Raw genomic sequence first — 57,479 nt, forward strand, 5'->3', positions numbered from 1 at the left:
AGTCACCGAGGAAGCACCGGTCGACGGACCGGTCCTCGATGAGCGGGAGCGCGATGAACGCCCCGATGAGCATGTGCGGCACGAAGGCCAGGGCCGGACAGCCCGCGGCGACCTCACCCCGGTCCACCGCCCGCTGCAGCATCGTCTGAAGGCCGTTGAGCTCCGGGTCGACCAAGAGGTCCCGCAGCGCCTTGTGGAGCTCGGGGCTCGCGTGCACCGCATGGGCCAGGCCCCGCATGAGCGCGGTGTCCTTCGCCATCTGGGCGTCGTCGGAGTTCTCGACCATGACCGCGAAGTCACCGCGGATGCTGCCCGTGTCGATCTCCCGGAGGGAGACCGGCTGGGTGCAGCGCAGGGCCTTCGCGACCAGTTCGGGCTTGCTCCCCCACTGGCGGTAGAGGGTGGCCTTGCTGGACTTCGTACGGGCGGCGACCGCGTCCATGGTCAGCGCCTCGTAGCCGACCTCGCGCAGGAGGTCGAGGACCGCCCCGTGGAGTTCGGCTTCCCGCTCGGGGGTGATCCGGCTGCGACGCGACATGACCTCTTCGACCATTTCGGCATCTCCTCCCGACCGCACCAACCGAACGAAACTGTTTCGTACGGATTGACCATACCCCTCCGGCGAGCGAAACGAAACCGTTCCGTTTCGCTCGGCGAGTGGCCTCGGTCACTTCCCGGCCGCCGCCCGGTGTCCCCGCCGCGAGCCCCATGGATCACCTGTACGAGTTGCCAGCCCCCCTCAGCGCGGAAAGCATTGGGGGGTGAGTCACGACGCGGCGTACCTCCGGTTCCCCCACCTCCACGACGATCTGCTGTGCTTCGCCACCGAGGACGACCTCTGGGTGGCGCCCCTGGTTCCCCCCGGAGAGCCCGCCGGCCGGGCCTGGCGGATCACGGTCGACCGCACCCGGGTGGGCCACCCCCGGTTCTCCCCCGACGGCAGGCACATCGCCTTCACCACCTGGCGCAGCCTCGACCCCGAGATCCACCTCGCCCCCGTCTCCGGCGGCCCGGCCCGCCGCCTCAGCTACTGGGGCTCCACCGACACCCGGGTCTGCGGCTGGACCCCGCCCGACAAGGACGGCCGCAGCGACATCCTGGCCGTCTCCTCGCACGGCCAGCCCTTCTCCTACTACTCCTGGGCCTACAGCCTTCCCACCGACGGCAGCCCCGGCGGCCGGCTCCCCTGGGGGCCCGTCTCCGACATCGCCGTCCACGAGGAGACCCCGGACGGGCAGGAGCCGGGCGAGCGGCGCACCCTGCTGCTGACCGGCAAGCCCCCGCACGAGCCCGCCGCCTGGAAGCGCTACCGGGGCGGCGCCACCGGCCGGCTGTGGCTGCACGGCGAGCGGCTGCTCGAGGGCATCGAAGGCCACCTGGACTCACCGATGTTCGTGGGCGGCCGGATCGCCTTCCTCTCCGACCACGAGGGCATCGGCAACCTCTACTCCTGCTTGCCCGACGGCACGGACCTGCGCCGGCACAGCGACCACGAGGAGTTCTACGCCCGGCACGCCTCCAGCGACGGCTCCCGGATCGTCTATCAGTGCGCCGGCGACCTGTGGATCGTCGAGTCGCTGGCCCCGGACACCTCCCCGCGCAAGCTGGAGGTCCGCCTCGGCGGCCCCCGGGCGGGCCGCCGCACCTACCAGGTCCCGGCCGCCAGCCACGTCGACTCCCTCTCCGTCGACGCCACCGGGCGGGCCAGCGCCGTCGTCGTGCGCGGCAGCCTGTACTGGCTCACGCACCGCGACGGCCCCGCCCGCACCATCGCCGACACCCCGGGCGTACGGGTCCGGCTGCCCGAGATGCTCGGCAGCGGCGGGCAGGTGGCGTACGTGACGGACGCGGAGGGCGAGGACGCGATCGAGATCGCCTACCTGCCCCGGGCCTCCGGCGACCGCGAGCCGCGCCGGCTCGCCTCGGGCGCGCTGGGCCGCGTACTGGAGCTGCTCTCCGATCCGGACGGAGAGCGGCTCGCGATCGCCTCCAACGACGGGCGGCTGCTGCTCATCGACGCCACCGAGGAGTCCAACGGGGAGGCCGGCGAGCTGATCCGGTCCGAGAACGGGCCCGTCACCGACCTCGCCTTCTCCCCCGACGGCTGCTGGCTGACCTGGTCGCATCCGGGCATCGGCCGCTCGCTGCGCCAGATCAAGATGGCCCGGATCTCCGGGCCGGGCGCGCACACGATCGTGGACGTCACCAACGGACGCTTCGAGGATGAGAGTCCGGTCTTCACCCGGGACGGGCGCTACCTCGCCTTCCTGTCCTGGCGCGGCTTCGACCCCGTCTACGACGTCCATACCGGAGACCTGTCCTTCCCGCTGGGCTGCCGCCCCTACCTGGTGCCGCTGTCCTCGGCCACCCCCTCCCCCTTCGCCTTCTCCCCGGACGGCCGCCCGGCGGCGGGCGGTCTCGACCCGGTCGAGGGGGACTCGGAGTCCGGGGACGGCGCGGTCATGGTGGAGGTGGAGGGCCTGGAGAGCCGGGTCACGCCCTTCCCCGTGTCGGCGTCCAAGTACTCGGCCCTGTACCCGGTGAGCGGCGGCGGACTGGTGTGGCTGCGCTGGCCGATCTCGGGCGCCCTCGGCGAGACCTTCGCCAATCCGGCCGACACCAGCGGCAAGCCGACGCTGGAGTACTTCGACCTCACCAAGGCCCGTAAGACGGAGTTGGCTTCCGGGCTGGACTGGTTCGCGCTCAGCGGCGACGGCACCCGGCTCGTGGTCAACGACGACGGGGACCTGCGCGCGGTCCCGGCGACCGAATCGGGAGACACCGACTCCACCGTCTACCTGGACCTGCGGCGCATCCTGCACGAGGTGGACCCGGCGGCCGAGTGGCGCCAGGCCTTCGAGGAGGCGGGGCGGCTCATCCGCGCCTACTTCTGGGAGCCGCAGATGTGCGGCATCGACTGGGACGCAGTGCTGCGCCAGTACCGTTTCCTGGTCGAACGGGTCGCCTCCCCCGACGAGTTCGCCGACCTGATGCGCGAGGTCCTCGGCGAGCTCGGCACCTCGCACGCGTACGTGTCCCCGGCCCGCCGCAACGAAGGGCCCCCGCACTACCAGCGGGCCATCGGCCTGCTCGGCGTCAACCTCTTCCCCCGCGACGGGGCCTGGGTCGTCGGCCGGATCCTGCCCGGCGAGTCCTCCGACTCCAAGGCCCGCTCCCCCCTCGCGGGCACCGGGATCCGCGAGGGCGCGGTCCTCACCCACGTGGACGGCCGGCCGGTGGACCCGGTCGCCGGCCCGTACCCGCTGCTGTCGGCGGCCGGCGGCACCACCGTGGAGCTCACCTTCGAGCCCGCCGAGGGGCAGGGCCGCTCGCGCCGGGTGGCGGTCGTCCCGCTGATCGACGAGCGGCCGCTGCGCTACCAGGACTGGGTGGCCAAACGCCGCGCGGTGGTCCGCGAGATCAGCGGCGGCCGGTGCGGATACCTGCACATCCCCGACATGGGCGGCTCGGGCTGGGCGCAGTTCAACCGCGACCTGCGGGCGGAGATGTCGAAGCCCGCCCTGCTCGTGGACGTACGCGGCAACGCCGGCGGGCACATCAGCGAGCTGGTGGTGGAGAAGCTGACCCGCTCGATCCTCGGCTGGGACCTGACCCGCAACGCCCAGCCCGTCTCCTACGCCTCCAATGCGCCCCGGGGCCCGATCGTGGCGCTGGCCGACGAGGCGACCTCCTCCGACGGGGACATGATCACGGCCGCCTTCAAGCTGCTGGGACTCGGCCCGGTCGTGGGCCAGCGCACCTGGGGCGGGGTGGTCGGCATGACCGGCCGGCACACCCTCGGCGACGGCACGGTGATCACGGTGCCGATGAACGCGGCCTGGTTCCCCGAGTACGGCTGGTCCGTGGAGAACCAGGGCGTTGAGCCCGACCTGCCGATCCTGCGCACCCCGCTCGACTGGGCGGAAGGGCGGCACGCGCAGCTCGACGACGCCGTGCACCTGGCGCTGGAGCTGCTGGAGCAGGACCCGGCGGCGGTACCGCCCGGGTACACGGACGTACCGGACCGGCGCCGGCCGAAGCTGCCGCCGCGGGGGTGACCCCGCGCGGCGGGGGGCCGTAGGGCATGCGAAAGGGGTGCGACCCGGAAACGGCGGGTCGCACCCCTCAGCGCGTGGAGCCGCTGCTCGTCAGGTGCTACTTGTCGAAGTTCTCGTCGAAGGTGTCACGGGCCTTGTCCCTGGCCTGGTCCACCGTCTGCGAGCCGCGCTCGGACGCCTCGTCCTGCTGACCGGCGGCCGCGGCCTTCGCCTTCTCCGCGAGGTCCTTCGCCTTGTCCTGGAACTGGTCCCTGATGCCCATGTGTCCTCACTCCTGCAACGGTGTTCGGTAAGGGGAACGCGACCAGTCTTACCCAGAGGGGCATTCCTCGCATTCCGGTCGGCTGCTCTGGCTGCGCTCCTGCTCGTCCGCGGCCCCGCCGGCCCCGACAAGCCCCTTGGAAACGCCGGCCAGTCGGGGTTCGAAGCGCTTCATCTCGCGCTGACCGACTGCCGAGATGATCGCGGGAAGGTATCCGCGGAACCCCTGCATTCCGCGCAGCCACCACTGCGCGTACACGTGCGCGGAGCGCCGCTCGATGCCCGCCACGATCCGGTCGACGGCCGGCCCCAGCGGGTACGTCTGGTTCGACGGCCACGGCAGCCGCTGGCGCAGCTCGCGCATGACCTCGTCCTGGTCGGCGCCGCGCACCATGTCGGTGTCGGTCCAGGACAGGTAGCCGACCCCCACCTTGACCCCCTTGTAGCCGACCTCGGCGCTCAGACAGTGCGCGAAGGCCTCGACCCCGGACTTGGAGGCGCAGTAGGCGGTCATCATCGGCGCCGGGGTGATCGCCGCGAGCGAGGCGATCTGCAGGAAGTAGCCGCGGCTCTCCATCAGCACGGGCAGGAAGGCCCGGGCGGTGACGGCGCCGCCGATGAGGTTGACCTCGATGACCCGGCGCCAGGCGTCGGGGTCGGAGTCGACGAACGGCCCGCCGGAGGCGACGCCCGCGTTGGCGACGACGATGTCCACCTTGCCGAAGCGCAGCTTGACCTCCTGCGCGACCCGGGCCATCGCCTCGTGGTCGGTGACGTCGGCGTACCAGTGGTCGCTGTCGGTGTGCAGCCGCTCCGAGACCTCCTTGAGGGCCTCGGGCTCCAGGCCCACCAGGGCCACCTTCGCGCCGCGCGCGGACAGTTTGCGGGCGAGCAGTTCGCCGACCCCGCGCGCCGCCCCCGTGACGACGGCGACCTGGCCTTCCAGACTCCTGCGAGCACTCACGGTGTCTTCTCCTTCGCGGGCTGGTGGTTCGGGGAATCCGGGGAATCCAGGGAGTCCGGGCCGACCGGAACGGGTGCGACGGGCGCGAGATACACCTCGGCGAGCTCGCGCACCGCGGCGGTGACGGCCTCCGGGGCCTCGATCGGGCTCATGTGCCCCACCCCGGTCAGTTCGGTGAGCCCTACGCAGTTCGGCAGCGCGGCAGCCAGCCCCCGGGCGTGCACGATCGGTGTCAGCCGGTCGCTCTTGCCGCCGATGACGGCGGTGGGCACGGTGAGCGCGGCCAGCTGCGCGTCGAGGTCCAGGGCGGCCAGCACCCCGGACCAGGCGTGGCGCACCGGCGTGGGGCAGGCGTGGACGATCCGCGCGCAGGCCTCGACCTTCTCGGGCGCGGAGCCGGGGCCCATCGTGGCGTACTTCAGCACTCTGCGGGCGACGGGGGTGACGGGCCCGAGCGGGGCCCGGGATCCCAGGACCGCGCCGGTGACACGGGTCCTCGCGCGGCCGGCGCGCCACGGCAGGACCAGCGACTCCTCGACCAGCCGGCCGCTGCCGGTGTTGCACAGCAGCGCGGCCGCGACGTGTTCGGCGAACTCCGGCCGGGCGGCGGCGGCCATGATCGTCATCCCGCCCATGGAGTGGCCCGCGACGACGGCCTTCTCGCCGGGGGCGAGGGCGGCCTCCAGGACCGCGACCAGGTCGTCGGCGAGGGCGGCGGTGCCGTACCCGGAGCCGACGGGGCTGCGGCCGTGGCCCCGCTGGTCGTAGGCGATGACCCGGTGCCCGGTGGTCAGGGCCCGTATCTGCGCGGCCCAGAACGCCGTGGAACAGGTCCAGCCGTGCGCGAGCACGACGGCCGGGGCCCCTTCCTCGCCGTGCACCTCCACGTGCAGGCGCGATCCGTCGGCGGAGGTGGCGACCAGCTCGCGGCGGGCCGCCGGCGGGGCGTAGGGTCCCGCGGTCACGTGCATCAGGCGGCTCACGCGGCATCCTCCTCGGCGGCGGCGGGCTCGGCGGCGGGGCCGGCGGCCTTCGGGACGGCCTCGGCCCGCGCAGGCTTCGCGGCCTTCGCGTTCGCGGCCTGGCCGGGAGCCTCGGACCGGGCGGGTGCTCCGGCGCCCGCCGGGACCCGCTCGCGCTCCCGGTGGCGTACGACCTCGTACTCGCTCAGGTCCACGCCCAGCGTCTCCTTGCGGAACTCCCCGGTGGTGCCCGGCCAGACGGTGGTGTTGCGGCCCTGCGCGTCCAGGTACCAGCTGGTGCAGCCGCCGGTGTTCCAGACGGTGCGCTCCATGCGCGTCTGGACGTGGCGGTTCCAGGCGTTGACGGCCGAGGGCCGGGCGGCCAGCGCCACCCGTCCGCCCAGCACGTCCAGCTGGCGCAGGTAGTCCGCCATGTAGTTCAGCTGCGATTCGATCATCAGGATCATCGAGCTGTTCCCGAGCCCGGTGTTCGGCCCGATGATCGTCATCCAGTTCGGGAAGCCCGCCGCGGTCGCCCCGCGCAGCGACTGCATCCCGTCCTTCCACTCCTCGGCGAGGGTCTTGCCCTCGGCGCCCACCACGCGGTCGGCGATCGGCATGTCCGTGACGTGGAAGCCGGTGCCGAAGACGATCGCGTCGACCTCGGTCTCGGTCCCGTCGGCCGCGACCAGCGCCGAACCCCGGATCTCCTTCAGCCCGGAGGCGACGAGGTCCACGTTCGGCCGGGCGAGCGCCGGGTAGTACTCGCTGGAGAGCAGGATCCGCTTGCAGCCGATCCGGTACGAGGGCGTCAGCTTGGCCCGCAGCGCCGGGTCCTTGATCGAGCGCGCCATGTTCGCCTTGGCCAGGGACTCGATCAGCCCGAGCTGGCCCGGCCGCTTGGTGAAGGCGCTGACCTGGAGTTCGCGGATCCCCCACAGCAGGGCGCGGCGGGCCGCCCGGGTGAAGGGGAGCTGGCGGTGCAACCAGCGCTCCGCCGCGGTGATCGCCCGGTCGGTGCGCGGCATCACCCACGGCGGGGTGCGCTGGAAGAGGGTGAGCCGCTCCACCTCGGGCGCGATGGCGGGCACGATCTGGATGGCGGAGGCGCCCGTACCGATCATGGCGACGCGCTTGCCTCGCAGGTCGTAGTCGTGGTCCCAGCGAGCGGAGTGGAAGACCTTGCCGGGGAAGCCGGCGAGACCGGGCACCTCGGGCATCTTCGGGTCCGACAGCGGCCCGGTGGCGGAGACGACCACGTCGGCGGTGAACTCCCCGCCCGAGGTCTCGATCTCCCACCGCATCGCGTCCGCGTCCCACCTCATCATCCGGACCTCGTGGTTCAGCCGGATGTGGCGGCGCAGTCCGAAGGTGTCCGCGACGTGCTCCAGGTACTCCCGGATGGCCGGCTGCCCGGAGAAGGTGCGGGGCCAGTCGGGATTGGGCGCGAAGGAGAACGAATACAGATGGGAGGGCACGTCGCAGGCGCACCCGGGGTAGTTGTTGTCCCGCCAGGTGCCGCCGACGGAGTCGGCGCGCTCCAGGACGACGAAGTCCGTGATCCCCTCGCGCCGCAGCCGCACCGCGGCGCCCAGCCCGCCGAACCCGGATCCGATCACCGCCACGCGTACGTGCTCGCGCCCGTCCATGCCACCGCCCATGCCAGCCACCTTCGGATGCCGATGCCAACGCCCACTCGAATGCTGCCAGCAATCACTGGCACAATCGGGAGGGTAGAGCAGCCCCGTACTCATGGGTAGGGGTCGCGCCGGGAAAGTTACCGGGAGTACGCCCTGGCCCTGTACCGGGCGTCGCGACCCGGTGAACCTTCCCGGCCACAGCACTAGGCTGCGCACGTGCAGGACGACGCGACGCAGGACGCAGCCCACACCACGGGAGCAGGGACCACAGTGCGCGAATACCGCACGGAGGAGCTGGCCGAGGCCGCCGGCATCCCCGTACGCACCCTGCGCTTCTACCGCGAGCGCAAGCTCCTGCCGCCACCGCGCCGCGAGGGCCGCATCGCCTGGTACGACGACCACCACCTGGCCCGGCTGCACACCGTCGCCGCCCTGCTGGAGCGCGGCCACACCCTCGGCGGCATAGCCGAGCTGACCATCGCCTTCGAGAACGGCCGCGACGTCGGCCAGCTCGGCGAGCTGCTCGGCATGGGCTGGTCGGAGGAGACCCCGGTCCGCCTGACGCCCGAGGCCCTCGCCGACTACTTCGAGGGCGAGGTCACCCCGGAGAACCTGGCGGCCTCGCTCGACCTCGGCTACCTCGCCACCGACGGCGAGGAGATCGTCCACGTCAGCCGCCGGCTCCTGGACGTCTCCTCGGCCCTGGTCCGCGAGGGCGTACCGCTCTCGGCCGTCCTGGAGGCGGGCCGCCGGGTGCGCGAGCACGCGGATGCGATGGCGGCCCTGTTCGCGGAACTCATCTCCACGCACATCTCCGAGGAGGCGGTCACCCGTCTGCGCCCCCTGGCCAAGAGCGTGGTCGAGGCCGAGCTCACGATGGCCATGGACCGCCTGCGCCCGGCGACACCGGGCCGGCCGGTGGCCGACTCGCCGGTGGCGGGCTCGCCCATGTCCGGTCAGCCCGTGTCCGACTCACCCGCGTCCGGTCAGACTCCCAGTTCGTAGACCACGGTCACGGGCGCGTGGTCGGACCACCGCTCGGGGTGCGTCTCGGCCCGCTCCACGAACGCCTTGACGGCCTTGGCCGCCAACCCCGGCGTCGCCACCTGCAGGTCGATCCGCCAGCCGGCGTCGTTGTCGAATGCCCGCCCGCGGTAGGACCACCAGGAGTACGGGCCCTCGGTGTCGGGGTGCAGGCTCCGCACCACGTCCACGTACCCGGCGGTGTCGTACACCTGCCCGAGCCACTCGCGCTCCTCGGGCAGGAAGCCGGCGTTCTTCCGGTTGGTCTTCCAGTTCTTCAGGTCGGCTTCCCGGTGGCAGATGTTCCAGTCACCGCAGACGACGACCTCGCGCCCCTCCCCGGCGGCCCGCACCTTGAGCCCCTGCAGATAGCCGAGGAACTCGTCCATGAACCGGTACTTCTCGTCCTGCTTCTCGGTCCCGGCCTCCCCGGACGGCAGGTAGAGGCTGGCCACGGTCACACCGGGCAGATCGATCTCCAGGTACCGCCCGCTCGCGTCGAATTCCTCGCTGCCGAAGCCGACCTGCACCCGCTCCGGCGCCCGCCGCGAGTAGAGCGCGACCCCGGCCCGCCCCTTGGCGGCGGCCGGCGCGAACACGGTGTGCCACCCCTCGGGCGCCCGGACCTCGTCCGGAATCTGCCCCTCCTCGGCCCGTACTTCCTGCAGGCAGACGACGTCGGCGTCCGACCCGGCGAGCCACGGGGAGAACCCCTTCTTGGCGGCAGCGCGGATCCCATTCACATTCACGGAGGTCACAGAGAACATCCCTGCACGATAGCCGGAGCGTTCCGTAGGCTGTTCTGATGTCTCAGGAGATCCAGGTCCGCCCCGTGTCGTACGACGACCCGGACGCGGTCAAGCTCAATGACCAAGTGCAGATCGAGTACCAGGAGCGCTACGAGGGCGAGGGCGACGTCACCTTCCTCGACCCGGCGATGTTCGACCCGCCGAACGGCCTCTACCTCCTCGCCTACGACGCCTCCGGCACCCCGATAGCCAGCGGCGGCTGGCGCGGCCACGAAGCGAACGACGAGGGCTACGCGGACGGCGACGCCGAGCTGAAGCGCATGTACGTGATCCCCGAGGCCCGCGGCCTGGGCCTGGCCCGCCGCATCCTCGCCGCCCTCGAAGCGGACGCCCGCGCGGCCGGCCGCGTGCGCATGGCCCTGGAAACCGGCGACCAGCAGCCGGAGGCGATAGCCCTCTACCTCTCCGAGGGCTACACCGTGACGTCCGCCAAGTTCGGCCACTACCGCTTCCACGACTCCAGCCGCTGCATGACGAAGCCGCTGAACCCCGTCTAGGACGTCGGCCGGTGCAGGGGCCGGGGCCGGACCTCAGATCGAGCTCTGAACTGCGCACCGGCAGGGTCCCTCGGCCAGGCGTCCCGCCCACACTGGAGCGAGGACGTCGGCACGAGCCAACGGGGGCCCCATGCACACCGACCGGCACGTCTACGAGCTGGCCCATCTCGCCGGTGGGCCCCAACGCGTCGCCGAGAGCGCCCTGGTCGCCCTGCGCGACCTCGGCGCGATCACCGTCACCGGCCCCCGCGTCCGCGCCACCCCGGCCGCGCCCGCGCCCGCCAGGCACCCGGTAGAGGGGGTTCTCACCGCGTACTGCTCGCGCGGGCGCGGTGTGGCGGCCGCGATCGCGGTGGTGCGCGAAGCTCCCGAGACCGAGGAGATAGGGCGCCGGCTGCGCGCCCTCGGGCTCGTCGGCCGATTCCGTCACCGCCCCACCCGGGCGGGCCGCCGGCTGCTCGCGGAGGCGAAGGCGGCGGCCGCGCACCCCCCGTACGTCCTCGTGGGCCCGTCCGCGATCGAGGACCGGATGCTGCGGGGCCTGATCACCAGCACCCGCAAGCCCACGGTCCTGCACCGGCTGGGATTTCGCCCGCCGGCCCTGGACCGCGGCATCAACGGGAACTTCAACTCGGGTCAGGACTTCAGCAGCTTCGGATGCTCAGGAGGCAACTCCTGATTCCGCACCCGGGCGGCCACTGAAGGAACCGACGATGCGATGGATCAGACGAGTGCGCGGTCGCCCCCGTGGCCGGTCTGGCCACCGGTGCTGACGCCCTCGCGCCCTGCGCGGTGATGCGCCGAGCCCGTCGGACACGGGCCACCCGGGCCACCCCCGCAAACGCCGAAATCCCGCCCAGCCTTTCGGCTGAACGGGATCTCGAGACGTTCTCGGGAGCAACCCGCGAACTGTCGTTTGTGGACCTGTGGGGATTTGAACCCCAGACCCCCTCGATGCGAACGAGGTGCGCTACCAGACTGCGCCACAGGCCCTTGCGACGTGTGAAACATTAGCATCCCCTCGCGGGTGCTCCAAAACCGATACCGGGGAGCGTCCGCGCAGGTCATCGATCACTCGTTCGCCGCGCGCGGCCTCTCGTCACCTTCGTACTGGTCGAAGAGCGGGGTACGTGCCGCGTCGCGCGGGCGGGCACGCGGGGACGGGGGCGCCGGCTGGGCGCGCAGGCGGGGTTCCGTCGGCTCGGCCGTGCTGGAGCGGGTGGCGCTCCAGGGGTCCGGGGTCGCCGGGCCGGTGGCGCGCGGGGCGACCGGGGCCGTCACGTACGTCGGCAGCGGGACCGGGACGGGCTCCCAGCTGTCACCGCGGGCGGGTCCGCGCTCGCGCTCGCGCTGCTGGTCCACCCACTCCGCGTGGTCGGTCTGCTCGACCAGGGCGCGCCGGCCGGCCTCCTGCGGGGAGACGGGTGGCGCGGGGTCCGGGTCGGAGCCGGCCGCGGCCTCGGGCTCCCGGCGGCGGGGACGGTTCTCGCGCAAGCGGCGGGCGGCCGCTTCGGCGCGGCGCCGGTCCATGGTGAACTCGTAGCGGCGTCGCTCCTGGACCCGCAGGTGCACGATGTACGTACTCAGGAGCAGGGCGGGGACCGCCGGGGCCCACAGGTAGTGGAGTCCGCCGACGGCTGCGGCGACCGCGCCGAAGGTGAAGATCAGGAAGAGCAGTGCGGTGGTGCGCCGGCGGCGGGCCAGGGCGACCAGGCGCTGCTCGCGGCGGGCCCGCTCCGCGCGGTCGGCCCGCTCGGAGGCGGCCGCCCTCGGCTCGGACCGGGTCGGCGGGGGCACGACGACCGCCCGGGCGTCGGCGGCGTCCACGGCGTTCACCGTTTCCGTCGCGGCGTCCGGGTCCGCGGGGGGCCGGGGCTGCGCCTCCTCGTCACCGCGCTCACGCAGTCCCTTGGCGTAACGGCGCTCCATTCCCGCCCGGCCGGAAAGCAGCCGGATGGCGGTGGAGAAGCGTTCCGTCGGACGAGCTTCGTTCAGCTCGTCCTGCCTCCGGAGCCACATGGGCACCAAGTAGGCGGCCCAGGCCCCGACAATGACTGCGTAGATGAGGCCGCTGCTGCTCACACCCCACACCGTAGAGGGGCGCGGCCGGGCGGATCCGCCAATTGGGGCGGCGTGTCGCGCGATCTCGCTGATATCACGGACTTTTTTTGTGATTCTTCGGATCAGGTTATGGGCGAATCGGTCATTGGACTAAAGAATTCGAACAGATATCTGATTTCTATTGTCCCGGCGGCGTGTCGGAACCGTGCGGATGACGCTCCCGGTGCCAGCGGCGCAGCAGCCCTTCCGGCACTTCCTCCGCCGTCAGCGCGTACACGAGGTGATCGCGCCAGGCCCCGTCGATGTGCAGGTAGCGCGGACGCATCCCCTCCTCGCGGAAGCCGAGTTTCTCCACCACCCGCCGGCTCGGACCGTTCTCCGGCCGGATACACACCTCGATCCGGTGCAGCCCGACCTTGCCGAAGCAGTGGTCCACGGCCAGTGCGACCGCCGTCGGCATCACGCCGCGGCCCGCCACGTCCCGGTCCACCCAGTAGCCCACGTGGCCCGCGCACATCGAGCCCCACGTGATCCCGGCGACCGTCAGCTGGCCCACCAGGCGGCCCTGGTACTCGATGACGAACGGCAGCATGCGCCCCGCGTTCGCCTCGCCCCGCAGGTGGCGCACCATCTGGCGGTACGTCGGCCGCTGGATCACCGGCCCCCAGGGCGCGGGCGGCGGGATCGTCGCCTCCCACGGCCGCAGCCAGTCGCGGTTGCGGCGGTTGACCTCGCGCCAGGCGGCCTGGTCCCGCAGCTTTATCGGCCGGAGCGTGACATCGCCGTCCGCCAGCACCACCGGCCAGGAGGGGCCGTTCAGCTCGGGCTCCCCGCGGGTCTGCCCTCGGGACGAGGGTGGTCGCCGCCCCGGATCTGGTCGACGGCGTGGAGCAGGATGCGGGACAGGACCGCGGTCCCGTCGCGGACCCCGCCCGTGGAACCGGGCAGGTTCACGATCAGGGTGCGTCCGGCCACGCCCGCCAGCCCCCGCGACAGCGCCGCGGTGGGCACCTTGGCCAGGGACTCGGCGCGAATGGCCTGCGGGATGCCCGGGATCTCGTAGTCCAGCACCCGGGCGGTGGCGTCGGGGGTCCGGTCGGTCGGCGAGATGCCGGTGCCGCCGGTGGTCAGGATGACGTCGTAGCCGGCGGCCACGCCCTCGCGCAGGGCCGCCTCCACGGGGTCCCCGTCGGGCACCACACGCGGGCCGTCCACCGCGAAGCCGAGCGCGCGCAGCCCCTCGGCGAGCACCGGGCCGCCCTTGTCCGCGTACACGCCCTGCGAGGCCCGGTTCGAGGCCGTCACCACCAGCGCACGCAACGACCCGGAGTCCGAGGGGGCCGCGGAGGCCACGGGCTGCGGTCCCTGGCTGTGGCTGTGGCTGTGGACCTCGCCGCCGCGGGGGGCGTTCACGAGCGCGCCCAGTCGCCGGACTTGCCGCCCGTCTTCTCCTCGACCCGCACGTCGGTGATGACCGCGCCCTTGTCGACGGCCTTGACCATGTCGATCACGGTGAGCCCGGCGACGGCGACGGCGGTCAGCGCCTCCATCTCGACGCCGGTGCGGTCGGTGGTCTTGACGGTGGCGAGGATCTCGACGGCCTCGTCGGTGACCTTCAGGTCCACCTTCACCCCGGAAACAGCCAGCGGGTGGCACAACGGGATCAGGTCGGGGGTCCTCTTCGCGCCCATGATCCCGGCGATCCGCGCGGTGGCGAGGGCGTCACCCTTGGGCACGCCCTCGCCCCGCAGCAGTTCGATGACCCTGGGAGAGACGAGCACGCGGCCGCTGGCCCGCGCCGTCCGGGTGGTGACGTCCTTCGCCGAGACGTCGACCATCCGGGCCGCGCCGGCCTCGTCGATGTGCGTCAGCCTGGTGCCGGCGGCGCCGCCGGCGCTGCTCTGCTCAGGGGGTACGGGGGTCTCCCCCCGGGAATGTGCTGCCATATCTGCGTGCCGCTCCCGTCCGGGCCCCGCAAGGGCCTGTGTGGTGCAACACGCTACCCGTATCCGCCGGACCTCAGCCGAGCAGGACCACTTCCAGCTCGGCCCCGGGCTCCACCGAGGTGACGTCCTCCGGTACGACCATCAGCGAGTCGGCGTGCGCCAGCGCGGCGATCAGGTGCGAGCCCGATCCGCCGACCGGGCTGACCGTGCCGCTCTCGGCGTCGTACTTGCCGCGCAGGAACTGGCGGCGGCCCGCCGGGGAGCCGAGCGCCTTGTCCGCCTTGAGCACCGCGCGCACGCTCGGCCGGCTGACCTCGGAGGCGGGCAGGCCCATGAGGGCGCGGATCGCGGGGCGCACGAACAGCTCGAAGGAGACGTAGGAGGAGACCGGGTTGCCGGGCAGGGCCAGCAGCGGGGTGTGGTCGGGGCCGATGGTGCCGAAGCCCTGGGGCTTGCCGGGCTGCATGGCGAGCTTGCGGAAGTCGATGCCGGCGCCGTCGACGTCGTCGTCGCCCGTGGAGAGGTCCGTGAGGGCTTCCTTGACCACGTCGTACGCGCCGACGCTGACCCCGCCCGTGGTGACCAGCAGGTCGGCCCGGATGAGCTGGTCCTCGATGGTGGAACGCAGGGTGTCGGCGTCGTCGGCGACGGCTCCGACCCGGTAGGCGATGGCTCCGGCGTCCCGCGCGGCGGCGGCCAGGGCGAAGCTGTTGGAGTCGTAGATCGTGCCGGGCGTCAGGGCCTCGCCGGGCTGCACCAGTTCGCTGCCGGTGGACAGGACGACCACGCGCGGACGGGGACGCACCCGTACGGTGCCCCGCCCGATGGCCGCCAGCAGGGCGATCTGCGGCGGGCCGAGGACGGTGCCGGCGGCGAGCGCGAGGTCACCGGCCTGTACGTCGCTGCCGCGCGCGCGGACGTGCGCCCGTGCCCCGGCGGGGCGGTGGACCCGTACCTCGCCCGCGGCGCCCTCGGGCGACGCACTGGCCGGGGTCATCGCGGAGGCGGCGCCGCCGCCCGTACCGCCGTCGGTCCACTCGACCGGTACGACGGCTTCCGCGCCGGGGGGCAGCGGGGCGCCGGTCATGATGCGGGCGGCCTGGCCGGGGCCCACGGTCGGCAGGTCGCCGCTGCCGGCCGCCACATCCCCGATGACCGTCAGCACCGCGGGGAACTCCTCGCTGGCGCCCTGGACATCGGCCGTCCGGACGGCGTAGCCGTCCATCGAGCTGTTGTCGAAGGGCGGCAGGGCGACGGGCACGGTGACGTCCTCGACCAGGACACAGCCCTGGGCGTCCATCAGCTGGAGCTCGATGGGCTCCAGCGGCCGGACCGTCCCGAGGACGTCCGCCAGGTGCTCGTCCACCGACCAGAGGCGCTGAGTGCCGTCGGCCGAACGAGGATGCTGCGGTGCGTCGGGCTTGCTCAAGGTCCTACATCTCCTCCGTGACGTAATGGCGAAGCCAGGTGCGGAACTCCGGGCCCAGGTCCTCACGCTCGCACGCGAGTCGGACGATGGCCCGCAGGTAGTCCCCGCGGTCCCCGGTGTCGTAGCGGCGGCCCCGGAAGACCACGCCGTGCACCGGGCCGCCGATGGTCTCGTCGGCGGCCAGCTTCTGCAGGGCGTCGGTCAGCTGGATCTCGCCGCCGCGGCCCGGCTCGGTCTCACGCAGTATGCCGAAGATCGCCGGATCGAGGACGTACCGTCCGATGACCGCGTAATTGCTGGGCGCGTCCTGGGCGTCCGGCTTCTCCACGAGACCGGTGATGCGGACCACGTCCGAGTCGTCGGTGGGCTCGACCGCGGCGCAGCCGTAGAGGTGCACCTGTGAGGGATCGACCTCCATCAGCGCGACGACGGTACCGCCGGCGCTCTGCTGGATCTCCGTCATCCGGCGCAGCAGCGGGTCGCGGGGGTCGATGAGGTCGTCACCGAGAAGAACGGCGAAGGTCTCGTTGCCGACGTGCGGCTCGGCGCAGAGCACGGCGTGGCCGAGGCCCCGGGGGTCGCCCTGGCGGACGTAGTGCATGGTGGCCAGGTCGCTGGACTCCTGGACCTTCTTGAGCCGGTCGTCGTCGCCCTTGGCGATCAGCGCGGACTCCAGCTCGTAGTTGCGGTCGAAGTGGTCTTCGAGAGCCCGCTTGTTACGACCCGTGATCATGAGGATGTCGTCGAGGCCGGCCGACACGGCTTCCTCGACGACGTACTGGATGGCCGGCTTGTCGACCACCGGCAGCATTTCCTTGGGTGTTGCCTTGGTTGCCGGAAGGAACCGAGTGCCGAGGCCCGCGGCCGGGATGACGGCCTTTTTGATCACGGGGTGCAACTGAGTCATGGGCGGAACGATAGTGCCTCGTGGATGGGGCCACGTGAGATTCAGATGAACATGTTCAGCTTTACCCCGACAGAAAGGGATACGAGCCACCCGTGACAGAGAAACAGACTTCCAGCGCCAAGACGGACCTGCGCCGGGAACTCCTCGCGGCCCGCCGCGCCTTGTCCGCCGACACCCTCCGTACGGCGGCCCGCGCCCTCTCCCGCTCCGCCCTCGAGCTCCCCGAGCTGACGGCCGCGCACACCGTGGCGGCCTACGTCTCCATCGGCTCCGAACCCGGCACCCACGCACTGCTCGACGCACTGCGGGCGGCCGGCAAGCAGGTGCTGCTGCCCGTCCTGCTGCCCGACAACGACCTCGACTGGGCGGCGTACGAAGGCCCGGACAGCCTGGCCGAGGCCGTGCACCCGGGGAAGATGCGGCTCCTGGAACCCGCCGGTCCACGCCTCGGCCCGGACGCGGTGACCGGCGCCGACGCCGTGCTGCTGCCCGGACTGGCCGTGGACCGGCGGGGGATGCGGCTCGGGCGGGGCGGAGGCTCGTACGACCGGGTGCTGGAACGGCTGGAGCGGGCCGGGGCGCACCCCGCGCTGGTCGTGCTCCTCTACGACGACGAGGTGGTCGCACGGGTCCCGGAGGAACCGCACGACCACCCCGTACAGGCGGTGGCCACCCCCTCGGGGGTGCGCCGCTTCAGCTCATGAGCCCTCGGGCTTCAGGGTGAGGGTCTCGACCGCGGCCTTGTCCACGGCGTCCCTGCCGAAGGGCCAGTCCAGCAGTTCGCCCTTGGCCCACAGGCTCGTCTGGTCCGTGTAGTGGTCGTGGTACGCGTGCCCCGAGGCGCCCGTCAGGTTGATCCAGCGGGACTTGTCGAAGTCGGCCAGGTTCACGACCATCCGCATCGACGGCACCCAGGTGACCCCGTACCCGCTGGAAGCGTTCCAGCCGGTCGCGTTGACGGTGGCCTCGCCGCCGCCCAGGTTCCAGGGGCCTCGGTTGAGGAGCCACTGCAGGTAGCCGGGGCCCTCGGTGCCGATCGTCTGGTTCTTCAGCATCAGCTGGTGCAGCCGGCCCCAGCTCCAGGTCGACTGGTCCTTGCCGAGCTTGGCGGTCAGCTCCCAGCGGGCGTCCTTCATGGCCCGCGCGAAGAGCTGGTCGCGGGTGGTGGTGGCGGCCACGGTGCGGCCCACGGCGGGCGCCTGCCACCACTGCGACTTCTCGTCCTTGATCAGGCGGCGGACCACCTCGAACCAGCGGTCGCCGCCGTCGGGCTGCGCCGAGTCGGAGGCGCGCGTACCGCATTCGCGGACCATCTTGGCGAGGTCGTCGGCCGGACCGGTGGTCTGCTCGGGGACGTTCATGCAGCTGCCCTCGACGCGCAGCTCCTTCGGCATCTTGTCGCCGAAGGCCAGCTCGAGGATGTTGCGCCAGACCGCGTTGAAGTACGCGGCGGCCGCCGAGTCGGGCTCCTGGGTGTAGTTCCAGCCCTCCAGCAGCTTCTGCGCGGAGCGGACGTCCGGGTCCGCGACGTCGATCTTGGCCAGCAGCGGGGTCAGCAGCGCGGCGATCTCGCTGCTGTTGTCCATCTGCATGGTGCGCATGTCGTCGGTGGAGATCTTCCCGCTGTCCTTGATCTTCGCCTCGATGAGGTCGTTGATCCGCTGGCTGCGGGCGCCGTAGCCCCAGTCGGTGGTCAGCAGGTGCGGGTACGTGCCCGCGGTGGTGCCGCTCTCCACGACCGCCTGGTTCGCGGTCACGATGTAGCCGCGGGCCGGGTTGTAGTCGTACGGCATCTCGTCCTGCGGGATGTAGCCGGCGCTGCCGCCCTTCCAGGCGTACCGCGAGTCCCAGCCCGGGGCCGGCATCCTGCCGTCACCGGTGGTGCGGACCGGGATGCGGCCCGGGGCCTGGTAGCCGATGTTGCCGTTGGGGCCCTTGTTGTCGGCATAGATCAGGTTCTGCGAGGGAACCTCGAAGTCGCGGGCCGCCAGACGGAACTCCGGGAAGTTCTTGGCCCGGTTGATCTTGAAGACGGCGTCCATCGACTTGCCGGGGTCCAGCGCGGTCCAGCGCAGGGAGACCCCGTAGCCGTTGGCGCGGTCGGGAGCGGCGCTGCTCACGGGGGCGCGGGCGCCCACCGTGGCGATCTCCTCGCTGCGGTCGGAGATCAGCGGTCCGTTGTTGGTGCTCCGGACGGTGATCTTCTTCTCACCGCCGCCGGCGATCTTGATGACCTCTTCGCGGGTGGTGAAGGGGAGCACCTTGTTGTCGTAGACGTACCCCTCGGGCTTGACCTGCTCCAGGTAGAGGTCGGTGACGTCGGCGCCGAGGTTGGTCATGCCCCAGGCGATGTCGGCGTTGTGGCCGATGACCACGCCCGGCATGCCGGAGAAGGTGTAGCCCGCCACGTCGTACTGGCACGCGGCCGAGGCCGCCCGGCAGTGCAGGCCCATCTGGTACCAGACCGAGGGCAGCTGCGGGGAGAGGTGCGGGTCGTTCGCGAGCAGCGGCTTGCCGGTGGTCGTGTACTGGCCCGAGACGACCCAGGAGTTCGATCCGATGCCGCTGCCGGCGGGGCCGAGGATCGCGGGGATCTCGTCGAGGGTCTCGGCCAGCGCGCCGAGCTGCGTCCGCAGGCCGACGGTGGCGCCCTGGGCGGTGGCGTTGCCGGCCAGCCCGGTCTGGGTGTCGGTCGCGGAGCCGGTCTGCGCGGAGACCTGGGAGCCGGTGGCGCCGCCCTGGGAGCCGGAGCCCACCGGGCTGCCGGAGCCCGAACCCTGCGGGGCGTACTTGCCGCCCTTGACGGTGCCGTCCTCGACGATCGGCTTGTTCCGCTCGAAGGGGTACGGCGGGTAGAGGTCGTTGATCTGCGCCTGCGACAGCTTGCCGGTCATCAGGGCGCGGTCGATCTCGTCCTGCATGTTGCCGCGCAGGTCCCAGGCCATCGCCTTGAGCCAGGCCACCGAGTCGACCGGGGTCCACTGCTCGGGCTGGTAGTCGTCGCTGAGCTCGAGGGCGGCGTGCTCGACGGAGAAGTCCTTGCCGGCCTTCCCCTTCAGGTACGCGTTGACCCCGTCGGCGTAGGCCTGCAGGTACTTCTTCGTATCCGGCGACAGCTTGGTGTCGTACTCCTGCTGCGCGACCTGGCGCCAGCCGAGCGTGCGCAGAAAGGCGTCCGTCTCGACCTGGCCGGCGCCGAACATCTCCGAGAGCCGGCCCGAGGTCATGTGGCGGCGTACGTCCATCTCCCAGAACCGGTCCTGCGCGTGCACGAAGCCCTGCGCGCGGAAGAGGTCGTCGTCGGAGTCGGCGTACAGCTGGGGGATTCCGTTGGCGTCGCGCTTGACGTCCACGGTCCCGGCCAGGCCGGGCACCTTGAGGGAGCCGGTGGTCTGCGGGAACGAGGCCCGCACGCTGTCCACGCTCCAGTACGCCCCGTAGCCGAGGCCAGCGAAGAGCGCCAGCACCAGGACGAGCACGATCAGACGGGCGCGTCGTCCCTTCTTCTTGACGGAAGGGGCGGTTTCGTTGGCGGGCATCGCTGTCCTTAGAGGGGCAGGGTGGTCCTGGGAGTGCTGGGAGCAACCATAGGCGCAGGACCACCCCCGGTGATCCGCCAGGGGTCGAGCTCGTGGTCCGTCCCCCGCGGACGGCTCTTGACGACGGGTCACGAGGACAGGACTCCGCAGGCGTTTCACAATGTGGCTATTGAGTAAAGGGCGGGCCAAAGATTAGGTAAGGTAACGAAGTACTTGCCGTCCGTGCCCGCGCCGGAACGAGCCGTCAGCCCGGCGTCCGCCGTCCCGCTGCCGCCGGGTACATGAGGAAAGGGCCGCCCGCTGACTGTCCACACTCTCAATGAGCTCCTGCTGGTCTGCTCGCTCGTGCTGCTCGTCGCCGTGGCGGCGGTGCGCGTCTCTTCGCGCAGCGGACTTCCCAGCCTGCTCATTTACCTCGGCATAGGCGTCGCGATAGGCCAGGACGGCATCGGCAACGTCGTGTTCGACAACGCCGAGCTGACCCAGGTGATCGGGTACGCGGCGCTGGTCGTGATCCTCGCCGAGGGTGGTCTGGGCACCAAGTGGAAAGAGATCAAGCCGGCCCTGCCGGCCGCGATCGTGCTGTCGCTGGTCGGCGTCGCCGTCAGCGTGAGCGTGACCGCGGCGGGCGCTCACTACCTGGTCGGACTCGAATGGCGGCAGGCCCTGCTGATCGGCGCGGTCGTCTCCTCGACCGACGCGGCGGCCGTCTTCTCGGTCCTGCGCAAGGTCCCGCTGCCCGCCCGGGTGACGGGCGTACTGGAGGCCGAGTCCGGCTTCAACGACGCTCCCGTCGTCATCCTGGTCGTGGCCTTCGCGACCGTCGGACCGGTCGACCAGTGGTACGTCCTCCTGGGCAAGATCGCGCTGGAGCTGGCGATCGGCATCGCGATCGGCCTGACGGTGGGCTTCCTGGGCTCGTACGGGCTGCGGCACGTGGCACTGCCCGCCTCGGGCCTCTACCCGATCGCGGTGATGGCGATCGCCATCACCGCGTACGCGGCCGGCGCGATGGCGCACGGCTCCGGCTTCCTCGCCGTGTACCTGGCGGCGATGGTCCTCGGGAACGCGAAGCTCCCCCACTGGCCCGCCACCCGGGGATTCGCGGACGGGCTCGGCTGGATCGCCCAGATCGGCATGTTCGTGCTGCTGGGCCTGCTGGTCACCCCGCACGAGCTGATCCACGACTTCTGGCCGGCGGTGATCATCGGGCTGGTGCTGACGATGGTGGCCCGGCCGCTGGAGGTCTTCCTCTCGCTGCTGCCCTTCCGGCTGCCCTGGCAGGAGCAGGCCCTCATGTCGTGGGCCGGCCTGCGCGGCGCCGTGCCCATCATCCTGGCGACCATCCCCATGGTGTCCGGGATCGAGGGCAGCGAGCGGGTCTTCAACATCGTCTTCGTCCTGGTCGTCGTCTACACCCTGGTCCAGGGCCCGACCCTGCCGTGGCTCGCGCGCAAGCTGAAGCTGGGCAACAACGACGAGGCCGCCTCCGACCTGGGCATCGAATCCGCGCCACTGGAGAAGCTGCGCGGGCACCTGCTGTACTTCTCGATCCCCGCCGCCTCGCGGATGCACGGCGTCGAGGTGAGCGAGCTGCGGCTGCCGCCGGGGGCCTCCGTGACGCTGGTCGTACGGGACGCGAAGAGCTTCGTACCGGCGCCGGCGACCGTGCTGCGGCACGGGGACGAGCTGCTGGTGGTGGCCACGGACCCGGTACGGGACGCGGCGGAGGCGCGGCTGCGGGCAGTGGCCCGGGGCGGCAAGCTGGCGGGCTGGCTGGGGACCGGCGGGGACGGGGCCGCGAAGGGCTCGCCCAAGGGCTCCACGAAGGGTCACACCAAGGGCCACGCCAAGGGTTAGAGCGGCACTCTAATTCATCATTTTCGATGGATACTGCCCGCATTTACCCGCGTTTCATGGGTACTCGAATGCGAAGTTCCAGTTAATCGCAGGTGAAGACGCGCCCTGTAGCCCTAATCACAGGGCGTATCGGGCGATCTGCCTGTACGATTAAGGAACACACATCGAACCAACTCTGTCTGACGCAGAGCTGGCGCGACCGCAAAGCGGCCGTGGCCCCCTCCCGCAGTGGGCGCCCAGGTATCACTCGGTTCTGCGCAAGAGGACAGCTCTCGGGGCTCCCACATGTACGGGTGCGACCACTCACAAGGTGGCGCATCGTCCGCAGACGGGGAGTTCTACCAGGCAGCGGAAAGGCCAGGCCGTGACATCCGCGGTCACGACCGACAAGTCCGCCAAGCCCACCCGACCCGGCTACGGGCAGCTCCTGCGCACGCCCGGCGCCCTCGGCTTCGTTCTCCCGGGATTCGCCGCGCGACTCCCCTTCGGCATGCTGACGATCAGCATCCTGCTGCTGGTCCAGCACACCACCGGCTCCTACGGCAGCGCCGGCATCGTCGCCGCCGTCACCGGAGTCTCCATGGCCGTGTTCGCTCCGGTCATGGGCAAGCTCATCGACCGGCGCGGCCAGAGCGCCGTCCTGATCCCGGCCGCCCTCACGCACGCCACCGCCGTCAGCTCCCTGGTGGCGTTCGCGCTGCTGGGTGCGCCCGTCTGGGCGCTCGCACTGGCGGCCGTCCCCGCCGGTGCATCCGTCCCGCAGGTCGGACCCATGGTCCGGTCCCGCTGGGCGGCCAAGCTCGAAGGCTCCCCGCTGCTGCCCACGGCCGCCGCGTTCGAGTCCGTCACCGACGAGTTCACCTTCGTCGTCGGCCCGGTGCTCGCCACCGCGCTGTGCACCGGCATCAACCCGGCGGCCGGTCTGGTCACCGAGGCCGCGCTGACCCTGATCGGCGGCCTGCTCTTCGCCGCCCAGCGCGCCACGCAGCCCAAGCCCGTCGCCCGCCCGGCACACGGTGAGAAGCACGCCCCGGCCCTGTCGTTCCACGGCCTGCGCGTCCTGATCGTCGCCTTCATCGGCATCGGCGCCGTCTTCGGCGGCATGCAGGTCTCGCTGGCCGCCTTCTCCGAGGAGATCGGCAACCCCGGCGCCAACGGTCTGCTCTACGGCGTCTTCGCCGCGGGCAACATGATCGCCGGCATCGCCTGCGGCACCATCGCCTGGAAGATCGGCCCCCGCCGTCGCCTGATCCTCGGCTACATCGGTCTCACCGCGGCCGCCTCGGTCCTGTGGGCCGCGGACTCGATGATCCTGCTCGGCGCGCTCGGCCTGGTCGTGGGTCTGTGCATCGCCCCCGCGCTGATCACCGGCTACACCATGATCGAGCAGCTGATCCCGGCCGCCTCACGGACCGAGGCCTTCACCTGGCTCACCGGAGCGGTCGCCTTCGGGCAGGCCGGCGCCGTGACCCTGGCCGGCCGCCTGACGGACGCGCACGGGTCCTCGTACGGGTTCCTCGTGCCGCTGGTGGCCACCGCGCTCGCCCTGACCATCCTGCTGGTCCTGCGTGCGAAGCTGGCCCCGAAGGCCCCGAGCAGGATCATCAGCTCGTCCAAGCCGACCGCTTCCGCCGCCCCCTCCCAGGGTGCGAACGAGCGTGGTCTCGGTCACCGCGTGCCTGTGACGGTGGACTGATCCGCCGGAATACGTCACCATGGAGCGTCGTTAGCACTCATTGAGTCAGAGTGCCAGGAGGAAATTCGTGCCGACCTACCAGTACCAGTGCACCGAGTGCGGTGAGGGCCTTGAGGCCGTGCAGAAGTTCACCGATGACGCGCTGACCGTGTGCCCGAGCTGCGACGGACGCCTGAAGAAGGTGTTCTCCGCGGTCGGCATCGTCTTCAAGGGCTCCGGTTTCTACCGGAACGACAGCCGCGGCGCTTCGTCGAGCAGCACCCCTGCCTCGAAGCCCGCGTCGACGCCGGCCGCCACCCCGGCCGCGTCGTCGTCCTCGACGTCTTCGTCGTCGTCCTCGACCTCGACTTCCTCGTCGTCGTCGAGCTCCTCGGCCGCCTGACCCGCTCCACAGCTCCATCGGATTCATCCGAGGCCCTGCCGTCCCAACCGACGGCGGGGCCTTCGGCATGCCCCGTTAGGGTGGCCGCATGGCGAATGCAGAGATCGGTGTCATCGGCGGATCGGGCTTCTACTCCTTCCTGGAGGACGTCTCCGAGATCCAGGTGGAGACGCCCTACGGGCCCCCGAGCGACTCCCTGTACGTGGGCGAGCTGGCGGGCCGCAGCGTGGCGTTCCTGCCGCGTCACGGACGCAGCCACACCGTACCCCCGCACAAGATCAACTACCGGGCCAACCTGTGGGCATTGCGCTCCGTCGGCGTCCGCCAGGTGCTCGGCCCCTGCGCGGTGGGCGGCCTGCGCGCCGAGTACGGACCGGGCACCCTGCTCGTCCCCGACCAACTGGTCGACCGTACGAAGTCCCGCGCCCAGACCTTCTTCGACGGCGAGCCCCTCCCGGACGGCTCCGTCCCGAATGTCGTGCACACCACCTTCGCCGACCCGTACTGCCCGGTGGGGCGGAAGGTGGCCCTGGCGGCGGCGCGCGGGCGGGAGTGGGAGCCGGTGGACGGCGGCACCATGGTCGTCATCGAGGGGCCGCGCTTCTCCACGCGCGCCGAGTCCCGCTGGCATGCTGCGGCCGGCTGGTCGGTGGTCGGCATGACGGGCCACCCGGAGGCGGTCCTCGCACGCGAGATGGGGCTCTGCTACACCTCGATGGCGCTGGTCACGGACCTGGACGCGGGTGCGGAGACGGGCGAGGGGGTCTCCCATACGGAGGTCCTCAAGGTGTTCGGCGAGAACGTCGGGCGGCTGCGCGAGGTTCTCTTCGACGCGGTGGCCGCGCTGCCCCCGACGGAATCCCGCGACTGCCTGTGCACCCATGCCCACGACGGCTGGGACCTGGGCATCGAACTTCCTTAGCGCGGCCGTCGGGCTCCGCCCGACGGGATGCGGGCTCGGCCGGGCCTTCCCCGGCCGGGCCTCCCCTGGCCGGGCCTCCCCTGGCCGGCCTCCCCCGGCCGGGGCCGCGGCTCCTCAGGCGACAGCGGCTCACGGGGGCCCGGCGGGGTAGCGGCGCGACCGCGCACGACGAGCCCCGCGGATCAGCGCCGGGCGCCGACCCGGAGACTGGCGGGATGGACAGCCCCACCGCTCAGCGGATCATCGTCGCCCTCGACTTCGACGACCGGAGCGCCGCCGAGGCCCTCGTGGCCCGCCTCGGGGGCGCCTGCGGCTCCTACAAGGTCGGCCTGGAACTCCTGACCGCCGCCGGACCGGACCTCGTACGCGAGCTCGTGGGGCAGGGTCACGAGGTCTTCCTCGATCTGAAGCTCTTCGAGATCCCGAATTCGGTGGCCGGCGCCGTCCGCGCCGCCGGAACGCTGGGCGCCTCGATGGTGACCGTGCACGCCATGGGCGGCACGGGGATCATGGCAGCAGCCGTCGATGCGGCGCGGGAATTCCCGGGGCTACGGGTACTCGCGCTGACGGTGGTCACCAGCATGACCGGGAGCGACCTCGCTGACATCGGCATCAGCACCGGCACCGGCACCGACGAGCAGGTGCTGCGGCTGGCCCGGCTGGCGGCGCGGGCCGGGTGCGACGGGGTCATCGCGGCGCCGCGGGAAGCGGGGGCGGTGCGCGCCCTGTTGGGACCGGAGCACCTGATCGTCACACCGGGGGTGTCTCTGCCGGGCGGGGAGAGCGGCGGAAGCGGCGGGCACTCCCGCGGCGACACCCCGTGGGCCGCGTTCGCGGCGGGGGCCTCGCACGTCGTGGTGGGACGGTCGGTGACGCGGGCCCCGGATCCGGTGGCCGCGCTCCGGCGGATCGCGGAGGGCGGCCGGCTCCCGTAACTCCCGCGGGTGACGGGGATATCCACAAGCTGGGGATCGTCCACAGGGCCGAGCGGGATCCGGCGGGGCGGCGGATCGTGAGGGGTGTCCGGGCGCTGGGTCCGGGCCTCGGACTCACTCCGTCAGGTGGTGGTCGTCATGGCCGCGAACTCCCGCGTCCCTTCCTTCTCCTCACCCCACACCCATACTCCTGTGCGCCCGTCCTTCGTCCCCCGGCATCCGTCTTCCGCCACGTGCCCTCCCGCGCGGCCCGTTCCGCTCTTCGCCCCGCTCCGCGTGGGGCGGGCCGGGGACCGGCTGCGCAGGGCCGTACGGCGCCGTCGGCGCGGGGCCGCGGCCGGGCTGGCCGTAGTGGCGGCCGTACTGGCAGTGGGCGGGGCCGAGGCGCAAGCCTCGCGGGGCTCCGCGCCACCCGCGGCGAAGCCTCCGCCGGCGGCGGTGCGGATGGTGTCGGCGCCGGTGCGCATCGCGGACGCGGCGACGGTGCGGCTGCTGCGGCCCGGGGACCGGGTGGACGTGGTCGCCGCCGAGCGGGGCGGGCCTCCCCGAGTGGTGGCGTCAGGGGCCCGGGTCGCCGAAGTGCCCGCTCCGGAGACGGGGGTTGAGCAGGCCTCCGGGGAAGGCGGGGCACTGGTGGTCCTGTCCGTTCCCCGGGACACCGCGCGGGCTCTCGTCGGGGCGGGGACCCTGTCCCGGCTGGCGGTGACGTTGTGTTGAATCGCACGAACGTGCAAGCAAGCCACCGTGGGGAGGAGGCCGATTGGACACCCGCGACCCAAACTGCCGTAGCTTTCGGAACCGTTGGCTCCATGTTCGGCAGATACGAAGAAAGGCTCAGTAGTGAGCGAGAAGAAGAAGGAGAGCATCCTGGCAGGCTTCAAGGCCTTCCTGATGCGCGGCAACGTGGTCGACCTGGCGGTCGCCGTGGTCATCGGCGCCGCGTTCACGAGCATCGTGAACTCCGTCGTGAAGGGGCTGATCAGCCCGGTGATCGGCCTCGCCGGCACGCAGAGTCTGGACGCTTACAAGAGCTGCATCAAGGATCCCTGCGGGGTCGGCGCGGACGGCAAGCCGACGGGTGTGGAGCTCCTCTGGGGCTCGGTGCTCAACGCCGCACTGACCTTCCTGATCACAGCCGCGGTCGTCTATTTCCTGATGGTCCTCCCGATGGCGAAGTACCTCGCCAAGGTGGAGCAGCGCCGCAGGGCGAAGGAAGGCGTCAAGGAGACCATGGAGATCACCGAGCTGGTGGTCCTCAAGGAGATCCGCGACGAGCTCGTCGCCCAGCGCAGTGCGAACGGCAGGAGCGTCCAGTCCGGCGCCGCGGTGCCCCGGCTCTAAGCGGGCCCTCGGGTCAGACGTGGTGCGGCGGCTTCTCGTCGAGGAAGCGGGCCAGGTCGGCGGCGCTTCCGCCGGGGGGCTGCCGCTCGCCCCAGCCCCCGTCGGTGTCGTCCGAGGACTGCTGGTCCAGCGGGTCTGCGAAGTCCAGCCGCGGCTTGGGCTTGGGCTTCGCCGCGGGCCGCGGCTCCGCGGGCTCCGGCCGTGCGGACTTCGGGTCGTGCGGATCGGTGGCGGGGGCGTCGCTCATGCCTCCAGGGTACGGCCGCCCCCGCCACCGGCCCCGCTCAGCTGGGAGCCTCGGCGCCCTTGCGGGCGTAGAACCACCAGCACACCACCAGGCAAGTGGCATAGAAGCCGATGAACATCCACAGTGCGTTGGTGACGGCCATGGCCGCGAACATCGCGGGGATGAAGAAGAAGCCGTAGGCGGCGATGGCCGAGGAGAAGCCGGTGACGGCGCCCGACTCCATCTCCGACTGCTTCAGCGCCGCGGCCTGCGCCTCGGGACCCTTGCCCGCGGCCTCCTTCATGTGGAGGTCCCGGAAGATCACCGGGATCTGGCGGAAGGTCGAGCCGTTGCCCAGGCCGGAGAAGGCGAAGGCCACCAGGAAGCCGATGTAGAAGGGCCAGAAGTTGCCCTCCTGGCCACCGGCCGGCAGCGCGAAGATCACCACGACCAGCGCCGCCGCCATGCCGATGAAGGACAGGATGGTGACCCTGGCTCCGCCGATCTTGTCCGAGAGCCAGCCGCCGCCCCAGCGCGTGAGCGCCCCGATGAACGGGCCGATCCAGGCGTAGGTGGTGGCCTGGTAGCCCTGCCCCTCGAAGTTGTTCTTGATCAGGAGCGGGAGGGCGGCCGCGAAGCCGATGAAGGACCCGAAGGTGCCGACGTAGAGCCAGGTCATCATCCAGTTGTGCTTGCGCTTGAAGATGACCTTCTGCTGGCTGAAGGGGGCCGCGGCCACCTTCAGGTCGTTCATCAGGAACCAGGCGGCCAGCGCCATGATGACCAGCAGCGGCACCCAGAGGAAGGCGCCGTTCTGCAGCCAGATGTCGGTGTTCTTCTTGCCGTCTCGCTGGGGTCCGCCCGCCGGGGCGCCCAGGACGGCGGCCGTGACCACCAGCGGGGCGACCAGCTGGACCACGCTCACGCCGAGGTTGCCGAGGCCGCCGTTGAGCCCGTTGGCACTGCCCTTCTCCCGCTTGGGGAAGAAGAAGCCGATGTTCGCCATCGAGGAGGCGAAGTTCGCGCCGCCGATGCCGCAGACGGCCGCGATCAGCGCCAGCTCCCAGTAGGGGGTGCCCGTGTCCTGGAGCGCGAAGCCCAGCCACAGCATCGGCGCGATCAGGATGATCGTGCTGAAGGCGGTGAACTTCCGCTCGCCGAACATCGGCCCGATGAAGGTGTACAGGATCCGGAAGGTGCCGCCGGTGATGCCCGGGATCGCTGTCAGCCAGAACAACTGCGACTTCGAGAAGCCGAAGCCGACGTCGTTCAGCCTGACCACGGTCACCGACCAGACCTGCCAGACCACGAAGCCGAGCATCAGGGCCGGGATCGAGACCCAGAGGTTGCGCTGGGCGACCCTGCGGCCGGTGGTCTGCCAGAAGCCGTCGTCCTCGGGCCGCCACTCGGCGATGGTGGCCCCGGGCCTGTAGCTCTCCGCACGGTGCGAACGCACCGCGGGAGGGGTGGGGGTGGGGGTGGGAATCGACATGGTCATCGGTCCTTCGGGTCGAGGAGCCACAGTCCGATCACGACGAGGAAGGACAGGATCAGGAATCCCGCTCCCCACCAGGCCGTGGCGGTGTTGCCCTTCATCCACTCGTTTACGGTCACGGTCAGTGCCCAGAGCTGGCCGATCACGACCGTGAGGGCCAGGGCGAGGCGCGCGTTGAGCCGTGAGGAGCGCTCGGGCTCCTGCTCGGTGCCGGCTCCCGGGCCCGGGCCCGTGTGCCGGATCCGGGGGTCCCCGTACCCGCTGGTGGAGCGGATCTGCGGGTACCGCTCGCGCACCGGGCGGTTGAGCCGGGGCTGGGCACTGCCCGGGTGGTACTCCGGGCGGGGCGGCAGCGGCGTCTCGCTCATGTGGGCCTCCTCTCGGTGGAACCCGCCCGGGCCGCGCCGGGGCAGCCCAGCCGGGCGGCCTCCTCCGGGTGGGAGTCTCCGAACTGACGGCAGAGCGCGTCCTTGGCCGGCTCTCCCGACCGGGCGGTGGCGACGGCCCAGACGCTGCCGTCGGCCTGCTCGGTCAGGTAGATCCTCGGCAGCGGACGCGGCGGCGGACCGGCCGTCACCTCGCCGGTCCGGGCGTCGAAGACGCCCTCGTGGCAGGGGCAGTACAGCTCCCCGTCGGGACCCCGGTCCTCGCGCCACAGCACGCCGCAGGCCAGGTGGGTGCAGACCGCGGAGTAGCCCACGAGGGAGCCGTCACCGAGCCGCACGGCCAGAGCCCGGTCGTCGCCGCCGGGGAAGCGGAAGGCCACGGACTGGCCGGGGGGCAGCAGGTCGGCGACCTTCTTCGGGTCGGGCAGGCCCTCGTTGTCGCCGTGCCGGTGCAGGATGCCGGCGGCGACGCCCACACCGCCGATGGCCAGGCCCCCGGACACGGTGGCGACGATCCGCAGGTAGTCGCGGCGGGTGGTGAGGGAGTCGGCGCTGATCCGGTCTCGCAGCTGCGCGACCGCGGCGTCGGCGGCCGCTCCGTCGTCCGCATGGCCTTCGCCCTGACGACCTGGGTGTGGAGGGGGCTGTTCGGTGACGCTCATCGGACGTCCCTTCCGTTGATCTCGACGACGGGCAGGCCGCCGGGGACGGGCCACTGGACCTTGTCGGCGGGGACGACCATGGCCACGCCGGTCTGGACGACGACGTCACCGAAGACGAAGGAGTCGGCCACCTGGACGCCGGGGCGCTCCGCCTGGAGTTCTTCGAGGGTTCCGTAGAAGAGGGCCCCGGTCGGGCAGACGGTCGCGCACATGGGGGCGAGTCCGTAGGCGGTGCGGTCGTAGCAGAGGTTGCACTTCATCTGCAGCTTCGCCTGGAGGTCGATCTTCGGGATGCCGAAGGGGCAGGCGTTGACGCAGTTGGAGCAGCCGATGCAGCGGGTGGTGTCGGCCTGCTGGACCACCCCGTCGGCGGTTACCAGGATCGCATCGGCGGGACAGACCTCGGCGCAGGGTGCGACCGGGTCCTCGCAGTGCATGCAGACGCTCGGGAGGGAGGCGACGGACATGCCGGGTTCGGTGTAGTCCAGGTGGATCATCGACTTGCCGCGGTGCGAATCGCACTCACGGCAGGCCGAGACGCACGCCTGGCAGCCGATGCAGCGACCCGGGTCGATGAAGATCGTGCGACCCATCATGGCGGGTCAGCTCCTCTCAGCCGTGCCGCGGCCCTGCGGGGCCGTGGGGGGCAGGGGGTCGGTACGGGAGACCTGGGCTTCGGGATATGCCTCACGACCCGGTGGCGTGGGCGGGGCGGGCACCTCGTCGACCCGCTCGGCAGCCTCGATCCGTGCGGCGCAGACCTTGTACTCGGGGATCTTCGAGCGGGGGTCGAGGGCGTCGATGGTCAGGGCGTTCGCGGACGTCGGTACGGGCCAGTGGTACGGGATGAAGACGGTGTCGGGGCGGATCGCCTCGGTGACCAGCGCCGGGAACACCTCGCTGCCGCGCCGGGTGACCACCCGGACCGGGTCACCGTTGCGGAAGCCGTGGGAGGGGTGGACCTCCACCCAGGGGCGGGGGGTCTGCTCGACGAGGGCGCCCAGGCGGCGGGTCTGGTTGCCGGAGAGGAAGTGGGCGACGGTGCGGCCGGTGGTGAGGGAGAGGGGGAACTCCTCGGTGTAGGCGTCCATGGGCGGATGCCATTCCACGACCTGCATGTGGATCTTGCCGTCGGGGTGGTAGGTCCGGCCGTCCTCGAACAGCCGGGGGGTTCCCGGGTGCTCGGTGGAGGGGCACGGCCAGGCGATCCCGCCGGTCTCGTCGAGGCGTTCGTAGGTGATGCCGTAGTAGTCGTTGACCGTGCCGGCGGAGGCGACGCGCAGCTCCTCGAACACCTCGCGGGAGCCGGGGAAGTCGAAGTGCTTCCCGGCGCCGAGCCGTCTGGCGAGCTCGCAGATGACCCAGGTGTCGGTGCGCACCCCGGCGGGGGGTTCCTGGGCCTTGTTGTGCTTGACGACGCGGGCCTCGGCGTTGGCCATCACGCCCTCGTCCTCGGCCCAGGTGGTGACGGGGAAGACCACGTGTGCGTTGGCCGCGGTCTCGGAGAGGAAGAAGTCGAACTGGGCGTGGAACTCGGCGGTGTCGTAGCCGTCCTTGACCACCGCGTAGTTGGGGAGGGAGACGAAGGGGTTGTTGCAGATGCCGATGAGGCCGCGGATCTCCCCCCGCTGCATCTGCCAGACCATCTCCATCATGGAGGTGCCGGCGCCGGGGAGCTCGGACTCCTCGATGCCCCAGATCTGGCAGATCTGCTTGCGGTGCTCCGGGTTGGTGATGGAGCGGCCGCCGGGCAGGAGGTCGGACTTCTGGCCGTGTTCGCGGCCGCCCTGGCCGTTGCCCTGGCCGGTGATGGTGCCGTAGCCGGCTCCGGGCTTGCCGATGTGGCCGGTGGCCACGCACAGGTTGATGACGGACAGGCAGTTCTCGACGCCCTGGGAGTGGTGCTCGATGCCGCGGGCGTGCCAGGCCATGGCCTTGTCCGCGCCGGCGAAGACGCGCGCCACCTGGACGATCTGCGAGGCCGGTACCCCGCAGATCTCCGCGGAGCGGGAGGGCGGGTACTCGGCGACGGTCTTCTTGACCTCGTCCCAGCCGGTGGTGTTCGCGGCGATGTAGGCCTCGTCGGTGAGGCCTTCGGCGATGACCACGTTGAGGACGGCGTTGAAGAAGGCCGAGTCGGTGCCGGGCTTGAGGGCGACGTGGATGTCGGCGGTGCGGGCGACGGCCGTCTCGCGCGGGTCGATCACGATGAGCGAGGCGCCGCGGTCCCGTGCGCCCCACAGGTACTGGGTCATCACGGGGAAGCACTCCCCCACGTTCGACCCGGCGATGAGCAGGCAGTCGGAGAGGAGGATGTCGGAGAAGGGGTTGCCGGCCCGGTCGATGCCGAAGGCGAGCTTGTTGGCTCCGGCGGCGCTGACCATGCACAGGCGGCCGTTGTAGTCGACGTGCTTGGACTTCAGCGCGACCCGGGCGAACTTGCCGACCAGGTAGGTCTTCTCGGAGAACAGGCTGGCTCCGCCGAGCAGCCCGAAGGCGTCGTTGCCGTGGGCTTCTTGGATGCGCCGGATCTCGGAGACGGTGAAGTCCAGGGCCTCGTCCCAGGAGCACTCCTTGAACTCCTCGTCCCGGGAGCGCCGCATCAGCGGGGCGGTGAGCCGGTCGGGGTGGTTGACCTGCTGGTAGGCGTTGATGCCCTTGGGGCACAGCCGCATCCGGTTGATGTCGTGGTTGCGGGGTTCCACGCCGAAGACCTTGCCGCCCTTGTCGACGCGCAGGTACATCCCGCACTGCACCCCGCAGAAGCAGCAGTGGGTGGGGACCAGGGTCTCGCCGTTCTGGTCGGCGTGCCATTGGTCGGCGGGGATGCCGCCGGCGTCGCGGAAGTTGCGGGTGCCGGGCGGGGCGATGGACGGGTCGATGGAGACGCGTACGGGCCGGGCCGCGGCCTTTGCGGGGTCGGTCGCGGTCACTTGAGCCTCCGGAGAATTGCGCCGTCTTCGTGAATCGGGCTTGCGCCACGACAGAAGCGAGCAGCCTGATTTGTGGGCGGTGCATAGCGAGAACCAAGCACGCGCATCGCCCTTTGCATTGCCGTTCTCCGGGCTGGTCTCAACCCGGCTGGCGCTGATCGTGGAAGACCTGACGGGCCGCTGGTCCGCCCAGGCGGCGTGAGCCAGGAATCCCCTCCTCCGGGAGCGGGAGGTTTCAATTGAAGCCCTTCTTGACATGGGCCAGGTAGACGCTGCCGCGCAGCAACCTTTTGCAGCGCGGGCAGTATTCAACGAAGGCGTCGAAGTCGAGCTTCAGGTCCTTCATCGTGCCGCGCAGGTTCTCCACGTAGGGCGCGGTGTCGATGGGTTCCGCGCAGCGCTTGCAGACGAAGACCTGCTCGTCGTCGCGGGTCGTGTACTTGAAGAGCTGCATGCCGACGGCGGCCGGGCGCTGGACGATGTGGAAGAACTTCCCGAACGGGATGTAGATGAGGGTGAACACCACCGACACCATGTGCAGGATCGCGAGGAACTCGTATCCGCCGCCGTGCAGGAAGATCGAGGAGAAGGTCAGCAGCAGACCGGTCACGGAGATCACGATCAGGCAGATCAGCGGCAGCAGGTCGTAGGCGAAGCGCTGGCCGGTCATGGCTCCGCGGTCCTTCATCCGCCGGTACAGGAAGTACGAGGCGCCGGGGATGACGAGGACGGCGGCGATGTCCAGGCCGTGGAACATCAGCCAGCCCAGGACGCTGAGCGCGTCGAAGCCGAGGATCTTGAAGCCCCAGATCCGCATGTCGTAGCCGGGTCCGGCGCCGCTGTCCGCGGTGAAGGTGAACCAGCCCCAGGTCAGCGGGAAGGTGATCGCCGCGGCGAGGAGGCAGCCCCAGAACATCAGCTGGTGGGCGATCCAGCGGGGGCGGGAGCGTGCGCCGAGGAACTTCTGGAAGCCGAGGTAGGTGGCGATCATCTTCGGCACGGCCGTGGGCGCCTTGCGGAAGTTCTCGGCCGAGAAGAAGCTGCCGAAGCCCTTCTTGAAGAGGCGGCGGGCGCCGGGGGCCGAGACCCAGACCGTGTACCGGTAGGCCACGCCGAAGGCCAGGAAGACCGTGGCGACGGCGTACGGCAGCAGGGCGGAGTCGAAGTCCCGCAGCAGCCGGCTGCCGAGCACGATCGCGACGATGAGCAGGAGCGAGACGACGGTGCCGGCCAGGGTGGCCCGTGCGGTGACGGACCGCCTGGCCGGCGGCGGGGTCTCGGGCGCCGGTGGGGGCGGCGCGGCATCGATGACATCTGAGGGCTCGGACACAGCACCACGCTAGGCGGTTTATGCCTAATCAGCCCGTTATGTAGACCTTACGGGTCCGCCGAACGGGTGAGGATCTCGGCGGGCTCGGACGCTCAGACCGCGTTCAGTCCCTGCGCGGCGAAAATCGCCTTGGCCTCGGCGACCTGGCCGGCGGTCGGCGACGGCGTGTTATGGAGGGTGAACTCCATTTCGAGGGCCTCCCACTTGCTCTCGCCGAGCTTGTGGAAGGGCAGCACGTCGACCCGGGAGATGTTGCCCAGGGTGCCCGCGAAGGCGGCGATGCCCTCGATGTTCTCCCGCGCGTCGGTCAGCCCGGGCACCAGCACGAACCGCAGGTGCACCTCCTTGCCGAGGTCGGCGAGGCGGCGGGCGAAATCCAGGGTCGGCTCCAACGGGCGGCCGGTCACCTTCTTGTACGTCTCGCGGTCCCAGGACTTGATGTCGAGCAGTACCAGGTCCACGTCGCGCAGCAGTGCGTCGGTGGCGCGGGCCCCGAGGAAACCGGAGGTGTCCAGGGCGGTGTGCAGTCCGAGGTCGTTCTTCATCCGGTGCAGCAGTTCGCCCGTGAAGACGGGCTGGAGCAGCGGCTCGCCGCCGGAGATGGTGGCGCCGCCCCCGGCAGCGGAGATGAACTTGGTGTACTTGCGGGCCTCGGCGATGACGTCGTCGGCCGAGGTGCGCTTGCCGTTGCGCATCCGCATGGTGTCGGGGTTGTGGCAGTACAGGCAGGTCAGCGGGCAGCCGGACAGGAAGGTCACGAACCTGGTGCCGGGGCCGTCGACCCCGGTGGACAGGTCCCAGGAGTGCACCGTGCCCTCGCTCGGCCGCTGGGTCGCGGCGGCGGCGGGCGTCTGGCCGGCGCTCACGCTGATCGCGTTGGCGTGGCCGACGGGAAGGCTCGTACCGAAGAGGACGGTCATGGCAGGTGCTCCAGCTTCCAGATTCCGTGGACTGATCTGGTGACGCGCGGTCCCGGGGCCGGGCGAGGGCCGGCCCCGGGCCGCGCGTGTTCGTGGGTCTCTCCCGAAGGGATCAGAGAGAGCCGTGGAAGGTGCGGTTCAGCACGTCGAGCTGCTGAGCGCGCGTGAGGCGGACGAAGTTCACCGCGTATCCGCTGACACGGATGGTCAGCTGCGGGTAGTTCTCCGGGTGCTCCATGGCGTCCATGAGCGTGTCGCGGTTGAGCACGTTCACGTTCATGTGGAAGCCGTCGACCGCCATGTAGCCGTCGAGGACGCCCGCCAGGTTCTTGATCCGCTCCTCGGGGGTGCGGCCCAGGCCGTCGGGGGTGACCGTGTTGGTCAGCGAGATGCCGTCCTCGGCGTCCTCGTACGGGAGCTTCGCGACCGACAGCGCCGAGGTGACGTAGCCGTGCGTGTCGCGGCCGTTCATCGGGTTGGCGCCCGGGGAGAACGGCTCGCCGGCGCGGCGTCCGTCCGGCGTGTTGCCGGTCTTCTTCCCGTAGACCACGTTCGAGGTGATGGTCAGCACCGACTGGGTGTGCTCGGCGCCCCGGTAGGTGGGGTGCTTGCGCACCTTCTTCATGAACTCCTCGACGAGCCAGACGGCGATCGAGTCGACCCGGTCGTCGTTGTTGCCGAAGGCCGGGTAGTCGCCCTCGATGGTGTAGTCGGTGACGAGGCCGGTCTCGTCGCGCACGGCGGTGACCTTGGCGTACTTGATGGCGGACAGCGAGTCGGCGGCGACCGAGAGGCCGGCGATGCCGCAGGCCATGGTGCGGCGCACGTCGCGGTCGTGGAGCGCCATCTCGATGCGCTCGTACGCGTACTTGTCGTGCATGTAGTGGATGACGTTCAGGGCGTGGACGTAGGTGTCGGCGAGCCACTCCATCTGCTCGTCGAACTTCGCCATGACCTCGTCGTAGTCGAGCACCTCGGAGGTGATCGCACCGGTGGACGGGCCGACCTGGGCGCCGGACTTCTCGTCGCGGCCGCCGTTGATCCCGTAGAGCAGGGTCTTGGCGACGTTGACGCGGGCGCCGAAGTACTGCATCTGCTTGCCGACCGGCATGGCCGAGACGCAGCAGGCGATGGCGGTGTCGTCACCGAAGCGCGGGCGCATCAGCTCGTCGGACTCGTACTGCACCGAGGAGGTGTCGATCGAGACGCGGGCACAGAACTCCTTGAAGCCCTGCGGCAGCTGCGGCGACCAGAAGACCGTCATGTTCGGCTCGGGGGCCGGGCCGAGGTTGTAGAGGGTGTGGAGGTAGCGGAACGAGGTCTTGGTGACCAGCGGACGGCCGTCCTCGCCCATGCCTGCGATCGACTCGGTGACCCAGGTGGGGTCGCCGGAGAAGAGCTCGTCGTACTCCGGGGTGCGCAGGAAGCGGACGATGCGGAGCTTGATGATGAAGTCGTCGACCAGCTCCTGGGCCTGCTCCTCGGTGAGGATGCCGGCCTCGATGTCGCGCTGGAGGTAGACGTCGATGAAGGTGGAGGTGCGGCCCAGCGACATGGCCGCACCGTTCTGCTCCTTCACGGCGGCGAGGTACGAGAAGTACAGCCACTGGATGGCCTCGCGGCCGGTGGTGGCCGGGCCGGAGATGTCGTACCCGTAGGAGGCGGCCATCGCCTTGAGCTCGGCGAGGGCGCGGATCTGCTCGGAGAGCTCCTCACGCAGGCGGATCGTCTCCTCCAGCGAGCGGTTGCCCGCGGGGAGGGAGTTGATCTCCTCCTTCTCCTCCTTCTTGAAGGCGATGAGGCGGTCGACACCGTAGAGCGACACGCGGCGGTAGTCGCCGATGATGCGGCCGCGGCCGTACGCGTCCGGCAGGCCGGTCACGATGCCGGCTTTGCGGGCGGCGCGGATGTCGGGGGTGTACGCGTCGAAGACACCGGCATTGTGGGTCTTGCGGTACTCCGTGAAGACCTTCTCCAGGTCGTCGGAGACCGGGTAGCCGTAGGTCTCCAGGGCGCCGGCGACCATGCGCCAGCCGCCGTAGGGCATGATCGCGCGCTTGAGCGGGGCGTCCGTCTGGAGGCCGACGATCAGGTCCTTGTCGCGGTCGATGTAACCGGGGGCGTGCGCGGTGATCGTCGACGGGATGTCGTACGCGACGTCGTAGACGCCCTTCTCGCGCTCCTCCGGGAACTTGTCCGTGATCGCCTTCCACACGGCGGTGGTGCGCTCGGTGGGGCCGGCGAGGAAGGCGTCGTCGCCCTCGTACGGCGTGTAGTTCTGCTGGATGAAGTCGCGGACGTCGATCGCGTCACGCCACAGCCCGCCCTTGAAGCCCTCCCAGGCCTCGCCGTTCGCGCTGTTCTTCGTGGATTCCGCAGGGGTGGCAGTCATCGCCCGCACCTTCCGAGTCGCCTCATTGCTTGTATCCATTGCACGCCTTTTGATCGATCATTTGGCGGCGCGTTGGTCCCGAGCTGGAGCCCGAAAGTCCCACGTTTTCCAGCGCCAAGGGTCTCCCATACCGACTGACCTGGCATTTTGAGCAGGCCAAAGGTCCATCGTGCGCTTGTGAAAACTTTCACAAGATTTGGGAAATGGTGCGGCGGGCAGCGAAGAAGGGGCGAACCGGTCAGACAATCCGAACCAGAGCGAAGCCTGTGGATACCGCGACGCACGTCGTGATCAGGCCGGGCAGCATGAAGGAGTGGTTGACGACGAAGCGGCCAACACGGGTGGTGCCGGTCCTGTCGAAGTTGATCGCCGCGATGAAGGTGCCGTAGGTGGGGAGGAGGAAATACCCGTTCACGGCGGGCCACATCGCGATGAGCAGGGGGGCCGGGATACCGAGGGCGAGTCCGAGGGGCATCAGCGCTTTGGTGGTCGTGGCCTGACTGAACAGCAGCGCGGAGAGGAGCAGCAGCATGATGGCGAAGAACCAGGGGTGGTCCTGCGCGACCCCGCCGAGCGCACCGGTGATCCGGGCCTCGTTGGCACCGATGAAGGACAGCCCCAGCCAGGACAGCCCGAAGACCCCGATGACAGCCACGAGCCCCGACTTGGCCACGTCCGTGCCCGGTATCCGCTTGGCGTCGACCTTGCACAGCAGCAGGATCAGCGCGGCCACGGCCATCATGAGGATCTCGATGGTGGCGGGCATCGGGAGCGGCCCCTTGGCCGTCTCGGGGCGGAGCGCCGGAAAGAGACCGCTGAGGACGACGGCGATGGTCCCGCCGAGGAAGAGGTACGCCGACCAGCGCGCCCGTGGCCGCATCGGAGGGGCCGCCTCGGCCGGAGGGGGAGCCTCGATCTCCCCGGCGGCCAGCCGGCGCAGGTACTCGGCGTCCTGTCCGAGCTCCTTTCCGATCCGGGACTGCACGGTGGCGGCGACGAGCACGCCCAGCAGCGTGGCCGGCACGGCGACGGCCATGATCCGCGGCAGGTTCCAGCCGTCCCCTTCGAACATCACGATCATGGCTGCCATGGCCGCGGAGACCGGCGAGGCGGTGATACCGAAGGTGGCCGCGATGGACGAGACCGCGATGGGCCGCTCCGGCCGGACGCCACCCTCGCGGGCCACGTCATGGATCACGGGGAGCAAGGGGTAGAAGACGTGGGCGGTGCCGGCGCCCAGGGTGAAGGCCCACGACACGAGGGGAGCCACGTAGACCACCCGGCTGGGCTTGCGTCGGATCGCCTTCTCGGCGAGGCCGACGAGGTAGTCGATACCACCGGCGGCCTCCATCGCGGCGGCGGCCATGATCACCGCGAGGATGATCAGCATGACGTCGACGATGCCGGAGGTATCGGCGGGGACGACCCCGAAGAAAGTTGCGAGCACGAAGACCCCGACGGCTCCCCAGAGCCCCATGGCCACCCCGCCTTTACGGGAGCCGAGAGCGATGGCCGCCACCATGACGGCGAGTTGCAGGAACATGCAGAGCACGACGTCGCCCTTTCAGGAATCGATCAAGCCCCAGCGGCGCTCGGTCCGGCGTTTGAGGCGCGGGGGTCGGGGCGAAGCCAAACTCAGCCCCGCCGGCGTTTGAGGCACGGGGGTCCGGGGGCTGGTCCCCGGCAACGGCGCCGCACACGGCCACGGCCTCAGCACGACTCCGGCCACGGCTTGGGCGGCGCATGCCCGGCACGGGCGTGCCGCACAGGCGTAGCCGGCCCGGCGCGGGGTCCGACCCGACCCGTGCGGAGTCCGGGGCGGAGCCCAGGAGAGCCCGGGCCGGTGCGGGGTCGCCCGCGCAGCGCAACCGCACCACACCCGGGCCGCCCCGCAGGGGCCACCGGCTAGCTGGGGGCTTCCGCGCCCTTACGGGCGTAGAACCACCAGGCCACGACGACACAGCTGGCGTAGAAGCCGACGAAGCCCCACATCGCACTGGTCACCGCGAAGTTGGCGAACATCGCGGGGATGAAGAAGAAGCCGTAGGCGGCGATGGCCGCGGTGAAGCCGGTCACCGCGCCCGACTCGATCTCCGCCTGCTTCAGCGCCTTCGCGTACTGCGGGGTGCCCTCCGTGAGGCCCGCGAGGTGCTGGCCGCGGAAGATGACCGGAATCTGGCGGAAGGTCGATCCGTTGCCGACGCCCGAGAAGAAGAACGCCGACAGGAAGCACAAGAAGAAGCCGTAGAAGGAGCCGGTGTCAGAGCCGGCCGGCAGGAAGGTGATTACGCCGATGATCGACGCGCCCATGCCCACGAAGGACAGGATCGTCACCCGCGCCCCGCCGAACTTGTCGGCGATCCAGCCGCCGCCCCAGCGGGCCAGCGCGCCGAGAGCCGGGCCCATCCAGGCGTAGGTGGCCACGGAGTACGCCGGGAAGGTCGTCTTGATCAGCAGCGGGAGCGCCGCCGCGAAACCGATGAAGGAGCCGAAGGTGCCGACGTAGAGCCAGGTCATCAGCCAGTTGTGCTTGCGCTTGAAGATGATCTTCTGCTGGCTGAAGGGGGTGGAGGCGACCTTCAGGTCGTTCTGGCCGAACCAGGCGATGACCGCGAGGACGATCAGGACCGGCACCCAGACGAACGCGGCGTTCTGGAGGTAGATCTCCGAGCCGTCGGCCTTCTTCTGGCCCGAGCCGATCGCCAGGACCGACGCGGTGATCAGGATCGGGGTGAGCAGCTGGACCACGGAGACGCCCAGGTTGCCCAGGCCGCCGTTGATGCCGGTCGCGTTGCCCTTCTCCTGCTTCGGGTAGAAGAAGCCGATGTTGGCCAGGGAGGAGGAGAAGTTGGCGCCGCCGATACCGCAGAGCGCGGCGATGGCGACCAGCGTGCTGTAGGGGGTGTCGGGGTTCTGCACCGCGAAGCCCAGCCACAGCAGCGGCACGATCAGCACGACGGTGGAGAGCGCGGTGAAGCGGCGCTGGCCGATCATCGGGCCGATGAAGGTGTAGAGGATGCGGGCGGTACCGCCCGTGATGCCGGGGACGGCGGTCAGCCAGAACAGCTGGGACTGGGAGAAGCCGAAGCCGACGTCCTTGAGGTTGGTCGCCGTGATGCTCCAGACCTGCCAGACCACGAAGGCCACCAGCAGGGCCGGCACCGCGATCCACAGGTTGCGGGTGGCGACCTTCTTGCCGGTGGTCTGCCAGAAGGACGGGTCCTGCGGCGTCCACTCCGTGATCGTGCGACCGGGGCGGTACTGCGCCGGATCGGGCGCCTGCACTCGGCCGGTGGCCGGCCGGGCGTCCTGCTTGGCGGAAATCATGGCATGTCCTGAACGTTCGGAGGGGTTGAGAAGAATGAAGCGAGGAGTCCTGACTTTCTTAGGGTCCGCCTACGGGGGCGCCTCATATCAGGGGAGAACGTCGCGTGGGCGACAGGACAAGGTCCCATCGCCCACAGTGCGTTGGTACGGCGGCCGCAGAGCCTCAAGGCTTGAGGTCCACCAGCGGCAGGGACACCTCGGGGTCGTCCAGGCAGATGCCGGTCCGCAGGTCGAAGACCTGCTTGTGCATCGGCGAGGCCACCACGGGCACCCCGTCGCGCGAGCCCATGATGCCGTTGGCGATGACGTCGGCCCCCGAGAAGGGGTCCCGGTTGCCGACCGCGTAGACCTCGCCCGCACGGTCCTTGAAGACCGCGGCCTCGGTGCCGTCCGGCAGCACTACCGTCCGCCCGCGGCCCGGTTCCAGGGACTGCGCCGCGCCTTCGGCCGCCGTGCCGAAGTCCACGGTCCCGAAGCGCTCCAGCGCCGCCGGGTCCTCCAGGACCGCGGACCACTCGTCCTCGTACGCCGACACGTGGCGCTCCATCTGTGCCTCCAGCTCCGCGCAGATGCCGAGGGAGTCCTCGATCAGGACGGCCTTGAGGTGGTCCAGGCCCGCGGTACTGCCGCCGAGCCGCTCGATCCAGGCGGCCGTCCGCTCCAGGCGCTCGCCGGTGCGGATGTAGTACATGAGGAACCGGTCGATCATCGCGAAGAGTTCGGCGGTGTCCAGGTTCGAGGCCAGCAGGTCGGCGTGGCGCGGGGTCGCGCCGCCGTTGCCGCTGACGTACAGGTTCCAGCCGTTGGCGGTGGCGATGACGCCTATGTCCTTGCCGCGCGCCTCCGCGCACTCGCGCAGACAGCCCGAGACGCCGCCCTTGAACTTGTGCGGGGTGCGCAGGCCCCGGTAGCGCAGCTCCAGGTCGATCGCGAGCTGGATGGAGTCGCCCTGCCCGAAGCGGCAGAACCGGGATCCCACGCACGACTTCACCGCGCGCAGGGACTTCCCGTACGCCTGCCCGGACTCGAATCCGGCGCCGCCGAGGCGCCGCCAGATGTCGGGGAGCTGCTCCTTGCGGACGCCGAAGAGGCCGATGCGCTGGGCGCCGGTGATCTTCGTGTAGAGGCCGTAGTCCCTGGCCACCTCGCCCAGCGCGATGACCTGTTCGGCCGTGATCTCGCCGCCGGCGACGCGCGGGATGACCGAGTAGGTGCCGTCCTTCTGGAGGTTGGCGAGGAAGAGGTCGTTGGAGTCCTGCAGGGCCGCTTGCTCGCCGGCCAGGATGTGCCCGATGCCGAGGTCGGGAGCGAGGGTGCCCAGGACGTTCGCGACGACCGGCTTGCAGACGGCGCAGCCCTCGCCGTAGGACTCCAGCAGCTCGCTGAAGCTGCGGATGCGCTCGGTGCGGATCTTCTCGTAGATCTCCGCGCGGGTCAGGGTGAAGTGCTCGCACAGTCCGCGGGGCTTCTCGATGCCCGCCGCGGCCAGTTCGGCGTCCAGGACCGCTTGCAGCGTGCCGATGCAGCCGCCGCAGCCCGTGCCGGCCTTGGTGCACTTCTTGATGCCGCCGATGTCGGTGAGGGACTCCGCGACCACCGCCTCGCGCAGCCGGCCCTTGGTGATGTTGTGGCAGCTGCACACCACCGCGTCGTCGGGCAGGGGGTACCTCCCGGCGGTAGCTGGGGGAGCGTCGGCGCCGGGCAGTGCCACGCCGTCCGTCGACGGCAGGATGAAGGCCTCCGGCGGGGCCGGCAGCTGCCGGCCGGCGTGCGGCTTCAGCGAACCGTACGCCTCCGCGTCGCCGACCAGGATGCCACCGAGCAGCGCGCCGTCGGGGCCCAGCAGCAGCTTCTTGTAGACACCCTCGCGGGCGTCGGAGAACACCACCGAGACGGCTCCGTCCCGGCCCTCGGGGGCGAAGGGGTCACCGAAGGAGGCCACGTCGGCGCCCATCAGCTTGAGCTTGGTGGAGGTGTCGGCCCCGGTGAAGGTCAGCTCGCCCGCACCCGCGAGGGCATCCGCGACGGTCTCGGCCATCTGGTAGCCGGGCGCGACCAGCCCGTAGACCTTGCCGTCGACCGTCTGCGCGCACTCGCCGATCGCATAGACGTACGGGTCGCTGGTGCGGCAGTGCGCGTCCACGACGACCCCGCCGCGGTCGCCCACGGCCAGGCCGCACTCGCGGGCGAGGCGGTCGCGCGGCCGCACGCCGGCCGAGAAGACCACGACGTCGGAGCCGATCTCCTCGCCGCTGGTCAGCCTCAGTGCCTGCGCCCGCCCGTCGGGGTGGATCTGCACGCCGGCCGCGCCGACGCCCGTGTGCACGGCGACGCCCATGGACTCGATGGTGGCCCGCAGGGCGGCCGAGCCGCCGTCGTCCACCTGCAGGGGCATCAGCCGGGGTGCGAACTCCACTACGTGCGTGGCCAGTCCGAGGGTGCGCAGCGCGCCCGCCGCCTCCAGGCCGAGGAGCCCTCCGCCGATGACGACGCCGGTACGGACCTCGGCGGCCGAGGCGTACGCGGTCAGGGCCTCGACGTCGTCGAGCGTGCGGTAGGTGAAGCAGCCCTCCGCGTCGGCGCCGTCGATCGGCGGCACGAAGGGGTAGGAGCCGGTGGCCAGCACGAGGGCGTCGTAGCCGAGTACCGCGCCGGAGCGTGCGGTGACCGTACGGGCGGTGGTGTCGATCAGCTCCGCCGGGTCGCCGAGGCGCAGGTCGATGCCGTACTTCTCCAGGAAGCCGGGTTCGACCAGGGACAGCTCCTCGCCGGTGGAGCCGGTGAAGGCCGCGGACAGGTGCACGCGGTCGTAGGCCGGGCGCTCCTCCTCCGCGAGAACGGTGACCTGCCAGCCGCCACGCTCGGGGCGGGTCGGGTCGGCGAGCGCGTCACGCTCGGCGAGCGCCTGCAGCAGGCGGTGCCCCACCATGCCGTGGCCGATGACAACCAGCGTCTGCCCCATGGATCTCACTCCGTGTGTCCCTGTGCCGCGCGGTCCCGAGGCGGCCAGGGCGGCCGGACCGAGACATCATGCGTGCATACATTCCGACCTTTCGACGGTAGGTCCGCACCGCAGCCCGAAACGACCGAAAAGGGCCCTTGGAGGCGGGGACACGGCCCCTTTCCACACAGGACTTCCGGCCTGGCGCACGGGCCCTTGGCCAGGCTTGCGCGGGCCCGCACCGCGCCTACCGTGGGAGGGGGACGCGGGGGCGGTTCAGGGAGGCAGACCACATGCTCGTCATCGCCGTCCACGGCAGCGCGGCCACGGAGGCCGTCGCGACCATCGACCGGCTCGTCTCCTGTGTCGAGGCCATCAGCGGGGTGCACGCGCTGGTCGGCCACCTCGACGTGCAGCGGCCCTCGCTCGCCGAGGTCGTGCGCGAGCACCCCCACGCGGTCGTCGTCCCGCTGCTGCTCGGCGACGGTTTCCACCGCCGCGTCGACATACCCGCCGTGCTGGAAGGCACTGGCTGCACGCTCACCGAGGGCCTCAGCGGCGAGCGGGACGTCGCCCGCGCCCTGCACAGCCGTCTGCGCGACGCCGAGCGGCGCCGTGGCCCGTACACCCGTGCCGACGCGGTGGTGGTGGCCGGCGCCGGCTCCTCCCGCCCCGGCGGCAACGCGGGTACGGAGGCTTGCGCGGCCCAGCTGGCCGGCCTGCTGGAGTACGACGGCGGATCGGTCCCCGTCCCCGTGGTCCCCGCCTACCTCACCTCCGCCGGGCCGACCGTCCCCGAAGCCGTGGCCTCCCTGCGGGCCGCCGGCTACCACCGGGTCGCGGTGGCGGCGCACCTGCTGGCCCCGGGCCGCTTCGCGCGCGCCCTGAACGGCTCGGCCGCCTGGACGGTCTCGGAGCCGCTGGCCGACCACCCGCGGCTGGCCCGGCTCGTCCTTGGCCGGTACGAGTCCGCCCGGGGCACACGGGCCCTGAGGGCCGCGCGCCTCGCCTGCTGAACCTCGTAGGGCTGCTGTCCTGGGCGGTATGGCTCTGGCTTACGTACCCATGACCGCCCGCAGCCGGGACGAGGGCCACCGCGCCGCGACCCCGCTGGAGCTGTTCTTCGACCTCTGCTTCGTCGTCGCCATCGCGCAGGCGGGCGCCCAGCTCGTGCACTCACTGGCCGAGGGCCATCCCGGCACCGGCGTGATCAGCTACTTCTTCGTCTTCTTCGGTGTGTGGTGGGCGTGGATGAACTTCACGTGGTTCGCCTCCGCCTACGACTGCGACGACGTGCCGTACCGGATCGCGACGCTCGTCCAGATCGCCGGCGTGCTCGTCTACGCGGCGGGCGTGAGCCGGGCCTTCGACCAGAACGACTGGACGGTGGCCGTCATCGGCTACCTGATCATGCGCGTCGCGCTCACCGCCCAGTGGCTGCGGGCCGCCTCCGGCGAGAGCGGCGAGGCCCGCACGGCGGCCCTGAAGTACGCGGCCGGGCTGGTCGTCTGCCAGGCCGGCTGGGTGGCGCTGCTGTTCGTCCCGGACGGTTCCAAGCGCTGGCTCTTCCTGGCCGTGGCCGCCGCCGAGCTGCTGGTTCCGGTGGTGGCCGAGCGCGGCCACCAGACGCCGTGGCACGCCCACCACATCGTGGAGCGCTACGGCCTGTTCACGATCATCGTGCTCGGCGAGACGATCGCGGCGAGCACGGTGGCGGTGAAGTCGGCGCTCGACGAGCACGAGGCCCTGGGCGAGCTGCTGCCGATCGCGGCCGGCGGGCTGCTCATCGTCTTCGCCGCCTGGTGGATCTACTTCGCGGTGCCGATGCACGAGCGGCTGACCTCCAACCGGGAGGCGATCCCGTGGGGGTACGGCCACCTGTTGATCTTCGCTTCGGGCGCGGCGATCGGCGCGGGCATCGAGGTCGCGGTCGAGCACGCGGTGGGCAAGGCGCACGTCTCGCAGCTCGCAGCGAACGCGGCCGTCACCGTTGCGACCGCGCTCTTCCTGCTGATGGTGTGGCTGCTGCACTCCCGCCACTTCAAGCGGGGCCTCGCCCAGCAGCTGACCCTGCCGGTCTCCGCCCTCGCGGTGCTCGCCTGCTCATGGGCGGGCACGTACGCCGTCCTGTACGCGGGCCTGGTCGCGGCGGCGACGGTGGCGGTCGGCATGACCCTGGCCACCCGAGGCGGGTCCGCCGACGCGTCCGGCCCCGACCCCTCCAGCCCCGCCCGGTCCCGCCCCGTGTGATCCAGCGCCGCAGCACCCAGCACCGCACAGGCCCCGCAGGATCCATCTCGGCTGGATGCGCCCCGCAGGTTTCCGCCCAGCCGGTCTTCGAGCCACCGGGTTCGGGTGCGGAGCCTGCCAACGGGGTCGAGCCGGGCCGTCACCCCCGCGCCCCCGCCGCCGTTCTCCACCGCAGGACGACGCACAGCAACTGGAGGCACGGCCATGACGCTCCCCGCACAACGACCCGGTCAGGACCCCGGCAGGGAACTGGCCGACCCGGCCTTCTGGCAGGCACCCCCCGCCCGCCGGCTGGCCGCCTTCGCCCGTCTGCGGGCCCTGGACTCCCCCGTGTTCGTCCCGGAAGGCAGCGGGCACTGGGCCCTCGTACGGCACGCGGACGTGCAGGAGGCGAGCCGGCTGCCCAAGGTGTTCGCCAGCGCGCCCGGGGTGACGACGCCCGAGCCGGCCCGGTGGGTGCGGGCGCTGTTCGGGGATTCGATGGTCAACCTGGACGGCGCCGAGCACGCGCAACTGCGCAAGATCGTGCAACGGGCCTTCACCCCCAGGCTGCTGGCGGCGGCCGAGGAGGACATCCACGCGGTGGCGGCCCGCATCGTGGACGACGTACTGGAGGGGCGGCCGGACGAGTTCGTCGAGGCGGTGGCCTCGCGGCTGCCCCTGGAGGTCATCTGCAACATGATGGGCATCCCGGAGCACTACCGCGCCGAGATCGCCGACCGCGTCAACCACGCCTCCGAGAACATCGGCGTCGAACGGGGCCTGGCGGCCCGGCTGCGGATGCCCGGGCGCGGACTGCGGGCCCTGGCCCGGATGCAGCGGATGGTGGCGGGGATCGGCCGGGAGCGGCGCGAGAACCCGACCGACGACCTGATCTCGGCCCTTGTCCGCGCGAATGTGGACGGCGAGGCGCTCGGAGCCCGTCAACTCGGGGCGTTCTTCTCCCTGTTGATGGTGGCCGGGGTGGAGACCACCCGTAACGCCATCACCCACGGCCTGACCCTGCTGACCGACAACCCCGACCAGCGCGACCTGTTGATCGGGGACTTCGAGGCGCACGCGGACGGCGCGGTGGACGAGATGATCCGCCACTCCACGCCGATCATCCAGTTCCGCCGGACGGTCGCCGCCGAACACACCCTGCGCGGGCACTCGTTCGTCCCCGGCGACAAGGTGGTGCTGTACTACGCCTCCGCCAACCGCGACGAGGCCGTCTTCCCCGATCCGGACGCCTTCGACATCACCCGCTCCCCCAACCCCCACCTGGGATTCGGCGGCGGCGGACCGCACTTCTGCCTGGGCGCGCACCTGGCGCGGGTGGAGATGAAGGCGCTCTTCCGCGAGCTGCTGACCCGCCCGGTCGGACTGCGCGCCATCGGTCTGCCGGATCTGGCCGGGTCCAGCTTCGACAACCGGGTCCGCTCGCTGCGCTTCGCCTTCGACCAGCCGTAGGCCGACCCGGGAGGCGGCCCGGGAGGCGACCTGGAGAGCCGGCCCGCACAAGCGGACCGGCCACCGGGCAGGCTGGGAGCCCGGCGGCCGGAGCCAGGGCCGACGCGCAGCGTGTGCTGCGCGTCGGGTGCGCCCTGCGGGTGCCTATCGCTGCAGGCGGCGCACCGCGAGGACGGCGTGGGCGCTGTGGTTGAGCACCTCGGTGTCGCCCGCGAACGCCTGCAGCGTCTCGGCCTCGACCGGCCGGCCGGGGACCGCCTCGGGCCAGGCGCGGGTGGCGAAGAGGAAGTACGCCTGCCCGCTGTCGTCCGCCGCCTTGACCCACTCCGGCGGGGCGATGCACCTGGCGTTCATGCCCGGCAGGGTCAGCGCGATCTGGTTGCCCTCGAGGAGAATCTGCACCGGGAAGGAGGCCGGGTTGCGGACGCCGTCCATCACCACGTCGCCGATGGGCAGGCCGATCTCCTCCAGCAGCCCGCGGGCCGCCGCCTCGCTCGCCGCGGGACCGTCGGGGCCGTCCCCGAGGATGTAGGCGAGGAGATAGGGAATGTCGTGGGCCTCGTCGGGGTCGCCGATCCATGCGAGCACCGAAAGGGTGCCGAGCTTGGAGCGGTCGAGTTCGGCCTGGGTAGAAGTCATGCGCCGCACCTTAGTGGCCACTGCCCCGGCCTTTTGACGCCGTTTCACCCGGGCGGGCTAGACCGCCCAGAATCCTCCTGCGGAATTCGCCTGCATGTTCGCGTCCTGGTACTGGAGCCGTACGACGCGCGCGTTTTCCGGGATTTCGAACACCACCCATCCTTCGGCCCGCTCACCGACCGCGAGGGAATCGAAGACGAGTGGTTTGCCGGTGGTGAGCTCCCCGGTGGGCACCACCGGATGGCGCTTTCCCGCGCCGTCGAGCGCCCACATGCGCCCGAGAGCCCCGTACGAGGCCCCGCCGACATTGACGAACGACATCGAGGCGGCCACCCAGCGCTTGCCGGCCGCCGGGGCGAAGTTCTTCTCGACGCTGACCGCCGGGTCGACGTAGGCCGCCAGCACCACCTGGAGGTGGCGGCCCACCTCTCGGCCCTTGACCCGTACGGAGTCACCCACATGGGCGTCCTTGGACGCGGCTCGCGCCACCCCGTCCCGCTCCGCCGCGGGATCGTCACCGACGCCCGGCACACCGTCGTCCACCCCACCGTCGTCCACCGGTACGGCGGGAACCGCGGCCGGGGCGAGCGCGGCCCCTTCGGGGGCGTCGGAACAGGCCGTGGCACCGAACAGCAGGAGCGGGAGGAGGGCGGCCGTGGCAAGAGCGGACTGACGCATGCGGATCCCTTCGGGGATCTTCGGGGGTGTATTCCGGTCAGTCTCACGCGCCCGAGCGGGCAATTGCACACACCGACACGATCCCGCGGAACGCATTGGCCTCCATATGCCAGCACAATGCCTTCCGGATGTCGGCACAATGCCGTCCTGCGGAATTCCGCTACCCCTTGCACCCCTCGTCCAACAGGAGGAACGATGGCCGCGACCGGCCCCCGCATGGCCTTGGCCGCACTCGCCGCACTGGGCGCCACGGCGGTATTCACCGCCCCGGCGAACGCCGCGCACTACGAAAATGACATTTCCGTATCTTCGGAAGCCCATATTGCCCCCGACGGCACGATCCACCTTTCCGGTGAGTACCGCTGCACCGCCCCGTCACCCTCTGGAGCGGTTCAGATCAAGGCGACCATCGAGCAGGAGGACGTCCGCCTCGGCATCGGCGGCGGGGACGCCCAGTGCGACGGCGCGGTGCACGTCTGGTCGGCACACGGCACGCTCCGGCTCACCCCGACCGTGCACGCCGGCGGGGCGCTCGCCAAGGCCGAGCTGCAGGAGATCCGTTTCGGCAGCGGCCTGCTGCCCCGGTCGGTCGACACGGTCGCGCAGGACGCCCGCCAGGTCGAGGTGATCGACCACCGTTAGCCGCCGCCCGAAGTCCGCGAGAACGCCCCTCCGGTAGCCGCCGCTGCCGGGCCCGGGCGTCAGCGGCTCGAGGGCCTCAGCGGCACGAGGGCGCCTCGCCCGTCATCGACATGAAGGCCACCGTCTGGCATCCCGGGTCCGTATCGGGGCGCCCGGTCGACCAGTCCACCGCCGTCGCCGCCCCGGCCGCGAACAGCAGCAGCGCCAGGACGCTCGTCACCGCGCGCTTGCTCAGCCGGCGCACGGCAGCAGATTCCGCAGAAACCGTTCCATGGCGGCATCATCACCCCGCCCCCGGCGCCCCACAACTCGGCGTGGGCGTCCGGTCACGGAAAGGACCCGCGCGGGAGGCCCCTCACGGTGCGCTCCGCGCGGCTCTGCCCGCCGCGTCGAACTCGCACCACACCGCCTTGCCGTCACCCCGGGACTCCACCCCCCAATGCGTGGCCAGCGCGTCCACCAGCAGCAGCCCGCGCCCCGTGGTCGCCGACTCCCCCGGGGTCCGCCGCCGCGGCCACACGCTGGAGCGGTCCTTGACCCACAGCCGGATCCGCCGGACCGGTTCCGGCAGCACCTCCATGGTCAGCACCGCTCCGCCGTCGGTGTGCAGCAGGGCGTTGACCAGCAGCTCTCCTGCCGCCAGCTCCACGTCGTCGGCGAGCTCCGGCATGCCCCAGTCGCGCAGCGCCTGCCGCAGGGCGTAGCGGGCCTCCGAGAGCCCCTCCGGGTCGGCCTGGTGGACGTACTGGTGGATGCGCGGGGCCCGGTGGGTGCCCGGGTCGGGGGCCCGGCGCAGCACCAGCAGGGCCACGTCGTCGCCGGAGCCCCATCGCTCCCACAGCCGGTCCGAGAGGTGATCGGCGAGGGCCCCGGCCCCCTGCGGGCCGCTGCGGACCGCGTGGGCGAGGGCCTCCATGCCCTGGGTGATGGCGGTGCCGGGCTCCTCGACGAGCCCGTCGGTGCACAGCACGAGGGTCTCGCCGGGAACCAGGTCGAGCCGGGTCTCGGGGAACTCCTCCTGCTCGAAGATGGTGGCCAGCCCGAGCGGCAGGCCACCGCGCACGTTGGGCCAGCCCGTTCGCCCGTCCGTGTGCCTGATCAGCGGTCCGAGGTGGCCCGCGCGGACCGCCCGTACGCCTCCGGTCTCCAGGTCGACCTGCGCGTACATGCAGGTCGCGAACCGTTCGGTGTCCAGCTCGGCCAGGAAGCGGGAGGCGCGCGCCAGCACGGTGGAGGGCGGATGCCCCTCGCCGGCGTAGGCCCGTAGTGCGATGCGGAGCTGGCCCATGATGGCGGCGGCGTGCGTGTCGTGGCCCTGTACGTCGCCCACGACGATGCCCACGCGGTCGCGGGGCAGTGCGATCACGTCGTACCAGTCCCCGCCGACCTCGCGGCCGCTCCAGGCCGAGTGGTAGCGCACCGCGATCTCCCCGCCGGTGATCTCCGGGATCCGCCGCGGGAGCATGGCGGCCTGCAGCATGGTGGCGAACTCGCGCTCCTGGTCGAAGAGGAGCGCCCGCTGGAGGGACTGGGCGACGATACCCGCCAGGCCCAGGCACAGGTTGCGCTCCTCGGGGCTGAAATCGGTGCGCCGCCGGTAGAAGAGCACCAGCCCGCCGATGGCCTCGGCCTGCGCGATGAGCGGGAGGTAGGCGGCCGCGTCGTACTGGATCCGGCCCAGGTAGTCGGAGAGCAGCGGGAACTCGTCCGCCAGCTCCGCCAGCGAGGTGACGAAACGTGCCTTCCTGCTGAGCACCGCCTGCGACAACGGCAGCGAACCGTCCAGCCGGGTGAACTTGCGCTCGCTGAGGATCTCCAGGGACTCCCCGCTCAGTGCGATGATCTTGATGCTCCCGCCCTCGACCAGCCCCAGCGCCATCCCCTCCACGCCGAGCCGTTCCAGCGCCCCCGCGCCCGTCAGCGTGGCCGTCACGTCGTCGACCGTCACCGCTCGCGACAGGGCCTCCGTGGTCCGCTGCACGATGGTCGCCTGCTGGGCGCGGGCCGACTCCAGCTTCCGCAGGACCGTGACGTGGGCGAGCTCGGCCGTCGCGTCCCGGACGATGCCGACGATGCGCACCGGCCGCCCCTCCGCGTCCCGCAGGACCCGGCCCTGGGTGTGCGTCCACTGGTCGCGGCCGTCACGCCGCTGCACCGTGAAGTACTGGCCGTACGTCTCCTCCTCGCCGTCCAGGACGCCCTGGACGGTGTCCCTGAGCCGCGCGGCATCATCGACCGGGATCCGCACCCCGAGGCCCTCGGGGGTGTCGTCGAACTCCTCCGGGTCGAGGTCGAAGACCTCCTTCCCGGACTCGTCCATGATCAGGGTCCCGGCGCCGAGGTCCCACTCGAAGCTGCCCATGCCGTTGAGCGCGAGCCGCTCTGCGGCGCCGATGAGGGGCCGCTCGGGGCTTCCGGCGTTCCCTGGGCTCCCGGAACCCTCCGGTCTCTTGTCACGTCGCTCCGCCGCTGCCACGAGACTCACACCACCTAACGGCCGGGCCAGCACGGCTGGGAAATGAGCCGCTCCCATCTCCTCGTCAGGATGCCCCGGAAGGGTGCGTCCGGCCTCCTGCCAGCGCTTCAGGAGGGAGAGGTAGATCATCGAGGGGTCGTACGGGGCTTGCGGGTACTGGACCTGCGGGTACTGGGCCTGCGGGTACGAGTCCGGGGCGTACGGCGCGTACGGGGATTGCGCGTACGCGTCCTGCGCGTGCGGGTGCGGGGGCTCCGCCCTCGTCGTGCCGGGCTGCTCCGCACGGCTGGCCGGAATCCTCGCCCAGCCGCGGCCCTGGCCCTGTGCTCGCCCTGCGCTCATCGCGGACCCCTCTCACGCTCTGTGCCCGGCCGCCGGAGCCCGGTCGGTCCGGGGCGCACCGGTGGAACCCGTCAGCGGGCTCCGGGCCCCCAGACGCTTGCGGACTCCTGACACCAGTCTCCCCGCCGTGAAGCCGGCGCCGTGTACGAATCGCATGGAAGGGCCGAATGAGGGAGCGGTCAGCAGCCCCGCGAAGAACAGCCCCGGCCAGGAGGACTCGAACCCGGGGCTCAGCTCCGGCGTCCCGCTCTCCCCTACGGTACCCAGCGCGGCCCGCAGCCCCGCGTCGAGCAGCTCCAGCCGGGCCAGGTCCGGGGTGAAGCCGGTCGCCGCGATCACGTGCGCGGTGTCCAGTACGACGGACTCCCCGGCGGCGCTGGTCAGCCCGAGCCGGGTCCGCCCGCCCGCCGCGACCGCCCGTTGCAGGCGGTGCCCGAGCAGGACGGGGACCCGGCGCTCGAAGCGCTCCCGCAGCCACCAGGCTCCGGCCGGGCCCAGTGCGGTCGCCGCGATCCGCTCCCGGGTGGGCGCGGGCAGCCGGCGCACCGCCCAGGGCAGCTCCGACCAGGCCCAGCTGCGCCAGCCGGTGCCGAGGCCGCTGTGCGGATCGCGCAGGGCGCGCAGCGGGGGCCGGCGCAGCGGTTGCGGGACGGTGTTCCAGTTCAGCCTGGAGCGCCGGGCCACCAGGCAGGGCCGGGCCCCGTTCTCCGCGAGCAGGGCGGCCGTCTCCAGCGCCGCCTGCCCGGCGCCGAGCACGGCCACCTCGTGGCCGGCGAAGCGGGTCAGGTCTCTGTGGCCGCTGCTGTGCGAGTAGTGCGCCGCGGGCAGTTCCCGCAGCGCGCCGGGGTACCGGACGAACGGCATCACGCCCACGGCCAGCGCGACGGTCCGGGCGAGCAGCGGCGGCCCCTCGGCGGTACGGATCAGGAAACCCCCGCCCTGCGGGGTGACTTCGGTGACGGTCGCCTCCTCCACCGGGGGTGCGGCGTGCCGGGCGAACCAGAGCCCGTACGCGCTGAACGTCCCGATGGGCAGCGGAGTTCCGTGTTCGGCGGCGATCCCGCGCCCCGCGCAGTACTCGGCCAGCGTGTAACGCCCGCCGGGCGCAGACAGGTTGGAGGACCACGGCTCCGACTTGAGGTACATGCCCTCGGGCATGTGGTCCCGCCAGGAGGCCATGGGACGCCCCAGGATCCGCACCCCGAGCCCCGCGGCGGCCGCGTGGGCGGCGATCGACAGCCCGTAGGGCCCCGCTCCGACCACCACGAGGTCGTCCATCCGTGTCACCGCAGTCCCTCCAGCCTCATGGTTCGTCCACTGCCACCTGCGCACCACGACTCAACCCCCCGCCCCACCACCCCGGGGCCCGTCACCGGGGCACGGGGGCACCCCGTCCCGGGATCAGCGCATCACCGCGTCACCGCGTCACCAGCTCGTCCGGCTCCGCCGGGGCCTCCGGCGGGGCGGACCGGGGGCCGGAGCCGCCGGAGGTACCGGCCGTGGCGGACGGGGGCAGCTCCCGGCCCCGCTGACGCGGGGCGCGGACCACGGCCCGGGCCGTCCGGCGGCCCTGCGCGGGGACTCCGCGCAGGACCCGTAGACCCTTGACCGCGCCCCGCCCCAGGAAGGCGGCGAGCATCGCCACGAACGGCAACGGGTCGTCGGCCGCGAACCACGCCGCCTCCACCTGCCCCCGCTCCCGGCCCCGGCGCACGGCACCACCGGCTGTAGAGGTCCGTACGGACCGGCCGGCCTCGGCGCCCGGGCCTGTACCCGCCCCAGCACCCGCCCCGCCGGCCGGAGCCTGGGGGCGGCGCGGCAGCGAGCGGCCGCGTACCGCCGCGAGGAGGGCGTAGTTCTCCGCCACGAAGACCCGGCCCGGGCCGCCGGACGGCTCCGGGACCCGCTGGCCCGTCAGGTCCAGGTACATCGCCTGGACCACGTCCAGACCGCCCGCGTCCGTGAAGAGCCTGAACTGGGCCCCCGGGCGGGGATTGAAGTCCACCAGGCGGAAGACGCCCCGCTCGTCCCGGCGGAAGTCCAGGTCCAGGATCCCCTGGTAGCCGAGCCGTTCGGCGAGCCGCAGGCCCGCCTCCTCCACCGCCGGATCCGGCAGCCACCGCCCGACCGCCGTCAGCCCCGTCCGTACCGGCCAGGACAGCTCCTTGCGCCCCGACCCGGTGAGCAGCGGATGCCCGCCCCGGGCGAACGCGCCGTGGAAGAACCAGTCGGTGTCCGGCCCGGCCGGCAGGAACCGCTGGAGCAGCAGCCGGCTCCCCGCTTCCGCCGAGCGCTCGTACAGCCGCCGCGCCTCCGCGGCCGTGTGGAGCAGGGTGGTGCTGCGCAGTCCCGTACCCGCCGGCAGCAGCCACGGCCGGCTCCACTTGGCGATCACCGGAAGCCCCAGCCGCCACGCGGCGTCCGCCGTTTCGGCCCCGCTCGCCGGGATCACGGTCTCCGGGTGCGGTACGTCCCACCGGGCGCAGAGCCGCGACAGCTCGGCCTTGTCCGCCACCCGCGCCGGCAGGTCGTCGGGCTGATGGGGGATCCGGAAACGGTCCGTCAGCATCGGTGCGACACGTGACACGGCGATCGCGCTGAGGTCGTCCATGGCGATGAGCACGGCCGGACGGCCGATCCGTTCCGAGACCCCGGTCAGGCAGTCCAGCAGCGCCTCGGGCGCCTCGGGGTCGAGTCCGCCGAAGGGCCCGGGGTGCACGGCACGCAGGTAGCGCGAACGCCCCATGGGACCTCCCCCGGCCTCGACGACGGCATGGACCTCCACGCCCACGCGCCCAAGGGATCTGACGGCGCCGAGGGTTCCGTGGTGGAACGGATTCCGATCGAGTCTGAGCAGAACTGCGGGCACTTGGCTGGGATGCGCGTGCATGGGAACGGTGTCTTTCACCTAGTCGGACCAAGCGGGGAGGGTGCGCACGTGCGAATGGCCTAGGCGGACGTCACCTGACAGGCCATTCGTCAGATCTGATGTCTAACGTCTTCTGTAAGCACACCGATTCAGGAAAGCTCGGGAGACGCCATGCCCAGACCACCCCGCCGACTGGCGAGCACCTGCATCGGTACGGTCGCCGCCGGACTGCTCGCGACCGGGGCCGCCCTCGCTGCCCCGGAGGAGCAGAGCGCGGGGTCCGACATCGCCATGGGCGCCTACCTCGACTACGGGCCGCCGGGAGTGGCCCGGATCCCGTTCCTGTCGCACTGGCTGGGCGGCAAGGAGATCCGGGTCGGACACACCTATCTGCCCGGTGACCAGTGGGCCGGCATCGAAGGAAACGTCAGCTTCCTGGAGGACTGGGCCGAGTGGCGGCTCGCCCGGGACGACCGGATGTTCGTCCTCAACGTGCCCATGCAGGAGCGGAACGAAGCCCGGATCCCCGACTACCAGGTGGCCCAGCTGATCCGGGCCGGCGCGGACGGCCAGTACGACCGGCACTTCAAGAAGCTCGCCGAACGGCTGGTGGCGCTGGAGGTCCCGGACACGGTGATCGTGCTCGGCTGGGAGATGAACGGCACCACGTACACCCACCGCTGCGGGCCCGACCCGGAGAACTGGAAGGCGTACTGGAAGCGCATCGTCAGCACGATGCGCTCGGTCCCCGGTCAGGACTTCAAGTTCGATTTCACCCCGAACCGCGGTACGGACGCGATCGGCTGGACCAAGTGCTACCCGGGCGACGACGTGGTCGACATCGTCGGGATGGATTCGTACGACCAGGGTCCCGGCCGGAACTTCGACGAGCAGATCAGCCAGCCGTACGGGCTCCAGCAGCACGTCGACTTCGCGAAAGCACACGGCAAGGAGACCTCGTACCCGGAGTGGGGGCTGTTCCGCAACGGGGACAACCCGGAGTACGTGCGGCGCATGCTGAAGTGGATCGAGCAGCAGAAGCCGCTCTACCACACCATCACCGACTACTGCCCGCACGGCGTCTGGCAGTGCAAGCAGAACCCGGCCTCGACGAAGGTCTTCCGCGAGGCGCTGACCCCGCAGCGGCCCGACCCGGTGATCCCGACGCCGGTGATCCCGACCCCGGTGGTGCCCACGCCGGTGGTGCCCACGCCGGTGGTGCCCACGCCGGTCGTCCCGACCCCGCAGATCCCCACGCCGGAAGTTCCGACCCCGGTCGTTCCGACCCCGGTCGAGCCCAGCCCGGTCGTCCCGAGCCCGGTCGTTCCGAGCCCGGCCGTCCCGGTGCCCTCGCCCGTGGTCCCGAGCCCGGAGGTCCCGGTCGAGCCCAGCCCGGTCGAGCCCACCCCGGCCGTCCCCAGTCCGGCCGTCCCCAGTCCGCTGGTGCCCAGCCCCGTCGAGCCGAGTCCGCTGGTCCCGGCCCCCGAGGTCAGTCCGGTCGTCCCGGAGGTCCCGGCGAGCCCGAGCCCGGTCGTGCCCAAGCCGGAACCCGAGGTCCCCTCGCCGGCGCCCTCGCCGCTCGTGCCGAAGCCGGAGCCGTCCCAGCCGACGACGCCGCCGCCCGTCAACAGCAAGCAGTGGTGCGTGCCGATCAACTTCGGCGAGTGGCTCTCCAAGCTGGTCGGCAAGCAGTCGGTCTGCGTCAAGATCGACTGGGGTCAGGACACCGGCTTCTGGCCCTTCTAGCCCGCGCGACCCGCGCGACCCACGCGGCCTGTCCGGCCCGTCCAGCCCTTCGAGGCGGGAGGTTCGGGTCACCGGACCCGCAGTTCGTTGAGCCGCACCCGCCAGTCCCTGGCGGCCGGCAACGCCTCCCGCAGTGCGTCCACCGCCCGCTCGCGCCCCGTCACCTGCGACTCGTGCAGTCGCAGCAGGGGTGCGAGCGCGGCCGTGGCCATCAGGAACCGCTGATTGACCACGGTCCGCGGCCGCCAGTGGTTCTTGTACGGTTCGTTGCCGCGCAGGAAGCTGACCACCGGGCGGCCTTCGGCGAGCGCGCGGGTGGTCTCGTAGCGCAGGAGCAGCGTCGCCACGTCCACCTTCCGGTCGCGCAGATCCGGATCGGCGCCGTAGAGGTAGCCGCCGCTGAGCGCGCCCGACAGCAGCGTGAGGTTGGCGGCGACCACCTTCCCGTCGAGCCGGAACTCGGCCAGCCGGCCCTCCCCCGCCCGCACCATCCGCCGGGTGGCCCGGGTCAGGTGTTCGGCGAAGCGCGGCTTGAGGTGTT

General features: G+C 71.4%; 48 protein-coding genes, 1 tRNA gene and 1 pseudogene (2 of these 50 cut by a window edge). 17 read left to right on the top strand and 33 right to left on the bottom strand.

What is annotated here, in order from left to right; translation table 11 throughout:
* Positions 1-553: the 5' portion of a TetR/AcrR family transcriptional regulator gene (locus tag OTB20_RS13895; protein ID WP_267817516.1), read on the bottom strand. It extends 38 nt beyond the left edge of the window; the window shows 553 of its 591 coding nt (coding positions 1-553); it begins with the start codon at positions 551-553; its stop codon lies beyond the left edge, outside the window.
* A gap of 208 nt (positions 554-761) precedes the next feature.
* Here OTB20_RS13895 and OTB20_RS13900 point away from each other — a divergent pair, with 208 nt between their 5' ends.
* Positions 762-4,058 carry a S41 family peptidase gene (locus OTB20_RS13900; RefSeq protein WP_267817517.1) on the top strand — a complete coding sequence of 1,099 codons (3,297 nt, stop codon included), beginning with the start codon at positions 762-764 and terminating at the stop codon, positions 4,056-4,058.
* 97 nt (positions 4,059-4,155) lie between these two features.
* Here the strand turns inward: OTB20_RS13900 and OTB20_RS13905 are convergent, their stop codons facing one another.
* Genes OTB20_RS13905 through OTB20_RS13920 form a run of 4 tightly spaced genes read right to left on the bottom strand, consistent with a single transcriptional unit; the run spans position 4,156 to position 7,894 of the window.
* Positions 4,156-4,320 carry a hypothetical protein gene (locus OTB20_RS13905; RefSeq protein ID WP_267817518.1) on the bottom strand — a complete coding sequence of 55 codons (165 nt, stop codon included), beginning with the start codon at positions 4,318-4,320 and terminating at the stop codon, positions 4,156-4,158.
* A gap of 48 nt (positions 4,321-4,368) precedes the next feature.
* Positions 4,369-5,283 carry an SDR family oxidoreductase gene (locus OTB20_RS13910; protein ID WP_267817519.1) on the bottom strand — a complete coding sequence of 305 codons (915 nt, stop codon included), beginning with the start codon at positions 5,281-5,283 and terminating at the stop codon, positions 4,369-4,371.
* A complete protein-coding gene (locus OTB20_RS13915) occupies positions 5,280-6,266 on the bottom strand; it encodes an alpha/beta fold hydrolase (protein WP_267817520.1) in 987 nt (328 codons plus the stop codon). The genes OTB20_RS13910 and OTB20_RS13915 overlap by 4 nt, the downstream gene beginning before the upstream one ends.
* A complete protein-coding gene (locus OTB20_RS13920) occupies positions 6,263-7,894 on the bottom strand; it encodes a flavin-containing monooxygenase (protein ID WP_267817605.1) in 1,632 nt (543 codons plus the stop codon). Before OTB20_RS13920 ends, OTB20_RS13915 begins: the two co-directional genes overlap by 4 nt.
* A gap of 207 nt (positions 7,895-8,101) precedes the next feature.
* On the opposite strand from OTB20_RS13920, the gene OTB20_RS13925 reads away from it, so the two are divergent.
* Positions 8,102-8,890 carry a MerR family transcriptional regulator gene (locus OTB20_RS13925; RefSeq protein WP_267817521.1) on the top strand — a complete coding sequence of 263 codons (789 nt, stop codon included), beginning with the start codon at positions 8,102-8,104 and terminating at the stop codon, positions 8,888-8,890.
* On the opposite strand, the gene OTB20_RS13930 is transcribed toward OTB20_RS13925, so the two are convergent.
* Positions 8,872-9,675 carry an exodeoxyribonuclease III gene (locus tag OTB20_RS13930; protein WP_267817522.1) on the bottom strand — a complete coding sequence of 268 codons (804 nt, stop codon included), beginning with the start codon at positions 9,673-9,675 and terminating at the stop codon, positions 8,872-8,874. The genes OTB20_RS13925 and OTB20_RS13930 overlap by 19 nt on opposite strands.
* A gap of 38 nt (positions 9,676-9,713) precedes the next feature.
* Between OTB20_RS13930 and OTB20_RS13935 the strand changes: the two genes are divergently transcribed.
* Both OTB20_RS13935 and OTB20_RS13940 read left to right on the top strand, forming a co-directional pair.
* The gene (locus OTB20_RS13935) at positions 9,714-10,214 is read left to right on the top strand and encodes a GNAT family N-acetyltransferase (RefSeq protein WP_267817524.1); all 501 of its coding nucleotides are present in this window, start codon (positions 9,714-9,716) and stop codon (positions 10,212-10,214) included.
* Positions 10,215-10,326: 112 nt separating this feature from the next.
* Positions 10,327-10,893: pseudogene (locus tag OTB20_RS13940) on the top strand (TIGR04222 domain-containing membrane protein); the annotation flags it as partial.
* A gap of 240 nt (positions 10,894-11,133) precedes the next feature.
* Here OTB20_RS13940 and OTB20_RS13945 read toward each other — a convergent pair.
* The 7 genes from OTB20_RS13945 to galU form a co-directional block, all read right to left on the bottom strand.
* Positions 11,134-11,207 (bottom strand) — tRNA-Ala (locus OTB20_RS13945).
* Between the two features lie 78 nt (positions 11,208-11,285).
* On the bottom strand, positions 11,286-12,296 hold the full coding sequence (gene glpR / locus OTB20_RS13950) for a gephyrin-like molybdotransferase receptor GlpR (RefSeq protein ID WP_267817526.1): 1,011 nt from the start codon (positions 12,294-12,296) through the stop codon (positions 11,286-11,288).
* 157 nt (positions 12,297-12,453) lie between these two features.
* Positions 12,454-13,074 carry a GNAT family N-acetyltransferase gene (locus OTB20_RS13955; protein WP_267817528.1) on the bottom strand — a complete coding sequence of 207 codons (621 nt, stop codon included), beginning with the start codon at positions 13,072-13,074 and terminating at the stop codon, positions 12,454-12,456.
* A 17-nt stretch (positions 13,075-13,091) separates the two neighbouring features.
* Positions 13,092-13,628 carry a MogA/MoaB family molybdenum cofactor biosynthesis protein gene (locus OTB20_RS13960; RefSeq protein WP_267817606.1) on the bottom strand — a complete coding sequence of 179 codons (537 nt, stop codon included), beginning with the start codon at positions 13,626-13,628 and terminating at the stop codon, positions 13,092-13,094.
* Between the two features lie 56 nt (positions 13,629-13,684).
* A complete protein-coding gene (gene moaC, locus OTB20_RS13965) occupies positions 13,685-14,221 on the bottom strand; it encodes a cyclic pyranopterin monophosphate synthase MoaC (protein WP_267756564.1) in 537 nt (178 codons plus the stop codon).
* Positions 14,222-14,294: 73 nt separating this feature from the next.
* Entirely contained in the window at positions 14,295-15,650 is a 1,356-nt protein-coding gene (gene glp, locus OTB20_RS13970) for a gephyrin-like molybdotransferase Glp (protein ID WP_267817530.1), read from the bottom strand.
* Positions 15,651-15,654: 4 nt separating this feature from the next.
* On the bottom strand, positions 15,655-16,557 hold the full coding sequence (gene galU, locus OTB20_RS13975; RefSeq protein ID WP_267817532.1) for a UTP--glucose-1-phosphate uridylyltransferase GalU: 903 nt from the start codon (positions 16,555-16,557) through the stop codon (positions 15,655-15,657).
* 92 nt (positions 16,558-16,649) lie between these two features.
* On the opposite strand from galU, the gene OTB20_RS13980 reads away from it, so the two are divergent.
* Positions 16,650-17,261, top strand: a complete 612-nt coding sequence (locus OTB20_RS13980; protein WP_267817534.1) for a 5-formyltetrahydrofolate cyclo-ligase — start codon at positions 16,650-16,652, stop codon at positions 17,259-17,261.
* Here the strand turns inward: OTB20_RS13980 and OTB20_RS13985 are convergent.
* Positions 17,256-20,096 carry a penicillin acylase family protein gene (locus OTB20_RS13985; protein WP_267817536.1) on the bottom strand — a complete coding sequence of 947 codons (2,841 nt, stop codon included), beginning with the start codon at positions 20,094-20,096 and terminating at the stop codon, positions 17,256-17,258. The genes OTB20_RS13980 and OTB20_RS13985 overlap by 6 nt on opposite strands.
* A 345-nt stretch (positions 20,097-20,441) precedes the next feature.
* Between OTB20_RS13985 and OTB20_RS13990 the strand changes: the two genes are divergently transcribed.
* The 7 genes from OTB20_RS13990 to OTB20_RS14020 all read left to right on the top strand — a co-directional run bounded on the left by OTB20_RS13990 (position 20,442) and on the right by OTB20_RS14020 (position 27,232).
* Positions 20,442-21,956 (top strand): potassium/proton antiporter, encoded by a 1,515-nt coding sequence (locus OTB20_RS13990; RefSeq protein WP_267817537.1) that lies wholly within the window; start codon positions 20,442-20,444, stop codon positions 21,954-21,956.
* A gap of 364 nt (positions 21,957-22,320) precedes the next feature.
* Positions 22,321-23,652: an MFS transporter gene (locus tag OTB20_RS13995; protein ID WP_267817539.1), complete on the top strand. Its 1,332-nt coding sequence runs from the start codon at positions 22,321-22,323 to the stop codon at positions 23,650-23,652.
* A 67-nt stretch (positions 23,653-23,719) separates the two neighbouring features.
* Positions 23,720-24,034, top strand: a complete 315-nt coding sequence (locus tag OTB20_RS14000; RefSeq protein WP_267756570.1) for an FmdB family zinc ribbon protein — start codon at positions 23,720-23,722, stop codon at positions 24,032-24,034.
* A gap of 88 nt (positions 24,035-24,122) precedes the next feature.
* Complete coding sequence (locus tag OTB20_RS14005; protein ID WP_267756571.1) at positions 24,123-24,956, top strand: S-methyl-5'-thioadenosine phosphorylase; 834 nt, start codon at positions 24,123-24,125, stop codon at positions 24,954-24,956.
* 215 nt (positions 24,957-25,171) lie between these two features.
* Positions 25,172-25,891 (top strand): orotidine-5'-phosphate decarboxylase, encoded by a 720-nt coding sequence (gene pyrF / locus OTB20_RS14010; RefSeq protein ID WP_267817541.1) that lies wholly within the window; start codon positions 25,172-25,174, stop codon positions 25,889-25,891.
* Positions 25,892-26,029: 138 nt separating this feature from the next.
* Positions 26,030-26,608: a hypothetical protein gene (locus OTB20_RS14015; RefSeq protein WP_267817543.1), complete on the top strand. Its 579-nt coding sequence runs from the start codon at positions 26,030-26,032 to the stop codon at positions 26,606-26,608.
* 174 nt (positions 26,609-26,782) lie between these two features.
* Positions 26,783-27,232 carry an MscL family protein gene (locus OTB20_RS14020; RefSeq protein WP_267817607.1) on the top strand — a complete coding sequence of 150 codons (450 nt, stop codon included), beginning with the start codon at positions 26,783-26,785 and terminating at the stop codon, positions 27,230-27,232.
* A gap of 13 nt (positions 27,233-27,245) precedes the next feature.
* On the opposite strand, the gene OTB20_RS14025 is transcribed toward OTB20_RS14020, so the two are convergent.
* The 12 genes from OTB20_RS14025 to nirB all read right to left on the bottom strand — a co-directional run bounded on the left by OTB20_RS14025 (position 27,246) and on the right by nirB (position 43,865).
* Entirely contained in the window at positions 27,246-27,479 is a 234-nt protein-coding gene (locus tag OTB20_RS14025; RefSeq protein ID WP_267817545.1) for a hypothetical protein, read from the bottom strand.
* 37 nt (positions 27,480-27,516) lie between these two features.
* On the bottom strand, positions 27,517-28,950 hold the full coding sequence (locus tag OTB20_RS14030) for a NarK family nitrate/nitrite MFS transporter (protein ID WP_267817547.1): 1,434 nt from the start codon (positions 28,948-28,950) through the stop codon (positions 27,517-27,519).
* Between the two features lie 2 nt (positions 28,951-28,952).
* Positions 28,953-29,321: a DUF6755 family protein gene (locus OTB20_RS14035; protein ID WP_267817548.1), complete on the bottom strand. Its 369-nt coding sequence runs from the start codon at positions 29,319-29,321 to the stop codon at positions 28,953-28,955.
* A complete protein-coding gene (locus tag OTB20_RS14040; protein WP_267817550.1) occupies positions 29,318-30,001 on the bottom strand; it encodes a ubiquinol-cytochrome c reductase iron-sulfur subunit in 684 nt (227 codons plus the stop codon). The genes OTB20_RS14035 and OTB20_RS14040 overlap by 4 nt, the downstream gene beginning before the upstream one ends.
* Positions 29,998-30,597: a 4Fe-4S dicluster domain-containing protein gene (locus OTB20_RS14045; RefSeq protein WP_243335392.1), complete on the bottom strand. Its 600-nt coding sequence runs from the start codon at positions 30,595-30,597 to the stop codon at positions 29,998-30,000. Before OTB20_RS14045 ends, OTB20_RS14040 begins: the two co-directional genes overlap by 4 nt.
* 6 nt (positions 30,598-30,603) lie before the next feature.
* Positions 30,604-32,934 (bottom strand): molybdopterin oxidoreductase family protein, encoded by a 2,331-nt coding sequence (locus OTB20_RS14050; RefSeq protein ID WP_267817552.1) that lies wholly within the window; start codon positions 32,932-32,934, stop codon positions 30,604-30,606.
* Positions 32,935-33,169: 235 nt separating this feature from the next.
* Positions 33,170-34,264 carry an MFS transporter gene (locus tag OTB20_RS14055; protein WP_267817554.1) on the bottom strand — a complete coding sequence of 365 codons (1,095 nt, stop codon included), beginning with the start codon at positions 34,262-34,264 and terminating at the stop codon, positions 33,170-33,172.
* A gap of 92 nt (positions 34,265-34,356) precedes the next feature.
* Positions 34,357-35,184, bottom strand: a complete 828-nt coding sequence (gene pflA, locus OTB20_RS14060) for a pyruvate formate-lyase-activating protein (RefSeq protein ID WP_267817555.1) — start codon at positions 35,182-35,184, stop codon at positions 34,357-34,359.
* Between the two features lie 112 nt (positions 35,185-35,296).
* On the bottom strand, positions 35,297-37,576 hold the full coding sequence (gene pflB, locus OTB20_RS14065; RefSeq protein ID WP_267817557.1) for a formate C-acetyltransferase: 2,280 nt from the start codon (positions 37,574-37,576) through the stop codon (positions 35,297-35,299).
* 238 nt (positions 37,577-37,814) lie between these two features.
* Complete coding sequence (locus OTB20_RS14070) at positions 37,815-39,119, bottom strand: anaerobic C4-dicarboxylate transporter family protein (RefSeq protein WP_267817560.1); 1,305 nt, start codon at positions 39,117-39,119, stop codon at positions 37,815-37,817.
* Between the two features lie 362 nt (positions 39,120-39,481).
* On the bottom strand, positions 39,482-40,903 hold the full coding sequence (locus tag OTB20_RS14075; RefSeq protein WP_267817561.1) for a NarK family nitrate/nitrite MFS transporter: 1,422 nt from the start codon (positions 40,901-40,903) through the stop codon (positions 39,482-39,484).
* Positions 40,904-41,066: 163 nt separating this feature from the next.
* On the bottom strand, positions 41,067-43,865 hold the full coding sequence (gene nirB / locus OTB20_RS14080) for a nitrite reductase large subunit NirB (RefSeq protein WP_267817563.1): 2,799 nt from the start codon (positions 43,863-43,865) through the stop codon (positions 41,067-41,069).
* Between the two features lie 272 nt (positions 43,866-44,137).
* On the opposite strand from nirB, the gene OTB20_RS14085 reads away from it, so the two are divergent.
* From OTB20_RS14085 to OTB20_RS14095, 3 genes are all read left to right on the top strand, one after another.
* Positions 44,138-44,860, top strand: coding sequence for a sirohydrochlorin chelatase (locus OTB20_RS14085; protein WP_267817565.1), 723 nt, complete (start codon positions 44,138-44,140; stop codon positions 44,858-44,860).
* Positions 44,861-44,888: 28 nt separating this feature from the next.
* Complete coding sequence (locus OTB20_RS14090; protein WP_267817566.1) at positions 44,889-46,094, top strand: low temperature requirement protein A; 1,206 nt, start codon at positions 44,889-44,891, stop codon at positions 46,092-46,094.
* A gap of 204 nt (positions 46,095-46,298) precedes the next feature.
* Positions 46,299-47,546: a cytochrome P450 gene (locus OTB20_RS14095; protein WP_267817568.1), complete on the top strand. Its 1,248-nt coding sequence runs from the start codon at positions 46,299-46,301 to the stop codon at positions 47,544-47,546.
* Positions 47,547-47,690: 144 nt separating this feature from the next.
* On the opposite strand, the gene OTB20_RS14100 is transcribed toward OTB20_RS14095, so the two are convergent.
* Complete coding sequence (locus tag OTB20_RS14100; protein WP_267817569.1) at positions 47,691-48,185, bottom strand: DUF5949 family protein; 495 nt, start codon at positions 48,183-48,185, stop codon at positions 47,691-47,693.
* Between the two features lie 57 nt (positions 48,186-48,242).
* Entirely contained in the window at positions 48,243-48,863 is a 621-nt protein-coding gene (locus tag OTB20_RS14105) for a DUF4352 domain-containing protein (protein WP_267817570.1), read from the bottom strand.
* Positions 48,864-49,058: 195 nt separating this feature from the next.
* Here OTB20_RS14105 and OTB20_RS14110 point away from each other — a divergent pair, with 195 nt between their 5' ends.
* The gene (locus OTB20_RS14110) at positions 49,059-49,505 is read left to right on the top strand and encodes a DUF6299 family protein (protein ID WP_267817572.1); all 447 of its coding nucleotides are present in this window, start codon (positions 49,059-49,061) and stop codon (positions 49,503-49,505) included.
* A gap of 76 nt (positions 49,506-49,581) precedes the next feature.
* Here OTB20_RS14110 and OTB20_RS14115 read toward each other — a convergent pair whose 3' ends face one another.
* The 4 genes from OTB20_RS14115 to OTB20_RS14130 form a co-directional block, all read right to left on the bottom strand.
* Positions 49,582-49,749, bottom strand: coding sequence for a hypothetical protein (locus OTB20_RS14115; protein WP_267759551.1), 168 nt, complete (start codon positions 49,747-49,749; stop codon positions 49,582-49,584).
* A 111-nt stretch (positions 49,750-49,860) separates the two neighbouring features.
* Positions 49,861-52,323 (bottom strand): SpoIIE family protein phosphatase, encoded by a 2,463-nt coding sequence (locus tag OTB20_RS14120; protein WP_267817574.1) that lies wholly within the window; start codon positions 52,321-52,323, stop codon positions 49,861-49,863.
* Positions 52,324-52,335: 12 nt separating this feature from the next.
* Positions 52,336-53,601 carry an NAD(P)-binding domain-containing protein gene (locus OTB20_RS14125; RefSeq protein ID WP_267817575.1) on the bottom strand — a complete coding sequence of 422 codons (1,266 nt, stop codon included), beginning with the start codon at positions 53,599-53,601 and terminating at the stop codon, positions 52,336-52,338.
* Positions 53,602-53,740: 139 nt separating this feature from the next.
* Positions 53,741-55,069, bottom strand: a complete 1,329-nt coding sequence (locus OTB20_RS14130; protein WP_420716389.1) for an ATP-grasp domain-containing protein — start codon at positions 55,067-55,069, stop codon at positions 53,741-53,743.
* A gap of 294 nt (positions 55,070-55,363) precedes the next feature.
* Here OTB20_RS14130 and OTB20_RS14135 point away from each other — a divergent pair, with 294 nt between their 5' ends.
* Positions 55,364-56,938 (top strand): glycoside hydrolase family 26 protein, encoded by a 1,575-nt coding sequence (locus tag OTB20_RS14135; protein WP_267817578.1) that lies wholly within the window; start codon positions 55,364-55,366, stop codon positions 56,936-56,938.
* Positions 56,939-57,006: 68 nt separating this feature from the next.
* Here OTB20_RS14135 and OTB20_RS14140 read toward each other — a convergent pair whose 3' ends face one another.
* Positions 57,007-57,479, bottom strand: the 3' end of a protein-coding gene (locus OTB20_RS14140) for a GNAT family N-acetyltransferase (RefSeq protein WP_267759557.1). 670 nt of this gene lie beyond the right edge of the window; 473 of the gene's 1,143 nt are visible here — the last part of the coding sequence; the start codon falls outside the window, past its right edge; its stop codon occupies positions 57,007-57,009.

The sequence above is a fragment of the Streptomyces sp. H27-H1 genome, from assembly GCF_026627445.1.
Taxonomy (GTDB): domain Bacteria; phylum Actinomycetota; class Actinomycetes; order Streptomycetales; family Streptomycetaceae; genus Streptomyces.

Excerpts from the sequence above, each read along its gene's own strand:
- OTB20_RS13905 (WP_267817518.1), bottom strand. The coding sequence starts at position 4,320 with ATGGGCATCAGGGACCAGTTCCAGGACAAGGCGAAGGACCTCGCGGAG.
- OTB20_RS13920 (WP_267817605.1), bottom strand. The coding sequence starts at position 7,894 with ATGGACGGGCGCGAGCACGTACGCGTGGCGGTGATCGGATCCGGGTTC.
- OTB20_RS13930 (WP_267817522.1), bottom strand. The coding sequence starts at position 9,675 with ATGTTCTCTGTGACCTCCGTGAATGTGAATGGGATCCGCGCTGCCGCC.
- OTB20_RS13935 (WP_267817524.1), top strand. The coding sequence starts at position 9,714 with ATGTCTCAGGAGATCCAGGTCCGCCCCGTGTCGTACGACGACCCGGAC.
- moaC (WP_267756564.1), bottom strand. The coding sequence starts at position 14,221 with ATGGCAGCACATTCCCGGGGGGAGACCCCCGTACCCCCTGAGCAGAGC.
- galU (WP_267817532.1), bottom strand. The coding sequence starts at position 16,557 with ATGACTCAGTTGCACCCCGTGATCAAAAAGGCCGTCATCCCGGCCGCG.
- OTB20_RS13985 (WP_267817536.1), bottom strand. The coding sequence starts at position 20,096 with ATGCCCGCCAACGAAACCGCCCCTTCCGTCAAGAAGAAGGGACGACGC.
- OTB20_RS14005 (WP_267756571.1), top strand. The coding sequence starts at position 24,123 with ATGGCGAATGCAGAGATCGGTGTCATCGGCGGATCGGGCTTCTACTCC.
- pyrF (WP_267817541.1), top strand. The coding sequence starts at position 25,172 with ATGGACAGCCCCACCGCTCAGCGGATCATCGTCGCCCTCGACTTCGAC.
- OTB20_RS14015 (WP_267817543.1), top strand. The coding sequence starts at position 26,030 with ATGGCCGCGAACTCCCGCGTCCCTTCCTTCTCCTCACCCCACACCCAT.
- OTB20_RS14020 (WP_267817607.1), top strand. The coding sequence starts at position 26,783 with ATGCGCGGCAACGTGGTCGACCTGGCGGTCGCCGTGGTCATCGGCGCC.
- OTB20_RS14025 (WP_267817545.1), bottom strand. The coding sequence starts at position 27,479 with ATGAGCGACGCCCCCGCCACCGATCCGCACGACCCGAAGTCCGCACGG.
- OTB20_RS14030 (WP_267817547.1), bottom strand. The coding sequence starts at position 28,950 with ATGTCGATTCCCACCCCCACCCCCACCCCTCCCGCGGTGCGTTCGCAC.
- OTB20_RS14035 (WP_267817548.1), bottom strand. The coding sequence starts at position 29,321 with ATGAGCGAGACGCCGCTGCCGCCCCGCCCGGAGTACCACCCGGGCAGT.
- OTB20_RS14040 (WP_267817550.1), bottom strand. The coding sequence starts at position 30,001 with ATGAGCGTCACCGAACAGCCCCCTCCACACCCAGGTCGTCAGGGCGAA.
- OTB20_RS14045 (WP_243335392.1), bottom strand. The coding sequence starts at position 30,597 with ATGATGGGTCGCACGATCTTCATCGACCCGGGTCGCTGCATCGGCTGC.
- pflA (WP_267817555.1), bottom strand. The coding sequence starts at position 35,184 with ATGACCGTCCTCTTCGGTACGAGCCTTCCCGTCGGCCACGCCAACGCG.
- pflB (WP_267817557.1), bottom strand. The coding sequence starts at position 37,576 with ATGACTGCCACCCCTGCGGAATCCACGAAGAACAGCGCGAACGGCGAG.
- OTB20_RS14070 (WP_267817560.1), bottom strand. The coding sequence starts at position 39,119 with ATGTTCCTGCAACTCGCCGTCATGGTGGCGGCCATCGCTCTCGGCTCC.
- OTB20_RS14075 (WP_267817561.1), bottom strand. The coding sequence starts at position 40,903 with ATGATTTCCGCCAAGCAGGACGCCCGGCCGGCCACCGGCCGAGTGCAG.
- nirB (WP_267817563.1), bottom strand. The coding sequence starts at position 43,865 with ATGGGGCAGACGCTGGTTGTCATCGGCCACGGCATGGTGGGGCACCGC.
- OTB20_RS14085 (WP_267817565.1), top strand. The coding sequence starts at position 44,138 with ATGCTCGTCATCGCCGTCCACGGCAGCGCGGCCACGGAGGCCGTCGCG.
- OTB20_RS14090 (WP_267817566.1), top strand. The coding sequence starts at position 44,889 with ATGGCTCTGGCTTACGTACCCATGACCGCCCGCAGCCGGGACGAGGGC.
- OTB20_RS14095 (WP_267817568.1), top strand. The coding sequence starts at position 46,299 with ATGACGCTCCCCGCACAACGACCCGGTCAGGACCCCGGCAGGGAACTG.
- OTB20_RS14100 (WP_267817569.1), bottom strand. The coding sequence starts at position 48,185 with ATGACTTCTACCCAGGCCGAACTCGACCGCTCCAAGCTCGGCACCCTT.
- OTB20_RS14105 (WP_267817570.1), bottom strand. The coding sequence starts at position 48,863 with ATGCGTCAGTCCGCTCTTGCCACGGCCGCCCTCCTCCCGCTCCTGCTG.
- OTB20_RS14110 (WP_267817572.1), top strand. The coding sequence starts at position 49,059 with ATGGCCGCGACCGGCCCCCGCATGGCCTTGGCCGCACTCGCCGCACTG.
- OTB20_RS14120 (WP_267817574.1), bottom strand. The coding sequence starts at position 52,323 with ATGAGCGCAGGGCGAGCACAGGGCCAGGGCCGCGGCTGGGCGAGGATT.
- OTB20_RS14125 (WP_267817575.1), bottom strand. The coding sequence starts at position 53,601 with ATGGACGACCTCGTGGTGGTCGGAGCGGGGCCCTACGGGCTGTCGATC.
- OTB20_RS14130 (WP_420716389.1), bottom strand. The coding sequence starts at position 55,069 with ATGGGGCGTTCGCGCTACCTGCGTGCCGTGCACCCCGGGCCCTTCGGC.
- OTB20_RS14135 (WP_267817578.1), top strand. The coding sequence starts at position 55,364 with ATGCCCAGACCACCCCGCCGACTGGCGAGCACCTGCATCGGTACGGTC.